This window comes from Actinomycetospora sp. C-140 (assembly GCF_054796175.1).
Genome location: NZ_JBTWNF010000017.1, coordinates 110952 through 164546, shown reverse-complemented (window position 1 = coordinate 164546; position 53595 = coordinate 110952). Strand labels below are relative to the sequence as shown.

46 protein-coding genes (1 of these 46 cut by a window edge) are annotated in these 53595 nt (G+C 75.1%); 23 read left to right on the top strand and 23 right to left on the bottom strand.

Annotated elements, in window-relative coordinates:
* Window positions 1–98: 98 nt before the first annotated feature.
* From ACR9E3_RS25260 to ACR9E3_RS25245, 4 genes are all read right to left on the bottom strand, one after another.
* The gene (locus tag ACR9E3_RS25260; protein WP_460383447.1) at window positions 99–455 is read right to left on the bottom strand and encodes a hypothetical protein; all 357 of its coding nucleotides are present in this window, start codon (window positions 453–455) and stop codon (window positions 99–101) included.
* Window positions 452–1294, bottom strand: coding sequence for an MbnB/TglH/ChrH family RiPP precursor modification enzyme (locus ACR9E3_RS25255; protein ID WP_460383446.1), 843 nt, complete (start codon window positions 1292–1294; stop codon window positions 452–454). The genes ACR9E3_RS25260 and ACR9E3_RS25255 overlap by 4 nt, the downstream gene beginning before the upstream one ends.
* A complete protein-coding gene (locus tag ACR9E3_RS25250; protein WP_460383445.1) occupies window positions 1291–2208 on the bottom strand; it encodes a TIGR04222 domain-containing membrane protein in 918 nt (305 codons plus the stop codon). The genes ACR9E3_RS25255 and ACR9E3_RS25250 overlap by 4 nt, the downstream gene beginning before the upstream one ends.
* 135 nt (window positions 2209–2343) lie before the next feature.
* Window positions 2344–4029: a DEAD/DEAH box helicase gene (locus ACR9E3_RS25245; RefSeq protein ID WP_460383444.1), complete on the bottom strand. Its 1686-nt coding sequence runs from the start codon at window positions 4027–4029 to the stop codon at window positions 2344–2346.
* A 145-nt stretch (window positions 4030–4174) separates the two neighbouring features.
* On the opposite strand from ACR9E3_RS25245, the gene ACR9E3_RS25240 reads away from it, so the two are divergent.
* Window positions 4175–5275, top strand: coding sequence for a M4 family metallopeptidase (locus ACR9E3_RS25240; RefSeq protein ID WP_460383443.1), 1101 nt, complete (start codon window positions 4175–4177; stop codon window positions 5273–5275).
* Complete coding sequence (locus tag ACR9E3_RS25235) at window positions 5272–5574, top strand: protealysin inhibitor emfourin (RefSeq protein WP_460383442.1); 303 nt, start codon at window positions 5272–5274, stop codon at window positions 5572–5574. Before ACR9E3_RS25240 ends, ACR9E3_RS25235 begins: the two co-directional genes overlap by 4 nt.
* 7 nt (window positions 5575–5581) lie before the next feature.
* Here ACR9E3_RS25235 and ACR9E3_RS25230 read toward each other — a convergent pair whose 3' ends face one another.
* Genes ACR9E3_RS25230 through ilvD form a run of 3 tightly spaced genes read right to left on the bottom strand, consistent with a single transcriptional unit; the run spans window position 5582 to window position 8475 of the window.
* A complete protein-coding gene (locus ACR9E3_RS25230) occupies window positions 5582–6328 on the bottom strand; it encodes a hypothetical protein (protein ID WP_460383441.1) in 747 nt (248 codons plus the stop codon).
* Between the two features lie 45 nt (window positions 6329–6373).
* Window positions 6374–6790: a GNAT family N-acetyltransferase gene (locus ACR9E3_RS25225; RefSeq protein ID WP_460383439.1), complete on the bottom strand. Its 417-nt coding sequence runs from the start codon at window positions 6788–6790 to the stop codon at window positions 6374–6376.
* Window positions 6787–8475 carry a dihydroxy-acid dehydratase gene (gene ilvD / locus ACR9E3_RS25220; protein ID WP_460383437.1) on the bottom strand — a complete coding sequence of 563 codons (1689 nt, stop codon included), beginning with the start codon at window positions 8473–8475 and terminating at the stop codon, window positions 6787–6789. The genes ACR9E3_RS25225 and ilvD overlap by 4 nt, the downstream gene beginning before the upstream one ends.
* A gap of 217 nt (window positions 8476–8692) precedes the next feature.
* Between ilvD and ACR9E3_RS25215 the strand changes: the two genes are divergently transcribed.
* Entirely contained in the window at window positions 8693–9121 is a 429-nt protein-coding gene (locus tag ACR9E3_RS25215; RefSeq protein WP_460383435.1) for a hypothetical protein, read from the top strand.
* 116 nt (window positions 9122–9237) lie between these two features.
* Window positions 9238–9792, top strand: coding sequence for a YceI family protein (locus ACR9E3_RS25210; RefSeq protein ID WP_460383434.1), 555 nt, complete (start codon window positions 9238–9240; stop codon window positions 9790–9792).
* Between the two features lie 33 nt (window positions 9793–9825).
* Here ACR9E3_RS25210 and ACR9E3_RS25205 read toward each other — a convergent pair whose 3' ends face one another.
* Entirely contained in the window at window positions 9826–10887 is a 1062-nt protein-coding gene (locus ACR9E3_RS25205; protein WP_460383433.1) for a YihY/virulence factor BrkB family protein, read from the bottom strand.
* Between the two features lie 180 nt (window positions 10888–11067).
* Between ACR9E3_RS25205 and ACR9E3_RS25200 the strand changes: the two genes are divergently transcribed.
* From ACR9E3_RS25200 to ACR9E3_RS25165, 8 genes are all read left to right on the top strand, one after another.
* Window positions 11068–11562, top strand: coding sequence for an inorganic diphosphatase (locus ACR9E3_RS25200; protein WP_285652145.1), 495 nt, complete (start codon window positions 11068–11070; stop codon window positions 11560–11562).
* Window positions 11563–11578: 16 nt separating this feature from the next.
* Window positions 11579–12097 carry a hypothetical protein gene (locus tag ACR9E3_RS25195; RefSeq protein ID WP_460383432.1) on the top strand — a complete coding sequence of 173 codons (519 nt, stop codon included), beginning with the start codon at window positions 11579–11581 and terminating at the stop codon, window positions 12095–12097.
* Window positions 12098–12174: 77 nt separating this feature from the next.
* On the top strand, window positions 12175–12501 hold the full coding sequence (locus ACR9E3_RS25190; RefSeq protein ID WP_460383430.1) for a putative quinol monooxygenase: 327 nt from the start codon (window positions 12175–12177) through the stop codon (window positions 12499–12501).
* 31 nt (window positions 12502–12532) lie between these two features.
* Window positions 12533–13681, top strand: coding sequence for a DUF3500 domain-containing protein (locus ACR9E3_RS25185; RefSeq protein WP_460383429.1), 1149 nt, complete (start codon window positions 12533–12535; stop codon window positions 13679–13681).
* A gap of 81 nt (window positions 13682–13762) precedes the next feature.
* Entirely contained in the window at window positions 13763–14044 is a 282-nt protein-coding gene (locus ACR9E3_RS25180; RefSeq protein WP_460383428.1) for an antitoxin, read from the top strand.
* 2 nt (window positions 14045–14046) lie between these two features.
* Entirely contained in the window at window positions 14047–14871 is an 825-nt protein-coding gene (locus tag ACR9E3_RS25175; RefSeq protein WP_460383426.1) for an SDR family NAD(P)-dependent oxidoreductase, read from the top strand.
* A gap of 36 nt (window positions 14872–14907) precedes the next feature.
* The gene (locus tag ACR9E3_RS25170; protein ID WP_460383425.1) at window positions 14908–15303 is read left to right on the top strand and encodes a DUF3224 domain-containing protein; all 396 of its coding nucleotides are present in this window, start codon (window positions 14908–14910) and stop codon (window positions 15301–15303) included.
* 2 nt (window positions 15304–15305) lie between these two features.
* Window positions 15306–15785 carry an OsmC family protein gene (locus tag ACR9E3_RS25165; RefSeq protein ID WP_460383424.1) on the top strand — a complete coding sequence of 160 codons (480 nt, stop codon included), beginning with the start codon at window positions 15306–15308 and terminating at the stop codon, window positions 15783–15785.
* A 45-nt stretch (window positions 15786–15830) separates the two neighbouring features.
* On the opposite strand, the gene ACR9E3_RS25160 is transcribed toward ACR9E3_RS25165, so the two are convergent.
* Window positions 15831–19361, bottom strand: a complete 3531-nt coding sequence (locus tag ACR9E3_RS25160; RefSeq protein ID WP_460383423.1) for an indolepyruvate ferredoxin oxidoreductase family protein — start codon at window positions 19359–19361, stop codon at window positions 15831–15833.
* Window positions 19362–19533: 172 nt separating this feature from the next.
* Between ACR9E3_RS25160 and ACR9E3_RS25155 the strand changes: the two genes are divergently transcribed.
* Together ACR9E3_RS25155 and ACR9E3_RS25150 are read left to right on the top strand one after the other, a co-directional pair.
* The gene (locus ACR9E3_RS25155; protein ID WP_460383422.1) at window positions 19534–20025 is read left to right on the top strand and encodes an Lrp/AsnC family transcriptional regulator; all 492 of its coding nucleotides are present in this window, start codon (window positions 19534–19536) and stop codon (window positions 20023–20025) included.
* Between the two features lie 17 nt (window positions 20026–20042).
* Window positions 20043–20846 (top strand): thioesterase family protein, encoded by an 804-nt coding sequence (locus tag ACR9E3_RS25150; protein WP_460383421.1) that lies wholly within the window; start codon window positions 20043–20045, stop codon window positions 20844–20846.
* Window positions 20847–20918: 72 nt separating this feature from the next.
* On the opposite strand, the gene ACR9E3_RS25145 is transcribed toward ACR9E3_RS25150, so the two are convergent.
* Window positions 20919–22016 carry an SPL family radical SAM protein gene (locus ACR9E3_RS25145; protein WP_460383420.1) on the bottom strand — a complete coding sequence of 366 codons (1098 nt, stop codon included), beginning with the start codon at window positions 22014–22016 and terminating at the stop codon, window positions 20919–20921.
* A 122-nt stretch (window positions 22017–22138) separates the two neighbouring features.
* Between ACR9E3_RS25145 and ACR9E3_RS25140 the strand changes: the two genes are divergently transcribed.
* The 3 genes from ACR9E3_RS25140 (at window position 22139) to ACR9E3_RS25130 (ending at window position 24909) form a co-directional block, all read left to right on the top strand.
* Window positions 22139–22354 carry a hypothetical protein gene (locus ACR9E3_RS25140; RefSeq protein WP_460383419.1) on the top strand — a complete coding sequence of 72 codons (216 nt, stop codon included), beginning with the start codon at window positions 22139–22141 and terminating at the stop codon, window positions 22352–22354.
* Between the two features lie 66 nt (window positions 22355–22420).
* Window positions 22421–23395: a phosphotriesterase family protein gene (locus ACR9E3_RS25135; RefSeq protein WP_460383417.1), complete on the top strand. Its 975-nt coding sequence runs from the start codon at window positions 22421–22423 to the stop codon at window positions 23393–23395.
* Window positions 23392–24909 (top strand): class I adenylate-forming enzyme family protein, encoded by a 1518-nt coding sequence (locus tag ACR9E3_RS25130; protein ID WP_460383416.1) that lies wholly within the window; start codon window positions 23392–23394, stop codon window positions 24907–24909. Before ACR9E3_RS25135 ends, ACR9E3_RS25130 begins: the two co-directional genes overlap by 4 nt.
* 52 nt (window positions 24910–24961) lie before the next feature.
* Here ACR9E3_RS25130 and ACR9E3_RS25125 read toward each other — a convergent pair whose 3' ends face one another.
* The 4 genes from ACR9E3_RS25125 to ACR9E3_RS25110 all read right to left on the bottom strand — a co-directional run bounded on the left by ACR9E3_RS25125 (window position 24962) and on the right by ACR9E3_RS25110 (window position 29574).
* Complete coding sequence (locus tag ACR9E3_RS25125; RefSeq protein ID WP_460383415.1) at window positions 24962–26491, bottom strand: DICT sensory domain-containing protein; 1530 nt, start codon at window positions 26489–26491, stop codon at window positions 24962–24964.
* Between the two features lie 212 nt (window positions 26492–26703).
* Entirely contained in the window at window positions 26704–27354 is a 651-nt protein-coding gene (locus tag ACR9E3_RS25120; RefSeq protein WP_460383414.1) for a LutC/YkgG family protein, read from the bottom strand.
* Window positions 27338–28786, bottom strand: coding sequence for a LutB/LldF family L-lactate oxidation iron-sulfur protein (locus tag ACR9E3_RS25115; RefSeq protein WP_460383451.1), 1449 nt, complete (start codon window positions 28784–28786; stop codon window positions 27338–27340). The genes ACR9E3_RS25120 and ACR9E3_RS25115 overlap by 17 nt, the downstream gene beginning before the upstream one ends.
* 41 nt (window positions 28787–28827) lie before the next feature.
* Window positions 28828–29574: a (Fe-S)-binding protein gene (locus tag ACR9E3_RS25110; RefSeq protein WP_460383412.1), complete on the bottom strand. Its 747-nt coding sequence runs from the start codon at window positions 29572–29574 to the stop codon at window positions 28828–28830.
* A 227-nt stretch (window positions 29575–29801) separates the two neighbouring features.
* Between ACR9E3_RS25110 and ACR9E3_RS25105 the strand changes: the two genes are divergently transcribed.
* A complete protein-coding gene (locus tag ACR9E3_RS25105; protein WP_460383411.1) occupies window positions 29802–32441 on the top strand; it encodes a helix-turn-helix transcriptional regulator in 2640 nt (879 codons plus the stop codon).
* A 43-nt stretch (window positions 32442–32484) separates the two neighbouring features.
* On the opposite strand, the gene ACR9E3_RS25100 is transcribed toward ACR9E3_RS25105, so the two are convergent.
* From ACR9E3_RS25100 to ACR9E3_RS25075, 6 genes are all read right to left on the bottom strand, one after another.
* Window positions 32485–34599: an Hsp70 family protein gene (locus tag ACR9E3_RS25100; RefSeq protein WP_460383410.1), complete on the bottom strand. Its 2115-nt coding sequence runs from the start codon at window positions 34597–34599 to the stop codon at window positions 32485–32487.
* A gap of 105 nt (window positions 34600–34704) precedes the next feature.
* Entirely contained in the window at window positions 34705–36156 is a 1452-nt protein-coding gene (locus tag ACR9E3_RS25095) for a dynamin family protein (protein WP_460383409.1), read from the bottom strand.
* Window positions 36157–36491: 335 nt separating this feature from the next.
* The gene (locus ACR9E3_RS25090) at window positions 36492–38921 is read right to left on the bottom strand and encodes a dynamin family protein (protein ID WP_460383408.1); all 2430 of its coding nucleotides are present in this window, start codon (window positions 38919–38921) and stop codon (window positions 36492–36494) included.
* Window positions 38918–39124: a hypothetical protein gene (locus ACR9E3_RS25085; RefSeq protein ID WP_460383407.1), complete on the bottom strand. Its 207-nt coding sequence runs from the start codon at window positions 39122–39124 to the stop codon at window positions 38918–38920. The genes ACR9E3_RS25090 and ACR9E3_RS25085 overlap by 4 nt, the downstream gene beginning before the upstream one ends.
* Before the next feature lie 90 nt (window positions 39125–39214).
* Window positions 39215–41350, bottom strand: coding sequence for a hypothetical protein (locus tag ACR9E3_RS25080; RefSeq protein WP_460383406.1), 2136 nt, complete (start codon window positions 41348–41350; stop codon window positions 39215–39217).
* Between the two features lie 593 nt (window positions 41351–41943).
* Window positions 41944–43152, bottom strand: coding sequence for a lysylphosphatidylglycerol synthase transmembrane domain-containing protein (locus ACR9E3_RS25075; protein WP_460383404.1), 1209 nt, complete (start codon window positions 43150–43152; stop codon window positions 41944–41946).
* A gap of 224 nt (window positions 43153–43376) precedes the next feature.
* Between ACR9E3_RS25075 and ACR9E3_RS25070 the strand changes: the two genes are divergently transcribed.
* The 3 genes from ACR9E3_RS25070 to ACR9E3_RS25060 are packed head-to-tail and all read left to right on the top strand — an operon-like array spanning window position 43377 to window position 46839.
* Entirely contained in the window at window positions 43377–44438 is a 1062-nt protein-coding gene (locus ACR9E3_RS25070) for a hypothetical protein (protein ID WP_460383403.1), read from the top strand.
* A gap of 17 nt (window positions 44439–44455) precedes the next feature.
* On the top strand, window positions 44456–45343 hold the full coding sequence (locus ACR9E3_RS25065) for a hydroxymethylglutaryl-CoA lyase (RefSeq protein WP_460383401.1): 888 nt from the start codon (window positions 44456–44458) through the stop codon (window positions 45341–45343).
* 23 nt (window positions 45344–45366) lie between these two features.
* Window positions 45367–46839 (top strand): aldehyde dehydrogenase, encoded by a 1473-nt coding sequence (locus ACR9E3_RS25060; RefSeq protein WP_460383400.1) that lies wholly within the window; start codon window positions 45367–45369, stop codon window positions 46837–46839.
* Between the two features lie 45 nt (window positions 46840–46884).
* Here ACR9E3_RS25060 and ACR9E3_RS25055 read toward each other — a convergent pair whose 3' ends face one another.
* The gene (locus ACR9E3_RS25055; protein ID WP_460383399.1) at window positions 46885–47355 is read right to left on the bottom strand and encodes an Lrp/AsnC family transcriptional regulator; all 471 of its coding nucleotides are present in this window, start codon (window positions 47353–47355) and stop codon (window positions 46885–46887) included.
* A gap of 127 nt (window positions 47356–47482) precedes the next feature.
* Between ACR9E3_RS25055 and ACR9E3_RS25050 the strand changes: the two genes are divergently transcribed.
* Both ACR9E3_RS25050 and ACR9E3_RS25045 read left to right on the top strand, forming a co-directional pair.
* The gene (locus tag ACR9E3_RS25050) at window positions 47483–49819 is read left to right on the top strand and encodes a transketolase-like TK C-terminal-containing protein (protein ID WP_460383397.1); all 2337 of its coding nucleotides are present in this window, start codon (window positions 47483–47485) and stop codon (window positions 49817–49819) included.
* 124 nt (window positions 49820–49943) lie between these two features.
* Entirely contained in the window at window positions 49944–51386 is a 1443-nt protein-coding gene (locus ACR9E3_RS25045) for a lipase maturation factor family protein (RefSeq protein ID WP_460383396.1), read from the top strand.
* Here ACR9E3_RS25045 and ACR9E3_RS25040 read toward each other — a convergent pair.
* Together ACR9E3_RS25040 and ACR9E3_RS25035 are read right to left on the bottom strand one after the other, a co-directional pair.
* Window positions 51341–52993 carry a phytoene desaturase family protein gene (locus ACR9E3_RS25040; protein ID WP_460383395.1) on the bottom strand — a complete coding sequence of 551 codons (1653 nt, stop codon included), beginning with the start codon at window positions 52991–52993 and terminating at the stop codon, window positions 51341–51343. The genes ACR9E3_RS25045 and ACR9E3_RS25040 overlap by 46 nt on opposite strands.
* A 17-nt stretch (window positions 52994–53010) precedes the next feature.
* Window positions 53011–53595: the 3' portion of a FadR/GntR family transcriptional regulator gene (locus tag ACR9E3_RS25035; protein ID WP_460383394.1), read on the bottom strand. It continues 93 nt past the right edge of the window; only the last 585 of its 678 coding nucleotides appear in the window; its start codon lies off the right edge, out of view — the gene reads right to left on this strand; it ends in the stop codon at window positions 53011–53013.

The window sequence follows — 53595 nt, the reverse complement described above, 5'->3', positions numbered from 1 at the left end:
TGGTGATCAGCGATCCCGACGCCCGCGGCACCACCCGGTGCCGCGGGCGTCGTCGTGTCCGGGCCGCATGATCGAGGTGGCTTTCCTGACGTTGAACGTCAGCGTGGACGCCAGGCTGACAAACCCCGCCAGCCCCGACGACGGCGCGAGGCCGGGGCGACGAGGTCGGCGGCGCGGAGGAGGTCGACGAACGCCGTCGCCTCGTCGTGCAGCGACGTCCCGGTGCGCCGGGCGTGGGTCCGGACCCAGCCGTCGACGCGCCCGACGAGATCGCCCCCTAGCTGCTCGTGGATCTCCCCGGGTAACAGACGCAGGAGCAGCCGGCGCCGTTTCGCGCGCAGGGCGTCGGCCTCGAGGGCCAGGCGCGCGGGGTCGAAGCCGGGCGGGGCGGGGCCGTCGGCGACGAGCGCGGCGAGCAGCGCGGCCTGGCGCGCCGCGAGGCCCTCGCGGCTCACGCCCGCACCCGCGCGTGCACCGACCGCAGCGCCGCCAGCTCCGCGGCGAGCTCGTCGTCGGGCGGGTAGCGGTCGTCGCGCTCGAGCAGCACCGCCGGCGGGCGGCGGCGCGCGCAGAGCTCGTCGAGCAGGTCGAGCACCGGCGCGGTCAGGGGGTGCGCGTGGGTGTCGTGGTAGACGCCGTCGCGCTCGACCCCGCCCGCGGCGTGCACGTAGACGACACGCTCCAGGGGCAGCTCGTCGAGCACCTGGCCCGGGTCCTGGCCCAGGTTCACCGCGCTCGCGTGCAGGTTGGCGACGTCGAGCAGCAGCCACGCCCCGGTCCGCTCGCAGAGCTCGCCCAGGAACGCGCCCTCGGTCATCGCGTCGTCCGGCCACGCCAGCAGCGGCGCGATGTTCTCCAGCGCGAGGGGCACGCCCAGCTCGGCCTGGGTCGCACGGACGTTGTCGACGACGACGGCGAGCGCCTCCCGGGTGCGCGGCACCGGCAACAGGTGGCCCGACTCGAGCCCGCCGGCCCGCACGAACGCGACGTGGTCGCTGGCCATCGGCGCGCCGAGGGCGTCGGCCACGGCGGCGAGGTGCCGGACGCGGTCGTGGCGCAGCGGCTCGGCGCCCCCGAGCGACAGCGACACCGCGTGCGGCAGCATCGGCAGGCCTCGGTCGCGCAGCACGCCCAGTGACGCCGGCAGCTCGTGGGGGTCCAGGTCCTCGGCCACGACCTCGACGAAGTCGACGCCCGGCAGGCGCTCGACGGTCAGGTCGATCTCGCGGCGCCAGCCGATGCCGACCCCGACGGGACCGCCCGGCAGCGTCGGCGCGTCCGACGTCGGGGTCATCCGCCGCAACCCCCGCCGCCTCCGCCGCCGCAACCACCGCCGCCGCCCCCGCAGGACGAGCCGCACGACGATCCGCCGTCGGAACCGCCGTCCCACCCGCCGCCCCCGCCACCGACGGGCGCGGCCAGCAGCCCGGCGAGCTGCGGGTCCGGATACGACGACAGCCCGAAGACCGCGACGAGCCCGGCCACCCCGAGCGAGCCGGCGAGGACCGCACCGGGAGCGCGCCCGTGCGCCGGCGCCCCGCCGGTGCGGCTCTGCATCTCCCGCGACCAGGCCTGCGACAGCGTCGCCGTGCCGCGGGGCGTGACGCGGCGGGTCGAGACGAAGAGCGTCGTGAACGAGACGACGGCGGCCACCACGACCAGGACCACGAGGACGCCGACGGCGGCGTCCCGCGCGATGCCCGCGGCCACCCGGGCGACGCCGAGCACGAACACCGCGACCGCCGCGATGGTGCCGATCGTCTTCGTCCGGCGCACGGCGGCGGGGTCGTGCAGCAGGCCGCGGCGCTGCGCGCCCGTCTCCAGGTCGCGGACCGCCGCGGACGGCGTGGTCCGGGCGACGATCCCGGCGGTGGTGGACGGGCGCGCCTCGACCGCGCCGACGACGGTCTCGTCGAGCTCACCGATCGGGGGGCGGCCCGTGAACCCGAGCCGGCGATCGGTGGAGACCCGCAGGACGCCGCCCTCGACCAGGCGCGCGATCGCCGCCTCGACCAGCCGGCGCCGCCCGCCCGCGAGCAGCGCGAGGTCCTCGACGCTCGCGTCCGGTGCGGCGGCCTCGCCGTGGTCCCGGGCGCTGCGTCGGTCGAGTGACCGTCGCAGCATCGGCCCGACGATCGCGGCGGCCACGAGCAGGACCACGTACACGAGCAGGAACAGCGGCCCGGAGATGCCCCAGGTGGGTCCCACGACGACCTCCGGGTCGCGACGCACGGTGCCACGCACGAACGTGCGCGTGAACGCAGCGTCGCCCGCGATGACCGCAGAGGGCAAGAATCGTCACGCGAACGGCCCAGAAATCAGCTACTCAGGGTGAGTAGCACCTCAGCGGCGGCGTCCCCGGCCCGCGCTCGAACGCGCGGAGTGCGCCGCGGCCGAGTGCTGCGGGGGCGACCCCGACGAGCCCGACGATGCGGACGACCCCGATGACCCGGACGACCCCGACGACGACCCCGAGGACGCCGGCGCACGGCGACCGCCGCGCGAGGACGCCGGCGACGTCCCCCGGCCCGCCTCCCCGGCGGCCCCGCCGCCACCGCCCCGTCGTCCGCCACCACGGCGACCCGACCGGCCGGTGCCGGACGCGCCACCCGAGGCTCCGCCGGGAGCCCCACCGGAGCCGCCGGTGCCACGGGGACCGCCGGAGCCGCCGGACCCGCCCCGCCGCGACGGGCCGCCCGAGCGCCCCGCACGACCGGAGCCCCCGGACCGGCTCCCGGCCGCGGGCTGCGGGTCGGGCTTGCGGGCCGCGGACGGCGGGCCCTCCTCGGGCGCCACGCGGGGTGCGGGCTCGCCGACCAGGGCCGTGATCTCGCGGGCGCCCGGCGCCACGTCCACCGGCTTGGCCTTGATGCCGGCCTTCCGCGTCATCGACGCGACCTCGGCGCGCTCGGCCGGCGGCACCAGGGTCACGACGTCGCCCGCGGACCCGGCGCGCGCCGTGCGCCCGGAGCGGTGGGTGTAGGCCTTGTGCTCGGCGGGCGGGTCGACGTGGACGACGAGACCGACGTCGTCGACGTGGATCCCGCGCGCGGCGATGTCGGTGGCGACGAGCACCCGCACGTCGCCCGCGGCGAAGCCGGCGAGGTTGCGGTCGCGGGCGGGCTGGGACAGGTTGCCGTGCAGCTCCGTGGCCGGGATGCCCGCCGCGGTGAGCTGGCGGGAGAGCTTGCGCGCAGCGTGCTTGGTGCGGGTGAACAGCATGCTGCGCCCGTGCCCGGACGCGAGCTCGTGCACCACCGCCGTCCGGTCGGCGGGGTCGACCGTGAAGACGTGGTGGGTCATGTCCGGGACGGGCTCCTCGGCGGCGTCGACGCTGTGCGTCACCGCGTCGTGGAGGAACTCGCGCACGAGCCGGTCGACCTCGCCGTCGAGGGTGGCCGAGAACAGCAGGCGCTGCCCGTCGCGGGGCGTGCGCCGCAGCAGGCGGCGCACGGCCGGCAGGAAGCCGAGGTCGCTCATGTGGTCGGCCTCGTCGAGCACGGTCACCTCGACGCGGTCGAGGTCGACGAGGCCCTGGTTGATGAGGTCCTCGAGCCGGCCGGGGCAGGCGATGAGCAGGTCGACGCCCCGGCGCAGGGCCTCGGCCTGCCGGCCCTGCCCGACGCCGCCGTAGACGACGGTCTGGCGCAGGCCGAGGATCTCGGCGAGCGGGGCGAGGGCGTCGCGGACCTGGCTCGCGAGCTCGCGGGTCGGCAGCAGGACCAGCCCGCGCGGGCGCTTCGGGACGGTGCGCCCGCCGTGCAGGCGCGTGAGCACCGGCAGGCCGAACGCGAGGGTCTTGCCGCTGCCGGTGCGGCCGCGACCGAGCACGTCGCGCCCGGTCAGCGCGTCGCCGATCGCGGCGCGCTGGATGGGGGTGGGCTCGGTGATGCCGCCGGCGGCGAGGGCGTCGACGACGGCGCGGGGGACACCGAGGTCGAGGAAGGTCGGGCTGGGACGAGCAGACGTCGTCGGGATGTCGGGAACCTCTCCACGGGGAACAGGGGCCGCGCGCGTCGGCCCGTCCATCGGGGGAGGGAGACCGCGTGGTGCGCGGTGCGCTGACGACCCACGGGCGCCGGTGCGGCGCCGCGTACGGGATCCAGTCTCCCAGAGATCGACGACGTCCGTGGCACGGCGGGGGGTGTCGGTCGTCTCGGGCAGACTGACCGGTGTGTCCGGCTGCCGCTGCGAGATCGCCCCGCCGTCGCTGCTGCTGGCCGTGGCCGAGCGCGGCGATCCGCGGGTCCGCGACGCGGCGCTGCGCACGCTGCTGACCTCGGCGGCGCTGCGCTCGCGGCGGTCCTCGCTGGGGCCGACGCTGCGCAGGCTCGGGATCTCCCCCGCGGACGTGGCGTTCCTGCCCGCGAAGGCGCCCGCGGCGGGTCCGGACAACACGGTCTACGACATGGCGGGCGGCGACGAGGGCTCGCTGCCGGGCCGCCGCGTCCGGGGCACGGGCGACGCGCCGATCGCGGACACGGCGGTCAACGAGGCGTTCGACGGAGCGGCGAGCACCGCGGCGTTCTACCGGGACGTGTTCGCCCGCGACTCGATCGACGGCCGCGGGCTCGACCTCGTCTCGTCGGTGCACTTCGGGCAGCGCTACGACAACGCGTTCTGGACCGGCGACCAGATGGTCTACGGCGACGGCGGGGGCGGCGTGTTCGCCGCGGGCGCGCTGACCCGGGCGCTCGACGTCGTCGCCCACGAGCTCACCCATGGCGTCACCCAGTTCGCGGCCGGGCTGCAGTACCGCGGCCAGAGCGGGGCCCTCAACGAGTCGTTCTCCGACGTGTTCGGCAGCATGGTCGCCCAGTGGGCGCGCGGGCAGGACGCGCGGTCCGCGACGTGGCTGATCGGCGAGGGCACCCTCGAGCCCGCGCTCGGCGGCGCCCTGCGCAGCATGATCGCGCCGGGGACGGCCTACAGCGGCGACGACCAGCCCGCCGACATGGACGGCTACGCCGACCTCCCCGTCGACGACGACCCGCGCAACGACAACGGCGGTGTCCACGTGAACTCCGGCATCCCCAACCGCGCCTTCGCCGAGGCCGCCCGCACTCTCGGCGGTCGCGCGTGGGAGACGGTCGGCCCGGTCTGGTACACGGTGCTCACCGACGGCCGCCTGCGCCCCACCGCCGACTTCGCGGCCTGCGCGGCGCTGACCGTCACGGTCGCGGGCGAACGCTACGGCGAGGGCTCGACCCAGCAGGACGCGGTCCGCGGCGGCTGGGAGGCGGTGAAGGTCCGGTTGTCCGCGGACCCGCGGTGAGGGTGACCGTGGTCCGCTCCGGCGGGGTGGCCGGGATGGTCCTCACCGTCGACGTGGACGCCGCCGAGCTGGACCCGGAGGCGGCCGCGGCGCTCACCGGGCTCGTCGACGGGTGCGACCTCGTCGACGGTCCCCCGAGCGCGGTCGCGGACGGGTTCGCCTACGAGGTGACGGTCGCCGGCGACGACGGGTCGGTGCGCCGCGCCCGGTTCGGTCAGGGCGGGGCGCCGGCGGGCGCCGACGCCCTGGTCGCGTGGGTGATCGACGGCTCCCACGGCACGCGCCGGCTCGGTCGCTGACGCCGCCTCACCAGTCGCCGAAGTCGAAGCCCCCGCCGTCGAACCCGCCGCCGTCGAAGCCCGGGTCCATCCCCGGGTCCATCCCGGGGTCCATGCCGCCGTCGAACCCGCCGCCCATGTCGGCGGCCATCACGTCGCCGCCGATCGCGGCGGCGCCGAAGCCGGAGAAGAGCGCGCTCGCGACCATCATCCCGCCGAAGGCGCCCACGCCGCCGAGGAGCATCGGCTTCCACCAGGGCTCGGAGTACCAGCCGGCAGGCACGGGGCGGCCGCCGACCACGCCGCCGGGGTAGTAGTGGTTGTTCTGCGCCGAGGGCTGTGGCGAGCCGGTGACGCTGCGGCCCTCGACGTCGACGGACTGCTCCTCCCCGAGGGTGCCCGCACGGGAGCGCTCGGCCGAGCCGGGGAGGTCGGGGCCGGGGTCCATGCCCATCGCGGTGCGCGCGGCGCGCACGTAGTAGAGGCCCTCGAGCGCCGTGTCGCCGGCCAGCCGGTACTGCTGGGCGGTCCTGGCCTGCTCGAGCTGCGAGCCGGCGGCGTTGTACCGCTCGCCGGCGTCGGCGAGCGCCTGCTTGGAGGGGTCGTCGCTGCCGGTCAGGTTGAGCACCTGCCCGCCGAGACGGTCGTACCAGCGCCGGGCCTCCGCCTCGGCGTCGCCGAGCTGGTGCTCCGCCGTGGTCCCCCGCCCGCGTCCCCGCGTGAGCACGAGGGCGAGCAGGCCGCCGACGACGAGCAGGATGAGCAGAATCTCCACGTTTCCCACTCTCCGCCCGGGTCCTGAGAAGCGCCTGTGAGGGAGCTAGGGGCGACGCATCGGCACGTGCGGGATCCCGTCCTCGTCGTATCCGGGGCCGTCGACCGCGAAGCCGAGGCGCTCGTAGAACCCCTGCGCCTGCACCTGGGCGCCGAGCACGATCGGCCCCTCCACCTCGGCCATCACCGCCCGCATCAGCGCCGCCCCCGCGCCGGTGCCGCGGCGCTCGGGCGCGGTGACGATGCGGCCCAGCCGCACCACGCCCCCGCCCTCGTCGCTCACGCGCAGGTACGCCGCGACCTCGCCGCCAGGGCCGCGGGTCCACACGTGCTCGGCGACCGCGTCGCGGCCGTCGAGCTCCTGGTAGGCGCACTCCTGCTCGACGACGAACACCCGCACCCGCAGGGCGAGCAGGTCGTAGAGCTCGGCGGGGGTCAGGTCGGCGAAGCGGCGCCGAATCACGCGAACCCGACGACGGCCCCCTCGGCCGCCGACCCGACGAGCCGTGCGTACTTGCCCAGCACCCCGGTGCGGTGCTTCGGCGGCGGCGTGGTCCAGCCCTCCGCGCGGGCCGCGAGCTCCTCGGGGGAGATCAGCAGGTCGAGGGTGCGGGCGGCGAGGTCGAGGCGGATGCTGTCACCGTCGCGGACGAACGCGATCGGGCCGCCGTGGTCGGCCTCCGGGGCCACGTGGCCGACGCAGAGACCCGTCGTCCCCCCGGAGAAGCGGCCGTCGGTGAGCAGCAGGACGTCCTTGCCGAGACCGGCGCCCTTGATCGCGCCGGTGACCGCCAGCATCTCGCGCATGCCGGGGCCGCCGCGGGGGCCCTCGTTGCGGATGACGACGACGTCGCCGGGCTGCAGTCCGTCCGGACCGGACGACTCGACGGCCTCCATCGCCCCCTGCTCGCCGTCGAAGACCCGCGCGGTGCCCTCGAACGACGCCGTGTCGAAGCCCGCCGACTTGACCACCGCGCCGTCGGGGGCGAGCGAGCCGCGCAGGATCGTCAGCCCGCCGGTGGGGTGGATGGGGTTCGACAGCGGCCGCAGGATGTCGCCGTCGAGGCCCTCCGGGCGCAGCTCCTCGAGGTTCTCCGCGACCGTCTTCCCCGTGACGGTGAGGCAGTCGCCGTGGATCAGTCCGGCGTCGAGCAGGGCCTTCATGACCACCGGCACGCCGCCGACGCGGTCGACGGTGTTCATCATCCAGCGCCCGAACGGCTTGACGTCGGCGAGGTGCGGCACCTTGTCGCCGATGCGGTTGAAGTCGTCGAGGACCAGCTCGACGCCGGCCTCCCGCGCGATCGCGAGCAGGTGCAGCACGGCGTTGGTCGACCCGCCGAACGCCATGACGATCGCGATCGCGTTCTCGAAGGCCTCGCGGGTCATGATGTCGCGGGCGGTGTGGCCCCGGGCGAGCATCCCGACGACGGCGTCCCCGGAGGCACGGGCGAAGCCGTCGCGACGGCGGTCGGCGCTCGGCGGCGACGACGAGCCCGGCAGCGACATCCCCATCGCCTCGGCGGCGCAGGCCATGGTGTTGGCGGTGTACATGCCGCCGCAGGCGCCCTCGCCGGGACAGATCGCGCGCTCGATCTCGTCGACCTTCTCCCGGCTGATCAGGCCGCGCGCGCAGGCCCCCACCGCCTCGAAGGCGTCGATGATCGACACCTCCTTGCCGTCCACGGTGCCCGGCATGATCGAGCCGGCGTAGAGGAACACCGAGGCGAGGTCGAGGCGCGCGGCGGCCATGAGCATCCCGGGCAGGGACTTGTCGCAACCGGCGAGCGTGATCGTCCCGTCGAGTCGCTCGGCGGACACGACCGTCTCCACCGAGTCGGCGATGACCTCCCGGCTGACCAGCGAGTAGTGCATGCCGACGTGGCCCATGGAGATCCCGTCGGACACCGAGATCGTGCCGAACTCCATCGGGTAGCCGCCGGCGTGGTGCACGCCCTCCTTGGCCGCGGAGGCCAGGCGGTCGAGCGAGAGGTTGCACGGGGTGATCTCGTTCCAGGACGACGCGACCCCGATCTGCGGCTTCGCGAAGTCGTCGTCGCGCATGCCGACCGCCCGCAACATGCCGCGGGCCGCGGCCCGCTCCATCCCGTCGGTGACGTCACGGCTGCGGGGCTTGAGGTCGGCCATGAGGCGAAGGTAACGCTTGTCGACCACCCGGGCCGGGGGCACACTCGCCCGCATGTCCGGGGAGACGCTCGAGCGGTTCTGGCCGAGCCGTCGCCCCGACGCGTACGACGAGCTCTGTCGCCGGGGCGCCTGACCGCCCCGAGGATCCCTCGCGCCGGTCGCCAGGCGCCGTCCGCCCGTGCCGGACCCCCGCGACCACCCCAGGAGCTCCCCCGTCATGACCACCGTCGCCCCGCCCCGCGTCGTCCACCTCGACCCCGTCGACCACGGCCTCGTGACGCCGGCGGGCGGATCCCGCGACCTCGACGCGATGCTCGACCGGGCCCGCGCGGCCGAGGCCGACGGCGCCACCGTGCTCGTCGTCCCCGCCGCCGCCGACGCCCCGGCCCGCCACCACTGGCCGGCCACCGCCCAGGCGCTCGCCGTCCTGCTCGCGACGACCTCGGCGCGGGTCGCCCTCGACGTCCCCGCCGCCGCCTGGGATCCGACGGCCCTGGCGCGCTTCGCCGCGAGCGCCTCCGGGCTCGCCGGCGGTCGCCTGGTGATCCGGGTCGTGGGCACGGGCGCCGCGTCGTTCGCCGCGGACCTCGCGGCGCGCTGGCCGGGCGCCGTCGTCGTCGGTGACGACGACACCGTTCTCGCCTGACCGCGCACCGGGCGCGCGGAGACGGCCGTCACAGTCCGGGCCAATAGTTGACGTCTCAACTGTGAGTGCTAGGCTCTGCGTTGAAAGTTGATGCTTCAAGTCCCACGGAGGACACGATGACCGAGACCGCCGCGCCGACCCTCGAGCTCGCGGGCGACTACCAGCTCGACCCCGCGCACACGCGCATCGGTTTCACCGCTCGCCACGCCATGGTCACGAAGGTCCGGGGCTCGTTCGGCGAGTTCCGCGGCACCGCGACGATCGGCGCGGACGCGTCGCTGTCGTCGACCGAGATCGTCATCGCCGCCAACAGCCTGGACACCGGCCAGGAGCAGCGCGACGGTCACGTCCAGGGTGACGACTTCCTGGCCGTGAACGTCTACCCGGAGATCACCTTCCGCTCGACCTCGGTCGAGAAGGACGGCGACACCTACAACATCACCGGCGACCTCACGATCCGCGACACCACGAAGTCGGTGACCGTCCCGTTCGAGTTCACCGGCCTGGCCAAGGACCCGTTCGGCAACGTCCGCGCCGGCTTCGAGGGCGCCACCACGATCAACCGCAAGGACTGGGGCATCACGTTCAACGCCGCGCTCGAGACCGGCGGCGTGCTCGTGTCCGAGAAGATCGGCCTCGAGTTCGACGTCTCGGCGATCAAGCAGGCCTGAGCCGGTCAGAGCCCGACACGGCCCGCGCCCTCCTCAGGGGGACGCGGGCCGTCGCGCGTCCGGAGCCGGGTCCGGGGCCGGTTCCGGCTCCACTGCGCCGCGCTGTTCGGGGATCTCCGGCGCGGGCTCGCCGTCGAACGTGACGTCGACGGTCTGGTGGTCCTTCTGCCGCTCGGACTCCGCGTAGAAGGCGTAGGCGCGCCGGTCGGCGGCGGTGGTGTCGCGGTCCTCGGGATACATGCTGAACAGGCTGCGCGGCAGCAGGCGTCGGGCCAGCACGCTGTCCAGCTCGGCGCAGAGCACGAAGACCGACCCGGCGAGGTAGAGCCAGGCCATGAGGCCGAGCACGATGCCGAACAGCCCGTAGGTGGCGCTCGCGCCCTGCAGCCGGGTGCCCACGAGCCAGGTGCCGATCGAGAGCAGCAGCTGCCACGTCACGCCGGCCACGACGGCGGCGATCCAGCGGTCGGGCAGGTTGCCCGGCCGGGCCGAGAGCAGGTGGTAGGCCAGCAGGAACAGGCCGATGTTGACGACGACGCCGGCGAGTGTGGCGACGGTGCCGACGAGCGTGCCGAGCCCTGTCGTCGCCCCCACCGTCGTCGCCAGCGCCGAGAGCCCGGCGGTGAGCAGCATCCCGATGCCCACGATCACGATCACGAGGGCGCCCTTGCCGTAGGCGGCGTGGATGCTCGCGCGCTCCGCGCGCGGGACCGACCAGATCCGGTCGAGCGCGTGCTGGGCGGCGTGCATGACCCCGAGCGCGCCGTAGACCGCGACGAGGACGCCGACCACGAGGGCGGCCGGGTTCCCGGTGAGGGTGTGCACGTTGTCGCGGAGCTGGTCGCCGATCACCGGCACGTTGCGCAGCGCCGAGGTGAGCACGGCCTGCTGGGCGGCGGGGTCGCCGTGCAGGACGTAGCCGAGCACGGTGACCGCGAGCAGGAGCAGCGGGAAGAGCGACAGGAAGCCGTAGTACGCGAGCAGCGCGGCGAGGTAGGTGCCTTCGTCGTCGACGAACTTGTAGACCACCGCCACGGGCAGGGCGGCCCACCGGTGCCGGCGCTGGAACGCGTCGATCCGCCTCGAGACGCCCACCGCGCCACCTCTCCGGAGACCCCCCGTCCCTGGTGAGTACCCCGTTCGTGCCACGGCCGCAACGGGCACCAGGAGCTCGACCGATCGGAGAGCCGCGACCTGGCCGAGGGGTGGGCTGGTTCGCCACGGGTGCGCCCGCCACACTGGCGGGCCCACACGCCGATCACCGGGAGGGCAAGCGTGGAGTTCGACGTGCTGGTCGAGGTGCCGCAGGGCAGCCGCAACAAGTACGAGATGGATCACGAGACGGGGCGGCTGCGGCTCGACCGCACCCTGTTCACGGCCACCCGCTACCCGGCCGACTACGGCTACATCGAGAACACCCTCGGACAGGACGACGACCCGCTCGACGCGCTCGTCCTCATCCAGCAGCCGACCTTCCCGGGCTGCCTGGTGCGCAGCCGCGCGATCGGCATGTTCCGCATGACCGACGAGGCCGGCGGTGACGACAAGGTGCTCTGCGTGCCGAGCGAGGACCCGCGCCTGGAGCACCTGCGCGACATCCACCACCTCGACGAGTACCACCGCATGGAGATCCAGCACTTCTTCGAGGTCTACAAGGCCCTCGAGCCCGACAAGACGGTCGAGGGTCACGAGTGGGTCGGGCGGGCCGCGGCCGAGAAGGAGGTCCAGGCCTCGCTGGACCGCGCCACGAAGGCGGGCTACCGGACGTGACCCCTGGATCGACACGGTGACCGAGCCGCCGGACCCGCCGCCGACCATCGCGACCATGCGCACGATCGGCATGGTCTGGCTGGTCGTCGGCGGCGTGGCGATCCTCGTGGGGGCCATCGCCACGGTGGCCGCCGTCGCCGTCTTCGGGGTGCTCGCGGTGCTGCTCGGCGGCGGCCTCGTCGCCATCCAGCAGGTCCGGGCCCGGTCGGCGATCCGGGCGTCGCGGACGCTGACCAACACCCCGCCCCCACCGGCGGCGCCGCCGCCGAACACCCCCGGGCCCCGCCGCTCGGCGTCGGCCGGGCCCACCCCGGGGCCGCCCGACGGCAGCTCCGGCGGGCCGTCGTCGACGGGCGACGACACGGGTGCCGAGGCGGCGGTCGGGTCGACGTCGGGTTCCGGGGACGACGGGTCCGGGAACGACACCGACGAGGCGGAGGTCGTCGAGGAGCGGGAGCCGTCGATCTCCGACGAGGAGGACGGCACCGGGTCGCGCAGCGAGGACGACGACACCCCGGGATCCCGCCGCGACTGAGCGCCCGTGACGCGTGACACCACCGGCCCTCGGGTAGGTGGTGGACGACGCCGCCGTCGACCCCAGGAGGCCCCGCTGTGCCGACGCCCACCGAAGACGACCGCACCCTGCTCACCGTGATCGCCCACATGAAAGCCCTGCCCGGCAAGGAGGCGCAGCTGCGCTCCGAGCTCGAGCAGCTCGTCGCCCCCACCCTGGCCGAGGACGGGAACGTCAACTACGACCTGCACGTGGCCGTCGACGACCCGGGGACGTTCTACTTCTACGAGAACTGGAAGAGCCCGGGCCACCTCGAGTCGCACATGGCCAACAGCCACCTCGTGGAGTTCGCCGGCAAGCTCGACGAGTACCTCGTCGGCGGCGCCGACGGCCTGACGATCACGCAGCTGCAGCGCATCAAGTGACGCGGGAGACGGAGCGCAGCGGAGCTCGACCATGAGTTCCGGCGGCCCCTCTCCGCGCACGGTCGCCTCGGCGATGGCCGAGGCGGCCGCGGCGTGGATCGACACGCTCGACGCGGAGCAGCGGGCGGTCGCCGCCTGGGAGTGGCCGGGCTCGAAGGCCGCCGACGCCGAGCGGGTGCGGTGGTTCTACACGCCGACCGACCACGGCGGCCTCACCGTCCACCAGCAGCGTCCCCACCAGCACCGCGCCGCGATGCGGCTGCTGGCGACGGGACTGTCGGAGGAGGGGTACGTCACCGCCTCGACGATCATGGGCCTGGAGAACGTCCTCGACCGCACCGAGGGCTTCACCACGGGGTTCGCCCGCGACCGCGGACGTGACCCGGGCATGTACTACCTGCGGGTCTTCGGCGACCCGACCGGCGACGGACCCTGGTCGTGGCGCTTCGGCGGGCACCACGTGTCGGTCCACCACCTCGTCCTCGACGGCGAGGCGGCCGCGGGCAGCCCGTGCTTCCTCGGGGCCGACCCAGCGGTCTCGCCGCTGCTCGGGGGCCGGGAGCTGCGACCGCTGGGCGGGATCGAGGACTCCGCCCGCGAGCTGCTCCACGCACTGGACGCCGACCAGCGCTCGCGCGCGGTGCTCACGGCGACCGCGCCCGCCGACATCATCAGCGCCAACCGCGTGCGACCGATCCCCGGCGACCGCCTGATCCCGCTGCCCGACATCTGGCGCGGGCACTTCGCGCAGGACCTCGAGGACCGGCTCTGGTCGATGCACGACGGCCTCGAGAGCCAGCTCGGGGTGACCGAGACCGACCGGTCGGCCACCGAGCTCACCGCGACGCCCCGCGGGCTGCCGGCGTCCGAGATGACCGCCGACCAGCGCGGGATGCTGCGCGCGGTGCTGGAGACCTACGTCGGCCGGATGCCGCCGGGCGTCGTCGAGCGCGAGCGGGCCCGGTTCGACGGGGACGCCCTCGACGGTGTCGCCTTCGCCTGGGCCGGCGGGGCCGAGCGCGGCCAGCCGCACTACTACCGTCTCCAGGGCCCCCGGTTGCTCGCGGAGTGGGACCACACGCAGCGCGGGGTGAACCACGCGCACTCCGTGTGGCGCGACCCCGGCCACGACTTCGGGCTCGATCTCCTCGGCGAGCACCGCGCCGAGCACCACGCGTGACACCAATCGTGACGTCGCTCCTGACACCACGAGACGTGGTAAGCAGGAAAGGACGCCCACCGCAACGAGAGAGGTGACCCCATGGCACTGATGCGCAGGGTCGCGGCCGTCGGCGCCGCCGTCGCCGCCGCGCGGCGGTACGCCCGCCAGAACCCCGAGAAGGTCAACAAGTACGCCGACCAGGCGGCGGCCTTCGTCGACAGCCGCACCGGCGGCCGGTACCGCAAGCACATCGACTCCGCGGTGCGCCAGGTCCGCAAGCAGACGAGCATCCCGGGCCGCACGCAGCCGTTCCCGGAGCCGCAGTACTACGGCCCACAGTCGGCGACGCGCTACCCGAGCCAGCGCACCGACCGACCCTGAGCATGGCGGACACCGCGCGCACCGTCCTCGTCACCGGCGCCACCGACGGCCTCGGCCGGGCCCTGGCCCACGACCTCGCGGGCCGGGGCCACGCGGTGCTGCTGCACGGCCGCGACGACGAGCGCGGCAAGGCCGCGCTGGACGAGATCCGGCGGGAGACCGGCAACGAGGCCCTGTCCTGGTACCGGGCGGACCTCGCCGAGCTCGCGCAGGTGCGCGAGCTCGCCGACCGGGTCGCCGCCGACCACCCGCGCCTCGACGTGCTGATCAACAACGCCGGGATCGGCGCGGACGTGCCCGGCGGCGGCGAGCGCCAGGAGAGCGCCGACGGTCACGAGCTGCGGTTCGCGGTGAACTTCCTCGCGGGCCACCTGCTGACCCGCCGGCTGCTCGGGCCCCTGCGGGCCGCGGGCGCCGACGGCGACGCGGCGCGGATCGTGATGGTCTCGTCGGCCGGGCAGGCGGCCCTGGACTTCGACGACCTGATGCTGCGCCGCGACTACTCGGGCTGGCGGGCGTACTGCCAGAGCAAGCTCGCGCAGATCCTCGACGCGTTCGACCTCGCCGAGGAGCTCGACCCCGACATCGTCACCGCGACCGCCCTGCACCCGGCCACCTACATGCCGACCAAGATCGTGCCGTCGCCGATCAGCACGATCGCCGAGGGTGTCGAGGCGACGGCACGGCTCGCGGTCGACCCGGAGCTCGCCGGGGTCACGGGCCGCTACTACAACGGCCTCCGCGAGGCCGAGCCCGACCCCCAGGCCCACGACGCGCTGGCGCGGCGCCGGCTGCGCGGGATCGCGGACGAGCTGACGGGTCCCTGACAACGGGTGTCAGCTCGCGCACGCGAGGATGCGCGGGTGACCACACACCTCGAGAGCGCCTTCACCATCGACGTCTGGGAGCCGGCCGAGGGTGACGCCCTGGCCGAGCCCGAGGGCCGGGGCCCCGCGACCGGTCGGGCACTGGTCCGCAAGACCTACACCGGGCCGCTGGTGGGCACCTCCGTGGCGGAGCTCCTCACCACCCAAGGGGAGGGCGGTGCCGCCTACCTCGCGCAGGAGCGCGTGGTCGGCGAGCTCGAGGGCCGGGCCGGCAGCTTCGTGCTCCAGCACGGCGCGGCGGGCGGCGACGGCCAGGAGCTGCGGCAGTGGGCCTACGTCGTCGCCGGGTCGGGCACCGGCGGGCTCGCCGGGCTGCAGGGCACCGGGATCCTCGCCCACGAGCTGCTGACCCTCGACTACGAGCTGCCCTGACCATGGCCTTCACCACCGACCCCGACGGCACCCACCGCTACCGCGCGACGTGCACCTGGTCGGGCTCGACCGGCCTCGGCTACGACGGCTTCGTGCGCGCGCACCGCGTCTCCGCGCCGCCCGCGGCGACCGCGCTGGAGCTCTCCAACGACCCGTCGCTGCACGGGGACGCGGCCCTGCTCGACCCCGAGCAGCTGGTGCTCGCGGCGGCGGCGTCCTGCCAGCTGCTGTCGTTCCTCGCGATCGCCGCCCGGGCCCGGATCGACGTCACCGACTACCGCGACGACGCCGAGGCGACCATGTCGCACGACGAGGGCCCGGCGCGGATCGCGGCGATCGTGCTGCGCCCGCACATCACGGTGGCGCCGGGCCCGAGCGTCCCGCGCGTGGAGCGCCTGGTCGAGCTGGCCCACAAGGAGTGCTACATCGCCAACAGCCTCGCCACCCCCGTGGCGGTCGAGCCGGTGGTCACCTTCATGTGAGCGAACTTCGGTGCGATAGCACCAAAGTTCGCTCACGTAGGTCGGTCAGCCCAGCAGCTCGGCCAGGCGGGCGCGGTAGCGGGCGACGTTGTCGAGCTTGATCTGCTCGTAGCCCCGGACCATGTCGGGCAGGGCGGCGATCTCCGCCGCCCGCTCGGCGTCGGCCATCGCCAGCAGTGTCGGCACCAACGCGCGGTACTCGGCCACCAGCTCCCGCTCGACGCGGCGGACCTCCGCGACGCCGAACGGGTCGAGCTTCGTGCCGCGCAGGCGGCGCATCGCGCGCAGCGTGCGGTAGCCCGGCCGGAACCAGCGGCCCAGCGTGATCTTGCGCTGCATGCCCGCGGCCCGGAGCACCGGCGGGTGCAGCTTCCAGGCGTAGCGCGCGCCGTCGCCGAACTGCGCACGCACCGACGCGTCGAGCGCGGGGTCGAGCGACAGGCGCGCGACCTCGTACTCGTCCTTGTACGCCATGAGCTTGTACAGGCCCGAGGCGATCGCCTCGGCGAGGCGCGGGTCGGTGTCGACGCAGCCGGCGACGACGTCCGCGTACTGCCGCGCGTAGGACGCGTCCTGGTAGGCGACGAGCTCGGGCACCCGGATGCCGACGAGGCGCTCGAGCTCGCTGCCCGCGGGCGCGCCGATCGCGGCGACGATCTCCGCGGCCTCGGCCTCCCCGCGCTCGGTGAGGCCGGGGACGCCGGTGTCGGGACCCGTGGCGGTGGCCAGCGCGACCACCTGCGCGAACGCCTCGGGGTCGGCGACGGACTGACGCCCGCGGCGGAAGGCCTGGAGGTTCGTCACCACGGCGGCGCCGTTGAGCGTGAACGCCTCCTCGATGGACTCCGCCGGCAGCGGCAGCGCGCCGGCCTGGAACGCGGCGCCGACGAGCAGCGTCAGCGCGAACTGGTCGTCGCCGAACAGCGCGTCGGCCAGCGCGCGGGCGTCGACGACGATCCCGACGTCGCGCCGGACGCGGTCGGTGATGCGGCGCAGGACGGCGTCCGGGTCCGGGAAGGTGACCGTCGGGTCGACGACCATCGCGCCCGTCGGCACCTTCGCCGACGACACCGCGGCGACGGTGCGCCAAGAGGCGCAGGTGGCGAGGTTCGCGGGCTCGGCCGCGACGAGGAGGTCCGCGCCGAGGTAGAGGTCGCACTCGCCCTCGGCGGCCCGCCCGGCGGCGTCCTGGGCCGACCGGCTGATCTTGATGTCGGAGATGACGGCGCCGCCCTTCTGGGCCAGCCCCGTCTGGTCCAGGCCGCGGACGTGGCGCCCGGCGGTGAGGCCGGCGGTCGCGAGCACCTGGGACACCGTGGTCACGCCCGTCCCGCCGATGCCGGCGAGGCGGATCGTGAAGGCCTCGGTGTCCACGACCGACCGGGGCCGCGGGAGGGCGTCGGCCGCCAACGAGGCGAGGGCAGGCGGTGCCGCCGCCGCCCCCGGCTCGACGGTGAGGAACGCCGGGCAGTCGCCGTCCAGGCAGGAGTAGTCCTTGTTGCAGGACGCCTGGTGGATGCGGGTCTTGCGGCCGAACTCGGTGTCGACCGGCGTCACCGACAGGCAGTTCGACGTCTGCCCGCAGTCGCCGCAGCCCTCGCAGACCCGCTCGTTGATCATGACGCGGGTGGACGGGTCGGCGAGCGTGCCGCGCTTGCGCTTGCGCCGCTTCTGGGCCGCGCACTCCTGGTCGTGGATCAGAACGGTCACGCCGGGGGTGTCGGCGAGGACGCGCTGGGCCTCCTCGTAGCGCGAGCGGTCCCAGACGGCGACACCCTTGGCCAGGCGCACGCGCCGGTACCGCGACCGGTCCTCGGTGGTGACGATGATCCTCGTGACGCCCTCGGCCATCAGCGACTGCGTCAGCGCCGGCATCGACAGGGCGCCGACGGCGTCCTGCCCGCCGGTCATCGCGGCGGCGCCGTTGTGCAGCAGGCGGAAGGTCAGGTGCGAGCCGGCGGCCACGGCGGCGCGGACGGCCAGCGAGCCGGAGTGGTGGAACGTCCCGTCGCCCATGTTCTGGACGAAGTGGTCGGCCTCGACGAACGGGGCCATGCCGAGCCAGTGCGCGCCCTCGCCGCCCATCTGGGTCAGGCCGGTGACCTCGCCGACCTGCTCCTCGGGCATCAGCAGCACCATCGTGTGGCACCCGATGCCGGCGCCGACGAGCGAGCCGTCGGGGATCGCCGTGGTCGACGTGTTGTGGGGGCAGCCGGAGCAGTAGAACGGCGTGCGCTGCGCGCCCGCGACCGGCGTCAGCGAGAGGTCGATGCGGCTGCGGCGGGCCTTCTCGTCGCGCCACGCGCGGACGCTCGGGACGTCGCCGTGCGCGAGGAGACGCTCGCCGACGCGGCGGGCGACGACGTCGGGGTCGAGGTCGCCGGCCTCGGGGAACATCGGCATGCCCTCGGGTCCCCGCTTGCCGTACACCCGCGGCGCGTCCGCGCGGCCGTAGAGGAGCTCCTTGATCTGGGTCTCGAGGAAGGCGCGCTTCTCCTCGACGACGACGATCTCGTCGAGCCCCTCGGCGAAGCGCTCGACGATCCCGGGCTCGAGCGGCCAGGGCATCCCGACGCGCAGGAGCCGGACGCCGCGACGCTCCAGCTCGGCGTCGTCGAGGCCCAGGGTGTCGAGGGCCTGGCGCAGGTCGAGCCAGCTCTTGCCGGCGGCGACGACGCCGATCCGCGCGGTGCCGTGCCCGAGGATCCGGTTCAGCCCGTTGGCGGCGGCGTAGCGGCGGGCGATCTCGAGGCGGGCCCGGTAGAGGTCGCGCTCGATCGGGCCGAGCTTCGGCTGGAGCAGGGTCGCCGAGGGGGTGTGGACGTACTCGCGGCCGTCGATCGTGAGGTCGGGGGTGACGATCGCGAGCCGGTCCGGGTCGACCTCGACGGTGCCGGAGCCGTCGGCGACCGCGGTGACCATCTTCAACGCGGTCCACAGCCCGCTCACCCGGGAGAGGGCGACGGCGTGGCGGCCGAGGTCGAGGACGTCCTGGGAGTCCGCGGGGAAGAGCACCGGGACGGCCATGTCGGCGAGGGCGGCCTCGGAGGCGCAGGGCACGCTCGAGGACTTCGCGGCCGGGTCGTCGCCGACGAACGCGACGGCGCCGCCGCGGGGGTGGGTGCCGGTGAGGTTCGCGTGGCGCAGGGCGTCGGTGGCGCGGTCGAGGCCGGGGGCCTTGCCGTACCAGTAGCCGACGACGCCGTCCCGGGTCAGGCCGCCGGTGGCCGCGGCGAGCTGGGTGCCCTCGACCGCGGTGAGCGCGAGCTCCTCGTTGAGCCCGGCGGCGAAGACGACGTCGTTCTCGGTGAGCAGGGCGCGCTGGCGGGCGAGCTCGAGGTCGTAGCCGGCCAGCGGCGAGCCCTCGTAGCCGGAGACGTAGCCGCCGGTGCGCAGGCCGGCCCGGAGGTCGGCACGGTGCTGGTCGAGCGGCAGGCGCACGAGGGCCTGGACGCCGGTGAGGTGCACACGGCCGGCCTCGAGCGTGTAGCGGTCGCGCAGGGTCATCGGCCGGCGGGGCTCCCCGTCGTCGCCGTGGGGCACGTCGAGTGCGGGCGGGCGGACGTCGACGGTCATGGCGGACCTCCTCGGCGGAGCGGCTCGGAGTGGGTGGTCTCCGGCGGCCGGATCCACGCGTGTTCGCGGTGGACGCAAAGCTAGGGAGTTACTCGCCAGTGGTCTACTGTTGTCCTCAGCAACTAGGCCATTGGCCCACTCTGTACCGGGCCTGACTGATCCGCTTCGGCCATTGGACGACCTCGTGGACCTCGACGACCTCGATCGGGCGCTGCTGCTCGCCCTGCTCGAACGCCCGCGGGTGGGGCTGCGCGAGCACGCGCGGGCCCTGGGCATCGCGCGTGGCACCGCGCAGGCGCGCTTCCTCCGGCTCCAGGAGCGCGGGGTGATCGTCGGCTTCGCCCCGCACGTGGACCCGGGTGCGCTCGGCTACGACGTGCAGGCCTTCGTCACGCTGCACATCACCCAGGGCCGGCTCGACGACGTCGCCCAGCGCCTGGAGGAGGTGGCCGAGGTCGTCGAGGTCCACAGCATCACCGGCGACGGCGACCTCTGGGCCAAGGTCGTCGCGCGGACCAACGCCCACCTCGAACAGGTGGTCCAGGGGATGATCGGCACGCCGGGCGTGGAGCGCACCCGCACCGAGATCGCGCTCACCGAGCGGGTGCCCCACCGGGTGCTGCCGCTGGTGCGCGCGCTGCCCCGGGGCCGGCGCGGTGGGTGAGTGGTCTACTCACGCGCGTGATCGGTGAGCTGGCGCTCGACAGCGCCGCCGAGCGGGTCGGCGACGGGGTCCACGCGATCGACCTGTCCGACCGGTGGTGCCTGCAGGACGGGCGCCTCAACGGCGGGTACCAGCTCTCCGTCGCGGTGCGCGCGCTCGCGGCGGAGGTGCCGCAGCCCGATCCCGTGGTGGCCTCGGCGTCCTACCTGCGCCCGGCGATGCCGGGTCCGGCCCGGGTGCTCACCGAGGTGATCCGCGCCGGGCGTCGGCTGGCCACCGGGACGGCGCGGCTCGTGCAGCCCGGACCCGACGGGGCCGAGCGGGACGTCCTGCGGCTCGAGGCCACGTTCGCCGACCTCGCGGCGACCCCGGCCGACACCGTCGACCTCACCGCGCCGCCGGACCTGCCGGCCTTCGGGGAGTGCCGGACGTTCGGGGGTGAGGACGCGCCCCCGGACATCGCCTCGGTGGGCCGGCGGATGCGCTACGGGGTCACCGAGATGCCGGGCTGGACCCGGGGCGAGCCGTCGGGCGAGCCGCGGGCGGAGTTCTGGTTCGCCTTCGCCGACGGGTCGGACGCCACGCTGCTCGACCTCGCGTTCGTCGTCGACGGCGCGGCGCCGGTGGTGATGGAGCTGGGCCGCGGATCGAGCACGGTCCAGCTGACCGTGCACCTGCGCGAGCACCCCGCGCCCGGCCCGCTCGCCTGCCGGACGGTGACGCAGCACCTGTCCCACGGCTTCCACGAGGAGGACGTCGAGGTGTGGGACTCCCGCGGCGTGCTCGTGGCCCAGTCGCGCCAGCTCGCCCTGCTGCTGTGAGGTGCGCTTCGCGCACGTGAGCACTTTCGCGTGTTCCAGCACGCGAAAGTGCTCACATGGCCGGAGGCCACCTCACGTCCAGTACAGGACCCGCGCCGCCGGCAACCGCTCGGCGAGCTCAGAGGTCACGTGCGCCCGCAGGTCGGCCATGACGTCGTCGGGGTAGACGTGCTTCACCGCGCCGAACTTCCCGCGCTTGGCCTTCCGCTGCTCCGGGTCCATCTCCAGGCGGGTGCGCGGGTACCAGGACTCGAGGGTCTCCTTGCTGCCCGGCGTGAAGCGGTGGGTGATGCACTCGGCGGTGAGGTCGAGGTCCTCGACGCCGTCGAGGCCGGCACCGACCCGGGCGAACAGATCGCTGTAGGCCGCCCGCCAGTCGCCCACGGGCATGATCGGCGCGATCGTCAGCCCGACCGGCCAGCCGGCGCGGGCCATCCTCGCCACGGCGTCGATCCGCGCCGCGACGGGATCCGTCCCGCCCTCGAACCGGCCGACCACCGATTCCGGACCGACCGAGAACCGCAGCCGGGTGCGACCGCCGTGGGGCAGCTCGAGCAGGCCGTCGACGTCGGCGAACTTCGTGGTCGCCCGCAGCTGCACCGGGCCGCCGAAGTCGTGGGTGCCGACGTGGCGGACGGCGGCGGACAGACTGCCGGTGACGTGCTCGATGCCGAGCGGGTCGGTGTAGCACGACGCCTCGAACGTCGTCCCCTCGCCGGCGCGCGCGGCCGAGGCGGACGTGATCGTGCCGTGCCCGACGTACGCGTCGAGCCCGGCGAGGATCTCCTCCAGGTCGCCGAAGACCCGGGTCACCGGCGGCCCGGTCAGCGACCCCGCGAGGTAGCAGTACTGGCAGTGCGCCGGGCACCCGCGGGCCAGGTCGACACGCCAGTCCGCGCTCGGCGGGATGGGGTCGAGCTTCCGCGCCGACGCCGGGCTCGTCACCACCGCGAGCGTCGACTTGGCGCGGGCGTAGGTCTCGCGGTCGGTCTGCCCGCGCAGACCGGTGATCCGGTCGCCCCGGAGCAGCGCGACGTCGTCGACACCGGCGGCCTCGCAGCGACGGAGGATCTCGGCGGTGTGCGGGTGCTCCTGCGCGGACCGGGTGACGAGCACCCGGGCCGGGGTCCAGGGACGGTGCCGGGACGGGGACGGGGTCGGCGCGCTCACGTCACCGGGTCCCCCGTCCGGCGGCTTCCGCCCACACGAGGTGATTCGGCCGATCGTGGGCGGGATACTCGCCGACATCCGGCGTGGCGCCGGTCACACCGAACCTCGAGGGAGGCACCCCGATGTCCGCTCCGTCCACCGGCCCCGACCTGCGCCCCGCGGCGCTCGACGACACGGCGCTCGACGAGCTCCACCGCCTCGAGGAGCGCCTCGGCACGCCGGTCGTCGCCTACGAGGCCGCCAGCCCCTACGCCGAGCTCTCCGCCGACCAGCTCGCCGAGATCCAGCGCACCGAGTCCGCGCTCGGCGTGCGCCTGCTGGCGTACCGCCAGGCCTGACCTCCCACACGCACCGCCGTAGGGTGGTCCGCGTCACAGCCCGACGACGCGGCGGAGGTGCGGGCGATGCCCTCGGTGGAGACGGTGCGCGGTCCGGTGGACGTGGGCGACCTCGGGACAACGCTCATGCACGAGCACGTCTTCGTCCTCACGCCGGACATGATGCAGAACTACGGCGACGAGTACTGGGACGAGGAGGTCCGGGTCGCCGACGCGATCGACAAGCTGCGCCGGCTGCGTGACCTCGGTGTCACCACGATCGTCGACCCCACCGTCGTCGGGCTGGGCCGCTACATCCCGCGCGTGGCCCGGATCAACGCCGAGGTCGACCTGAACATCGTCGTGGCCACCGGGCTCTACACGTTCGACGAGATCCCGCACTACCTGCACTACCGCGGCCCCGGCACGCTGCTGGGCGGCGACGAGCCCATGGTCGAGATGTTCATCAAGGACATCCGCGAGGGCATCGGGGGCACCGGCATCAAGGCGGCCTTCCTCAAGGGCGTCGTCGAGGAGCGCGGCCTGACGCCGGACCAGCGACGGGTGCAGCTCGCGATCGCCGAGACCCACACGGAGACCGGTGTCCCGATCACCGTGCACACCAACAGCGCCCACCAGACCGGGCGGCTCGCCCTCGACCTCTACGACGAGGTCGGCGTCGACCTCATGAAGGTCGTCGTCGGGCACGCCGGTGACACGAACGACCTCGACTACCTGCGCGAGATCATGGACCGGGGCGCCACCATCGGCTGCGACCGCTTCGGGCTCGACCTGTTCAATCCCACCGAGCAGCGCGTCGCCACGATCGCGGCGCTGTGCGCCCAGGGCTACGCCGACCGGATCGTGCTGGCCCACGACGCCGCCTGCTACATGGACTTCTTCTCCGGCGAGGCCTCGCAGGCGGCGCTGGCCCAGGCCGCGCCGAACTGGCACTACGAGCACATCCACCACGACGTGCTCCCCGCGCTGCGCGAGCAGGGTGTCACCGAGGACCAGCTCACGACGATGCTCGTCGACAACCCGCGGCGGTACTTCTCGTGAGCCCCGAGCCGCTCGACCGCGGGGCCGCACCCTTCGACACCACCGGCATCACGCGCGGCGCGGACGGCGTCGCCCGCTACGACCACCTGCACCCGTCGGTCGTCGCCATGGTCCGGGCGTCGGTGGAGCGCCACCCCGACGTCGAGGCGCTCGTCGAGGTCGGCGGCGAGCGGGTGACCTACGCCGAGCTGTGGGACCGCGCGGCCCGGGTCGCCGGCGGCCTCGTCGCCGACGGCGTGAACCGCGGCGACCGCGTGGCCTCCCTGCTGCCGGCGGGTCTCGACTGGGTGGTCGGCTTCCTCGGCACGCTGCTCGCCGGCGCGGTGGCGGTGCCCGTCAACACGCGCTTCGCGCCGCCCGAGGTGGAGTACGTCCTCGCCGACAGCGAGGCGGCGGCCGTGCTGCGTCCGGGCGCGCCCCTGCCGAGCGGGCATCCCGAGGCCCTCGACGACCTCGTCCCCGGCGACCTGGCCGCGATCTTCTACACCAGCGGCACCACCGGCCGGCCGAAGGGCGTCCGGACGACCCACGGCAACTTCCTGTCCAACGTCGAGACCGCGATCCGCGTGATCGGCATCGACCGTGCCGACGGCCCCACGCTGCGCAACCTCGTCTCGGTGCCGCTGTTCCACGTCACCGGCTGCAACTCCCAGCTCCTGGTGCAGCTCGGGCTCGGCGGCACCACGGTGGTGCTCCCGGCGTTCGACGGCGCGGCGTTCGTCCGCACGATCGTCGCCGAGCGCACCGACACCCTCGTCAGCGTCCCCGCGATCTACGGGCTGACGCTGGCGCGCGACGACGTCGACGCCGACCTGTCGCACGTCCGGCGCCTGACCTACGGCGGCGCCCCGATGGCGCCCGCGCTGGTGCGCCGGCTGACCGAGCGGCTCCCCCGGGCCCGGCTCGGCAACGGCTTCGGCCTCACCGAGACGTCGTCGATCGCCACGTTCCTGCCCCACGAGTGGGCCGTCGACAACGCGGACGCGGTCGGGTTCGCCGCCCCGGTCGACCTCGCCCTCACCGACGTCGACGACGCCGGCGTCGGCGAGCTGCTGATCCGCGGACCCAACGTCGTCGACGGCTACTGGAAGGCCGCCGAGGCGACGGCCGCGACCTTCGTCGACGGCTGGCTGCACAGCGGCGACCTCGCGCGCGTCGACGACGGCATGGTCCGGATCGTCGACCGCGCCAAGGACGTGATCAACCGCGGCGGCGAGAACGTCTACTCGGTGGAGGTCGAGAACGCGCTCGCCGGCGCGCCGGGGGTCGCGGACGCGGCCGTCGTCGGCGTCCCGGACGACGTCATGGGCGAGAAGGTGGGCGCGGTGCTCGTCGGCGGCGACATCGACGTCGGCGCCGTGCTGGCGTACCTGGACACCCAGCTGGCCGACTTCAAGGTGCCGCAGTACGTGGTGGTCAGCGCCGATCCGCTGCCCCGCAACCCGGGCGGCAAGCTGCTCAAGCGGACCCTGCGCGACGGCACCGCCTGGGGCTCGCCGGTCCGCGGCCGCTGAGGTATGTGAGCGAACTTCGGTGCCATAGCCCCGAAGTTCGCTCACGTAGGGACTAGCGGGGCTGCGGCACCTCGGTGGCGACGACGCCGTGCGAGCCGGGCAGCAGGCGGTCGGGGTCGTCGGGGTCGTCGGGCTCGGCCCCGAACCACGGGTGCTCGGCCGGGGTGTCCGCATCGCGCTCGGGACGGCCCGCCCCGTCACCGCCCGGCCCGGGCACGACCCGCCCGGCGCGGGTGCTGACCGCGGCGACCCGCTCGCCGGTGACCGTGCGCCCGGCGTCCACGACCCCGGAGCCGTCGGCCCGCAGCCGCGTGAGGGCGACCCGCAGGTCGTCCAGCGGGAGCGGCCGGGAGTGCGTGACGATCGTGGCGACGCCGGCGCTCAGGGACACGTGCGGATAGCCGTCGGAGGAGAGCTCGAGCTGCTCGGCGATCTCGTCCCCCAGACCCGCCAGGTGCCGGGGCGAGGCGCCGGGGACGACGACGAGGAACTCGCGCCGGTTCAGCCGCACCGCCGCGTCCACCGGCCCGAGCGGCTGCTCGAGCGCGGCCGCCACCTTCCGGGCGGCGTGGTACTCGGCGCGCGGCTCCTCGAAGGAGGCCCCCAGGCCCGGCACGTCGACCAGCGCGAGGCCCACCGGGAGCTCGGCCGCGCCGCCGGGCGCCGACCAGCGCTCGAGGAAGTCGGGCGTCGGCAGCCCGCTCGAGGGATCGGTCTCCGCGGAGCGCTGGGCGTCGGCGGCGCGATGGGCGTCGGCGAGCTGCTCGCGCAGCGCGCGGCTGCCCGCCTGCGCGGTCTGCATGCGCGTGATCATGTGCGCCAGCGACGCCGTCGCCCACGCCTCGGCGGGCGTGCCCCCGCTGCCCGCCACCTCGCCGCCCGCGGCCATGACCTCGCCGAGGAGCGTGTCGATGCGCCGCACCAGGGCCTCGGGCAGGCGCGTCCCCAGCGCCAGGCGCAGCCGGGCGAGCTCGGCGCCGGCCTGGGCGTGCGCGTAGCCCCAGCGGCCCGCGAACTGGCGGCTCGCCTCCCGGTCGCGCTCGCGGGCGTCGTAGGCGTGCTGGTCGGTGGCCACGAGGAACGCCCCCGCGCGGGGTCCGACGGCGACCACGGTCCACTCGTCGGCGAGCTTCTCGTCGGGGTCGACCAGCACCGTGTGCACCCCCCGCGGCGGGGCGTGCTCCTCGCCGCGCACGAAGCCCACGACGACGTCGGCGCCCGCCTCGGCGAGGCGCTCGTAGACCACCCGTTCCCGCTCGAAGAACTCGAGGCGCTGGAAGAGCGCGACGACCACCGTCGGCGACCCGGTGACCGGCGAGGAGACCACGGCCTTCTCGATCGCGTGGCTCACCGCGACCAGCAGGCGCTTGGGCACGAGCGACGGCCGCCCGCCCGCGATGTGCTCCCATGCGTGACGGGGATCGGCGTCCAGGCGCGTCCGCGTCGCACGGGCGGTCGCCTCGGCGGCGGCCTGCGACAGCGGGCCGGCCACCCCGGGCGTGCCCCCGGCCGGCACGCGACGAACGGGCGGGACGGTCGGCACGGGGGCGAGCGGCGAGCGGCCGTTCGGGTGGCTGGTCACCGGAGGGCTCCTGGCGGGTGGATCGGTGCGGGTGGCTCGGGCCGTTCCCCGACGACACGACTCTCACCCGCGGCCAGCTGTCCGAGCGACGAACGGCCCGTGACACGCGACGAAGTGACCGCCGCCACCCGAACGGCCCGCACCCGCCCGAGGATCTCCCTGGTCACCCTCCGTACGTGAGCGAACTTCCGGGCTATAGGCCCAAAGTTCGCTCACGTACCAGCCGGGCCGACCAGCACCACGTCCAGGCGGCGGGGGCCGTGGACGCCCTCGACGCGGTCGAGCTCGATGTCGCTGGTCGCCGAGGGCCCGGACACGAAGGTCAGCGGGCCGTCCGGGTCGAGGCGGGCGAGGGCCTCGGGGACCGACGACACGACGGCGTCGGCGCGCAGCACGCACACGTGGTGGTCGGGCACGAGGCTGATCGCCCGCCGTCCCTGGTCCGGGGCGAGCGCGTCGAGCACGAACGTGCCGGTGTCCGCGATCGCCACCGCGGCGCCGGTGACCACGGCGTCGACCCCGTCGAGCTCGGCGACCGACAGCGGCGGCTCGTCGGGCCGGACCCGCGCCGTCACCGCCGCGATCCACCGCGCGGGCAGCCCGGGGGGCGCGACGAACGTCGCCGCCCCCGCGTCCTCGAGCACCCGCGCGACGACCGCCGACACGTCGTCCTCGCCGGCGACACGGTGCACCGTGGCGCGGTAGTCGGTCAGCGTCTCGTCGAGACGAGCGAGGACCTCGGCGCTGCCCGGGGCGAGGGCACCGGTGCGTCGGTAGGCCCGAGGCACGTCCGGCGGCGTCGCCCCGCCCGCGTCGCGGGCGGCTCGCAGCCGGGCCAGGACCTCGTCACGAGCGGCGGTCACGGCGCTCCCACCACTCCCGGAACGTCTCCCTCGGCGGCGCCGGCATGTCGCGGGCGCCGAACCACGCCGACGCGCCCGGCACAGATCGGATCCGTCCAGACCCGCCGAGCACCCGGCCCAGACGCATCGCGCGCTCGGCGAGCGAGAAGCGCCGCGGCGACGCCATCGCCGTGGCCGCGGCGCGCATCGCGACGTCCTGGGCGGTCGGCCGCCCGTGCGCCTCGACCGCCGCCGCGCGCTGCTGGACCAGCAGGTGCGGGATGTCGATGCGCACCGGGCACGCGTCGAAGCACGCCCCGCACAACGAGGAGGCGTAGGGCAGCGAGGCGTTGACGTCGTCGGGGCCGTCGATCCCCGTGAGCTGCGGCGACAGCACCGCCCCGATCGGACCGGGGTAGATCGACCCGTAGGCGTGCCCGCCGGTGCGCTCGTAGACCGGGCAGACGTTGAGGCACGCCGAGCAGCGGATGCAGTGCAGCGCCTGCCGGCCGTCGGGCGAGGCGAGGACGTTCGACCGGCCGTTGTCCATCAGCACGAGGTGGAACGCCTGCGGGCCGTCGCCGGGGGTGACGCCGCTCCACGTCGACGTGTACGGATTCATCCGCTCGCCGGTCGAGCTGCGCGGCAGCAGCTGGAGGAACACTTCGAGGTCCGACCACGTCGGGACGATCTTCTCGACGCCCATCACCGTGATCAGCGTGTCCGGCAGCGTCAGGCACATCCGGCCGTTGCCCTCGGACTCGACCACCGAGATCGTCCCGGTGTCGGCCACGGCGAAGTTCGCCCCGGAGATGCCGACCCTCGCCGAGAGGAACTTCCGCCGCAGGTGCGTGCGCGCGGCCATCGCGAGCCGCCGGGGCTCGTCGGTCAGCGCGGGGTCCACGTCGGGCATCTCGCGCAGGAAGATGTCGCGGATCTCCGAGCGGTTCCGGTGGATGGCCGGCACGAGGAAGTGCGACGGCGTGTCGTCGGAGAGCTGGACGATGAGCTCGGCGAGGTCGGTCTCGAGCGCGGCGATCCCGGCCTCGCCGAGGGCCTCGTTGAGCCCCGTCTCCTGCGTGGCCATCGACTTGACCTTGACGACCTCGTCCGCCCCCGTCTCCCGGACCAGGTCGACGACGATCCTGTTGGCCTCCTCGGCGTCGCGCGCCCAGTGCACGACCCCGCCCCGGGCGGTCACCGACGCCTCGAGCTGCTCGAGCAGCTCCGGCAGGCGCGCCATGACGTCCGCCTTGACGCCCTCGCCGGCGCGGCGCAGCTCCTCCCAGTCGTCGACCTCGCCGACGACCCCGGCGCGCTTGGCCCGGATGGTGCGGGTGGCGTGGCCGAGGTTCTGGCGCAGCTGCGTGTCGGCCAGGGCCCGGTGCGCGGCGACCGGGAAGGGCTCGGTGCCGCGCAGGTGGTGGTGCGGGTCCGACGCGACGGTCGGCATGCCCAGGTCGGTGGTCGCGCGGCCGTCCCCGACGTCGGTGGTCACGCCGGCACCCCCTCGGTCGTCGACGCCAGGATCTCGGCGAGGTGCACCGTGCGCACCCCCGAGCGCAGCCGGGACAGTCCGCCACCGATGTGCATGAGGCACGACGAGTCGCCTGCGGTGCAGACCTCCGCGTGGGTGGAGACCACGTTCGCCATCTTGTCCGCGAGCATCGCCGTCGAGGTCTCCGCGTTCTTCACGGCGAAGGTCCCCCCGAACCCGCAGCACACCTCGGCGTCGGGCAGCTCGGTCAGCGTCAGCCCGCGGACCGCGCGCAGCAGCCGCAGCGGCTTGTCCCCGACCCGCAGCATCCGCAGCGAGTGGCACGTCGGGTGGTAGGTGACGCGGTGCGGGTAGTACGCGCCGACGTCGGTGACGCCGAGGACGTCGACGAGCAGCTCGGACAGCTCGTAGGTGCGGGACGCGAGATCCTCGGCGGCCCGGGCCAGCTCCTCGTCGCCGCCGCGGCGGGCGACCATCGCGTGCTGGTGGCGGACGCAGCCCACGCACGACCCGGACGGGGCGACGGTGACGTCGGCGGCGCCGGAGAAGACGTCGACGTGGTGGCGCACGAGCGGCAGCGCCATGTCGAGGTAGCCGGTGTTGACGTGCATCTGGCCGCAGCACGTCTGGTCGGCAGGGAAGACGACCTCGTGGCCGAGGCGCTCGAGCAGCTCGACCGTGGCCCGTGGGGCCTGCGGAAACATCGCGTCGCCCAGGCACGTGGCGACGAGGGCGATCCTCACGGGCGGAGGGCCTCCTCGGAGGGTGACGGTGACCCGATCAGTGTCGCGCAACGGGAACGGGCTCCGCAGGGCCAGGGCCCCGCCGAAGTACCTGTGACCCCGGGTTACCTGAATGCCTACGCACTTCTACGCAATGCGGTGCGGGATGCTTCCACCAGGACCGTCCGGGTGACGACACTGCTCGCGCACGCGATCAAGGAGGGGTCGGGGCGGGAAGGAGGCGACGCATGGCCGAGAGCCGGCCGCTGGTCGGGCGATCGGAGGCGCTCGCGGCCGCCGTCGCCGCGGGCGGGGACGAGCGCGTCGCCGCCGTCGTCGTGGGCGGGCCGTCCGGGGTGGGACGCACCCGCTTCGCCCGCACCGCGTTCGCGGCCCTGGGCGCCGCCGGCGAGTGGCGCACCGACACGATCATGACCAGCTCGGTGACGGCCGACATCCCGCTCGGGGCGCTCGGGCACCTCGTCGGCGACCTCGACCCCGGGCTCACCGACACCGCGGGCCTGCTCCGCGAGGCACGGCGGCACCTGGCCGGCGGGTCCCCGCGCCGCCTGCTGCTCATCGACGACGCCCATCTCCTCGACCCCACGTCGGCGGTGGTGCTCGCCCAGCTGGCCCGCACCGGGCACGCGTTCCTCCTGCTCACCGCACCGACCGGCGCCGTGTCCCCGGAGCCGCTGCACACCCTCTACCGGGACGGCTACGCCACCCGCCTCGAGCTCTCCGAGCTCGACCGGGCCCAGTCCGACCACCTCGTCGAGACCGCACTCGGGGGGCACGTCGACGGCGTGACCCTCGACCGGCTCTGGGGGCTGTCGCTGGGCAACCCGCGCTTCCTCTGCGAGCTCCTGGACGGTGCGCGCGACGACGGCGCGCTGCACCGGTCGGGGTCGGTGTGGCGGTGGGACCCGCCCCGGCACCCGCCGCGGCGGCTGATCGAGCTGCTCACCGCGCGCGTCGGCGGCCTCGCCCCGATCGAGCAGGACCTCATGCGCACGCTGGCGTTCGGGCAGCCGCTGGGCAGCGAGGTCGTCGCCGCCCTGTTCCCGGTGGTGACCCTCGAACGCCTCGAGTCCGAAGGGCTGGTCACCTCGGTCCGGGACGGCCGGCGCCTCGAGATCTCCCTGGCGCACCCGCTCTACACCGAGCTCCTGCGCAGCCGCGCCACCCCGCTCCAGGAGCGTGAGGCCTACCGGCGGCTGCGGGCCGCCATGGAGACGTCGGGCTCACGCCGCGCCGGCGACCGGCACCGGCTGCTCGCGTGGCGCGCCGCCGAGGGGCTGACCACGGACCCGACCGAGCTGCTCGACGCGGCGAGCAGCGTGAGCGGTCGCGAACCCCGCACCGCCGAGCGCCTGCTGCGCGCCGCGGCCGACCACGGCGCCGGGTTCGAGGTGCTGTGGCGGCTGGGCCTGCTGCGGGTGGAGCTGGGCATGTTCGACCCCGCCGAGACCGCGCTCGCGAGCGCCGCCAAGCTCGCCGAGGCCAGCGACGCGGTCGGCCTCGACGGGTCCGCGACCGCCCCGGATCCCCTGCTCGTGGCCACCGCGCGGTGCCGCAACCTGTTCTGGGGGCTGCGCGACGAGCCGGGCGCCCGGGCCGCCGCGACCACGGCCCTCGCGGCGGCGGCCGACCGCGGCACCGACGGCGGCGAGCTCGCCGCGGCCCTGCGGGGCTTCACGGCCTACATCGGCCACCGGCCCACCGAGGCGCTCGCCGCCGTGGCGCCCCTCGTCGAGTCACCGGGGACCGACGACCACGCCACCACCGCCGCGCTCGCCGTCGCCGCCCTGGCCCACGTCGAGCTCGGCGAGGGCGAGCGCGCCGTCGCCCTGGCCACCCGCGGCCTCGCGGCACCGTTCGACGGCGGGCGAGGCTGGCTCACGCTCGAACTGCGCATCGCCCGGTGGCTCGCCGTGCTCGGGGCGGGCCGCCTCGACGAGGCCGAGGAGCTCGCCCGCGACTGGCACACCGAGGCCGGCCCGACCGGGGTCGGCGAGCACATCTCGCTGTACCTGAGCTGGCTCGGCATCGTGGCCGGTCGGCGCGGGCGGCTGCAGACCGCGGTGCGGCTCCTGCACGAGGCCGCCTCGGGGGTCTCCGCGCGCCGCTTCCCGTTCACCGCCCCGCTGGTCGCCGAGCTCGCCGTCGCGCTGGCCGGCGTCGGGCGCACCACCGAGGCCCAGGACGTGCTCGCCGAGGTGCACGGCACGTCGACCAGCCCGCTGGCCGGGTGGTTGCAGGGAGCGCAGGTCTGGCTCGCCGGGGTCGACGGCCGGGTCAGCCGGGCCACCGAGCTCGCCCTCGACGACCGCCCGGCCGCGTCGTACGCCGACCGCCTCCAGGCGCTCCACACCGCGGTCCGGCTGGGCGCCGGGCGCGCGGTGATCACCCCGCTGGACGACCTCGCCGACCGCGGCGACGGCGACCTCCCCGGTCTCTGCGCGGGCCACGCCCGCGCGCTCGCCGCCGGTCACGGCACCGCCCTGGACGCGGTGGCCGGCGGGTTCGCCGAGCTGGGTCACGTCCTGGTCGCCGCCGAGGTCTACGCGCAGGCCTGCGCCGCGCACCGCGCGGCCGGGCACACCGGAGCCGCCGGGTGGTCGGCCTCCCGCAGCCGCGCGGCCACCGAGGCGTGCGAGGGCGCGGAGACACCCGCGGCGGGACTGCTCGAGCGCACCGGCGAGCTCACGCCGCGCGAGGCGGAGATCGCCGCGCTCGCCGCCGGCGGCCTGACCAGCCGCGCGATCGCCGACCAGCTGGTCATCTCCGTGCGCACGGTCAACAACGTGCTCCGCTCGGTCTACGCCAAGCTCGGTGTCTCCGGGCGCCGCGAGCTCACCGAGGCGCTCGGGCTGCGCTCGGTCTGACCGCCCGGGGCGGGGCCGGTCAGGGGCTCGGTCAGGGGGTCGGTCAGGGGGTCGCCGCCCCGCCGTCGCTGCTCGACCCGGGCGTCGCCTCGCAGCAGCCGCCCGTCGTGCCGGTGCCGGTGCTGCCGCCGGTGCTGCCGTCGGTGGTGCCGGAGCTGTGGTGGGACGTCGTCGTGGTGGTCGTCCACCGGCCGCCGCCACCTCCGGAGCCCCCGGAACCCCCGGCGCCGCCGTTCGCGGTACGTCCGGTCCCGCCCGGGGTCCCGCCGGAGTTGTCCTGGGTCGGCGGCGCGGCGGTCGTCGTCGGCAGCGGCTCGGGGGCCACGACCTGCGTGGGCGTCGGGCCCGGCGCGGGCGGGGTGGAGGACGCGAGGGCGCGGTAGGCGAACGTCCCGCCGCCGGCGAGCAGCGCGACGAGCAGGACCGCCGTCAGGACCAGGGGCATCCGGCGGCGCGGACGCCCGACGGGGGCCTCCTCGCCGGCGCCGTGGCGGTCCCCGCCGTCCAGCGGGGGCGGGGGTGCCCCGTGCGCCGAGGAGGCCGCCGCCCCGCTGTACAGCGCCGCGGTGCCCGTCGGTCCCCGCCCGGCCTGCCGACCCGGGTCCGCGTGGGCCGGGGCGACCTGGGTCGGGCCGGTGTGGGTCGGCGCCACCTGGGTCGGGCCCGTGTGGGTCGGGGCGACCTGCGTCGGGGCGGCGTGGGGCTGGGCCACGGTCTGACCGGTGTGCGGTCCCTGGCCGCCCGCGGTGGTGCGGGTCGTCGGCGTGTACGTCGTCGACGCCGGGGTGCGGGCGGTGGGCGAGAACGCCGACGACGCGGCCGCCCCGGTGCGGGTCTTCGGGGTGTAGGTCGTCGACGTCCGGCCCGTCGAGGTGCCGCCGGTCGACGGTCCCCGGGTCGACGCCACCGTCGGGATCATCCCGGAGCTCGGCCCCGACGACTGGCGCGGTGACGCCGGCGCCGCGCCGGTCCCGATCCGGACGCCGCCCGACGGGGTGCGGGGACTGACCGGCGGGATCGGCGTGCGGTAGGGCGCGCCCGAGCTCGGGAACACCGAGGTGTGTGCCGGGCTCGGGGCCCCGGGGCCCGCGGCGCGGGCCGGCGGCTCGACCAGCATGGCCGCGCCGAGCACGATCGCGTGCTTGGGGTGCGCGTCGACGGCCGTGGGGCGGCCCATCTCGGCCGACACCATCCGGGCCACCAGCGGGATGCGCGAGGAGCCCCCGACCAGCAGCACCTTGTCGAGCTGCTCGGGCTCGACGTCGGCCGAGACCAGCGCCCGCTGCAGCGCGGCGATCGTGGAGGCCACCGAGGGCCGGATCATGTCCTCGAACTCGCCGCGGGTCAGCCGCACCTCGGTCTGCTGCGAGGGCAGCAGCACGGGGATGGTGGCGTCGGTGTCGGCCGAGAGCGCCTCCTTGGCGAGGACGCAGTCCTGGCGCAGCCGGACGATCGCGCTGGTCGCCGCGGCGTCGGCCGGGTCGAGCGCGGAGACCGCGCCGTCGAGCGTGCGGTCCACGTAGGCGTACACGGCCTCGTCGAAGTCGACCCCACCCAGGCCCTCGACGCCCTCGGGCTCGCCGAGGATCTCGAACCCGCCGCCGGTGGTGCGCAGGATCGTGGCGTCGAACGTGCCGCCGCCGAGGTCGTAGACCGCGACCGTGCTGCCCTCGGCGATGCGCTCGTTGGTCGCGTAGTGCGCCGCGGCCGCCTCCGGCTCGGTGATCATCGCGACGTCGTGCAGGCCGGCCAGGCGCGGCACCTGCTCGAACAGCTCCCGCTTGTACGGGCCCCAGTTCGCGGGGTGCGTCAGGCGCACCGCCGACGGCGGCCCGCCCTCGCGCTCGGAGATCTGGGCGACGACCTCGCGCAGCTGGGCGGCCAGCAGGTCGCCCGCCGAGTACGGCGTGCCGCCGAGCAGCATCGGCGTGGGGTCGCCCAGGCGCCGCTTGACCTCGCGCGCCACGCGGTCGGGCTCGCTGGCCGCGCGGCGGTTGGCGGCGTCACCGGTGAGCACCCCGCCCTCGGCGCGCATGAGGATCACCGACGGCATCGCGGTCGAGCGGTCGCCCAACGGGGCCATCTCGACGTGCCCCTCGCGCACGACGGCCGCCGCCGTGTACGTGGTGCCGAGATCGACACCCAGCCCGTACGCCACCGGTCCTCCTCGCATCGGTCCGACTGCCCACTCTCGACCCCGCGTTCGGGGGTGTCATGAGCAGCCGGGTACTCACCTCATCGCCGCCGGGCCCTCCGGCGTTGCTCACCCCGCCGGTCGGCCGACCCTCCGGGCCGTGACGAGCAGTCCCTCACAGGTCCGGACGACGGCCCGGGCGGCGTCCCGGACCTCCCGCGGCGACCCCGGGTGCTCGGCGCGTCGCTGCCAGCGGCCCAGCGTCGACTGGGCCGCCCGCGCCACCTCCTCGCCCCGCGCGTCGTCGGGCAGGCCGAGCCGTGCCGGCGGTCCGAGTCCCTCGCCGCCGAGCAGGCGCTCGGCCTCGAACCGCTCCTCGTCGGGCAGTGGGATCGCGCCGGTGTGGAGCCGGTCGAGCAGCCGGACCTCGACGAACTCGTGCGCGCCCGCGGTGATCTGCTCGATCTCGGTGCGCAGCGACGCCGCGGAGGACACCGGCCAGCGCTTGATCACGCCCTCGAGCACGGTGAGCGCCGACTGCGCGCGCAGGACGTCCGCCCGGCCCGCGAACCGGGTGGTCAGGACCTCGCGCAGCGGACCCAGGCCGCTCTCGCGCACCAGCTCGCGGGAGAGCTCGCCGGCCGTCGTCACCGTGCCCTCCCGCAGCAGGCGCACCGACCGGCGCACCCCGAACAGCCCGTAGCGGTCGAGCAGCACCGCGCGGCGGCGGGCGTCGACCTCGACGTCGGTCTCGGCGGTCGCGAAGCGCGAGGCGCTGAGCAGCAGGCGGTCGGTGTCCGCCTCGGGCGCGGTGGCGAGCCGCCCGAGCGCCCGGAACTCGTCCTCGCGCAGCGTCGCCGCGCTGGCGGCGAGCAGGCCCGCGACCGGCATCACCGTCTGGCACAGGCCGCGCAGGCGCTGGTCCTCGCGGTAGCGCGCCGCGATCGCCGCGGCGCTCTCCAGCGCGTCGGGGCGGGCGTGGCCCACCTCGTCGGCCCGCGCGAGCACGCCGACCGCGTTGATCGCGCGACGCTCGCCCGGGTCGTCACGGAACGCCTCGAGGAACCGCATGTCCGAGGCGTGCACGTGCCGCATCAGGTAGACGACGGCGTCGGCCTCGGAGATCCCGCCCGCGCCGGGGGCCAGGGCGGCCTCCGTGCGCCGGGAGAGCTCGGCCGACAGCGAGTCGAGGCCCGGGGTGTCGACGAGGGTCATCGACCGCAGCGCCTGCGACGGCCAGTCGACGAGCAGGCGGTCGACGTCGTCGGCCCCCAGCCGGCCGAGGTCGATGTCGAGCAGCCCGCCGGTCGGCCCCGGGGGGAGCTGGCGCGCCGAACCGTCGCGCAGCAGCGCCTGCACCCGGTAGGTGTGGCCGTCGCGGAACCAGGTGACGATCCGCGTGCACTCCCCCGCGTCGGTCGCCGCGAGCTCCTGACCGACGAGGGCGTTGAGCAGCGTCGACTTGCCGGCCTTGAGGCGGCCGGCGATCGCGACCCGCAACGGCTCGTCGAGGCGCCGGGTGGCCCGCTCGAGCACGGGCGCCGCCGGCGCGCCGCGGTAGAGCGGCGCGACCTTCGCCATGAGGGCGCGGACGTGGTGCAGCAGCGGCGAGTCCGGCGGCGGAGCGCCGGGCGACCACGGCCGACCGGCGGGTCCGGGCGGCGCGTTGCGGGGCGGGGCCCCCGGCGGTCCGGTGCGCGGGTGGCCGCCGCCCGGCGGCGGGATCGGGGGGCCCGGCCGCGGGCCCGCCGGCCCCGGCGGACCGTGGGGGCGCGGGCCTCCCGGAGGTCCCGGGGGGACCGGCGGCGGGAAGCCGCGCGCGGGTGTGCCCTGCGGTGGCCGGCCGGGGGGCGGGGGCTGGTGCCGGGGCGGCGGGGGGAAACCCCCGGGCGGGCGGGGCGGACCCGAGCGGCCGCTCACGAGGCCCTCGGGGCGGCGGGTGCCGGCGCGGTGCGGCGCAGGTGCTCGCTGAGGTCGTCGACCCGGGCCCGGACCAGCCGGAGGGACTCCAGGTCCTGCTCGATGCGCTCGCGCGCCCCGGTGTCGGTCTTGCCGGCCTGGACCGCGGTCTGCGCCGCGGTCATCGCCGCCGTCGCGGCGCGCTGGAGCTCGCCCACCCGCTCCGTCCACGCGGCCCGCAGCTCCCGCTGCACGTGCCGGATCGCGTCCCGGGAGTCCTTGCCGACCTGGTTGATGAAGTCGTCGGTGTACTTGCGGACGCCGGACTTGGCGTCGTTGCGCCGCTTCTCCAGGGCCTTCTTGCGCTCCTCCTTGATCCCGAACCCGCCGAGGACGGCACCCAGGACGAGCCCGGCCGCCATCGGCAGGCCGAGCCCGGCCATGTTGGAGATCATCGTCAGCATCACGACCCCGCCGAAGACCTTCTGCAGGATCGGCAGCTTGATGGTCTGGCGCAGCCCGGACGGCGCGAACTCCACGTCGAGCCGCAGCTGGGCCATGACGTCGGCGGGCGCGTCCACGCTCCGCGCGGTGATGCGGGCCTCGGCCACGTCGAGCTGCTGCTCGACGTTCATCGCCACGTCCTTGGCCCGGCGGACGAACAGCGCGTAGTTCTCCATCGCCTCGGCCGCGAGCCGCCGGGTCAGCCAGTCGGTGAACTCCTCCCAGTTCTTCGCCGGGTCGCCGGCCTCGATGGCCTCCTCGGCCTCCTTCTGGACGGCCCGGGCCCGGGTCCGCAGGTCGAAGTCGGTGTCGGCGGAGATGTCGGCGAAGCCGTCGGTCAGCACCGACTGCCACTTCGTGCCCTTGTCCCGCAGGCCGTCCGCGCGCTGCTTGGCCGCGGCGAGCTCGGCGACCAGCGCCTCGTGGCGGGCCGGGTCGACGAGCGCGTCGCGACGCGCCCGCGCCGTCGACTCGAGCTGGGCCAGCGCCGACGTCACCTGGATCATCACCGACCGCCCGGCGATGTGCGCCGCCTCCTCGCGCACGCGCTGCAGCCGGGCCAGGAGCTCGGGCGCGCCGGACTCCGCCTCGAGCTCGGCGTCCCCGGCCTCGGTCGCGATCCGGCGCAGCTCCGACGAGAACGGATAGGTCTCGATCCGGACGCCCGCGTGGTGCAGGTGCGACTGGTTGCGCTCGAGGATGCGCCGCCAGTGCGGAGTGAGGTCCGTCTTGGTCAGCACCATGATCACGGTCGGGCAGAGGTCCACGACCGCGTGGAGGAAGCGGACCTCGTTGTCGGTCAGCTCGCGCGAGGCGTCGCTGACGAACAGGCACGCGTGCGAGCGGGGCAGGTCCGCGACCGCGCTCTGGTTCGCGCCGCCCAGGCCACCGACGCCCGGGGTGTCGACGAGCACCAGGCCCTCCGCGAGCAGCGGACGGTTGATCCCGACCGACACCGACACGAGCCGGCGCGCGTTGCCGGGGTTGCCGGCCTCGGAGGCGTAGGACGGCACCTCGTCCGGCGTGATCGTCTCGGTCCAGCCGGCGCCCTTCGACCCCGGCAGCGCCTCGAAGTGCGCGCTCGCCGTCGGCGACGCGGCGTGCCGCACCTCCGTGGGCACCGCCGTCGCGATGTCGTCGTCGACCGGGCAGACCGCGGCCTGGACGAGGGCGTTGACGAGCGAGCTCTTGCCCTGCTTGAACTCGCCGACCACGGGGATGCGGATCGCGGTGTCGGTGAGCAGCTTCTTGGCGACCCGGAGCCGCGCCACGAGGTCCTCGCGCTCGTAGGCGGTCGCCGCCTTGATCGTCATGTCGACCGTGTCGCCGGCGTGCTTGCTCGCCGCGCTGGGGGCCTTGGCGGCGGGCGCCTTCGCCGGCGCGGCCTTGGGGGGTGCGGCGACCTTGGGGGGTGCGGCCGCCTGGGGGGCAGGCGTGGCGGCCTGCCGCGCGGCCGCCTGCTGCTGGGCCGCTCTCTGCTCGGCCGCCTTCTGCTCGGCCGCCTTCTGCTCGGCCGCTCTCTGCTCGGCCGCCTTCTGCTCGGCGGCCTTCTGCTCGGCGGCCTTCTGCTCGGCGGCCTTCTGCTCGGCGGCCTTCTGCTCGGCTGCCTTCTGCTCGGCGGCCTTCTGCTCGGCTGCCTTCTGCTCGGCCGCCTTGCGCTCGGCGGCTGTGGCCTCCGCGGCCTTGTGCTCGGCGGCCTTCAGCTCGGCCGCCTTCTGCTCGGCGGCCTGCTGGGCCGCCTTGCGCCGCGCCGCGTCGGCGTCACGAGCCTTCTTCGCCGCCTCGGCACGTTCCAGCGCCGCGGCGCGGGCCTTCTCGGCCTTCTCCTCGACGGCGCGGGCCTGCGCGACCCTGTCCGACGGCGCGGCCGGCTCGGCCGCCGCACGCTCGGGCGAGCTCTCGGCCGGTTCGCCCGAGGGCGCCGGCCAGGGCTGGGTGCTCATGGTGTCGCTCCGTCGTGGCTCTCGGGGCCCGGCCGGAAGATCGAGCGGCCGGACGGGACGTGCCCCGTCGTGGGGTCCGGACCCGCCACGGGATCGACGAGCGCCCGGGCGTCGGGCTGCTCGATGTCGACCGCGTCGTCACGGAAGATCGACTTCCGCGGGCGCGGGCCGGGGGGACTGCCGTCGGTGCCGGCGTGGGTCACCGGTTCCTCCTCGCAACGGGGCACGACAGGAGACGGGGGTGGCCCCGGCCGGGGAGCTCCCGGCCGGGGCCACCGTCGAGCGGTCACGGATCAGTGCATGCCGACCATGCCGTGGTCACCGGAGGAGTCGCTGCCGCTGTCCTCGTGCCCACCACCGCTGTCGCCGCCGCTGTCGTGGCTCGACGAGCCCGAGTCGTGGTGCTCGGCCGCCACGGTCTCGTGCACCGGCTCCGGCTCCGGCTCGGGCTGGTGCTGCGGGGTGTCGTCCGACAGCTCCTCGTCGGGCTGCTCCTGGCTGCCCGCGCCCGAGCCGTCCTGGCCGTCGGCGCCGGTGCCGGTCGTCTGCACGTCCGGCGTCGTGCTGGGGCCGTGGAACACGGGCCCGCTGTCGCCGCCCTCGTCGGGCGAGCCGTCCGACCCGTCGGGCTGGCCGGTCGACGAGCCGCCGGCGTCCGTGCCGTCGTCGGTCGGCTCGGTCGGGCCGGTGCCTCCCGTCGGGTCGGTCCCGCCGGTCGGGTCGGTCCCACCGGTCGGGTCCGGCGTGCCCGGGTCCGTGCCACCGGTCGGGTCCGGCGTGCCCGGGTCCGTGCCGCCCGTCGGGTCCGGGCCCGGGTCGGTCGTGCCGCCCGTGGGGTCCGGCGTACCGGGGTCCGTGCCGCCGGTCGGGTCCGGCGTGCCCGGGTCCGTGCCACCGGTCGGGTCCGGCGTGCCCGGGTCCGTGCCACCGGTCGGGTCCGGCGTGCCCGGGTCCGTGCCACCGGTCGGGTCCGGCGTACCGGGGTCCGTGCCGCCCGTCGGGTCGGTCGTGCCACCGGTCGGGTCCGTCGGGTCCGGGCCCGGGTCGGTCGTGCCGTCCGTCGGGTCCGTCGGGTCGGTCGTGCCACTGGTCGGGTCCGTCGGGTCCGTCCCGCCCTGCGTCGGGTCGGTCGGGTCCGGGTCGGTCGGCGGCGTCTCGGGCGTCGTGGTGTCCACCGGCGGCTGACCGTCGTGGTCACCCGTGGGCGGCTCCTGGGTCGGCTCCGGGACCTCGGGCTGCGAGTCGTCCGGGGTGTACGGCCCGTTCGGGTCGTAGTCCTCGCCACCGGTGTTCTCGGTGGGGTGCCAGCCGCTCGGGTTGTGCTCGGGGTTGTAGCCGTGGGGGTAGTACACGGGGTGCCAGCAGTAGGGCTGGTACACGGGGTTCCAGCAGTACGGCTGTGCGGTCGGGTGGAAGCAGTACGGCTGGTAGTCGGGGTGGTAGCCGTACGGGTTGTAGTCCGGGTTCCAGCAGTGCGGGTTGTGCTCCGGGTGGAAGCCCCAGGGGTTCTCGTCCGGCTCGTAGCAGTGCGGGTTCTCGGTCGGGTGCCAGCCGCAGGGGTTGTAGTCCGGGTGATAGCAGTGCGGGTGGTGCTCGGGGTGGTAGCCGGACGGGTTGTACTCGGGGTGCCAGCAGTTCGGCTCGTGCTCGGGGTGGTAGCCGCACGGGTTGTGCTGCGGGTGGTAGCAGTGCGGGTTGTGCTCGGGGTGGTACTCCCACGGGTCACGGGGGTACCAGTCGTCGGACAGGTTGTGCGTCTCGCGCCAGTGCTCGAGGTAGTCGCAGCTGCCGGGGCAGCCCCAGCCGTGCGACGGGCACCGGTAGTCGTCGTCCGAGCTCTCCGAGTCGTGGCGGGGGTACCAGTCGTCGGGCAGCTGGTGCGACTCGCGCCAGTGCTCGAGGTAGTCACAGTCCCCGGGGCAGCCCCAGCCGTGGGACGGGCACTGGTAGCCGGAGCTGTCGGAGTCCTCCGAGCTGTCCGAGCCGTCGGAGTCGTCGGAGCCGGAGTGGTCCGGGGTCCAGTCGTCGGGCAGCTGGTGCGACTGGCGCCAGTGCTCGAGGTAGTCGCAGTCGCCGGGGCAGCCCCAGCCGTGCGCCGGGCACTGGTAGCCGGAGTTCGGGTCCTCGGGCGTCTCGGGCGTCTCGGGGTGCTCGGGGTCCTCGGGACCCGAGTCGGTCGGGTCCTCCGGCGCGTTCGGGTCACCTGGCGCGTTCGGGTCGTCCGGAGCGTTCGGGTCGCCCGGGCCGTGGTCGGTGCCACCCGTCGGGTCGGGGGTGCCGGGGTCGGGGGTGCCGGGGTCGGGGGTGCCGGGGTCGGGGGTGCCACCGGTCGGGCCGGCCGGCGGGACGTCGGGCTGGCCGTCGCCGTCGACGTCCGGGGGTGCCGCCGGACCGCCGCTCTGCGGAGCGAGGTTGATCGGAGTACTCATGTCGGTTCCCTTCGGCTCGGGTACGGACCGGGGGTCCGACCGAGGTGCTCGTCGGTGATGGGAACCAGACTGCGGCGGGCGACGGCGGTGGTCATGAGCACGCGAGTACTCGACTGCGCTGCCCGTCACAGCGGGGAGTACTCACGGGATCGGCCCCGACCCGGGCGATTCCGGTGGGGTTGTCCCCCGCGGACGGGTGGGTGCACCCCACGCGGGGGTGCGGGATGGGGTTCTCCCCACCCCGACTACTCACCCCCGGTCGGCGGGAGATCGCGGACGCCGTCGGGGGCGAGCAGGTCGCAAAGGTGCCGGGAACGCTTCGCCGTCCGAAGCGTCTCCGGCCACCTCGCGCCCCGCCGCGGCGGCGTCACCCTCGTGCCGCGCCCCCGGCCGGCGCACCTGGCGTCCCTGCTGCTCACATGATCCGCCCCGGTGCTCCTCTCACCCGATGACATCGGGTCAGAGGAGCACCCAGGCGGATCATGTGAGCAGGAGGACCGTCTCCCGCCACCCCGGCCCCACGGACCGGTGTCGGCCGGTCCTCCGGCTTCCCCCCTCGCCGGGCCGGCGGACGCGTCGGGCCCGCACGGTGCTCAGAGGCGGCGGCGGTGTCCGAGCGCGTCGCGGGTCCCGTCGGCGTCGACGGCGTCCCCGGTCTCGGGGTCGACGGCGGGGATCCGGTCGGTCGGGATCCGGTCCGCGGGGACCCGGTCGTCGCCATGGCGCTCGTCGTCGAGGTCCTCGTCGAGCTCCTCGTCGAGCGACGACGACGGCGTCTCCTTGGCGTGGATGACGAACCACGCGACCCACCCCGCGGCGGCGACGCCGACGAAGCTGACGAGGCGGTAGAGCAGCACCGCGGCGAGCGCCGGGTGGGACGGCACGCCCCCGGCGACGAGGGCCGCGAGCAGCGCGCCGTCGACCAGGCCGAGCCCGCCGGGCAGGAACGCCGCGCTGGACGCGGCCGTGGCCGCGGCGTACGCGACGAGTACGAGCGCGAGCGTCATGCCCTCCGCGCCCACGGCCGCGCAGCACGCGGCGAGGCAGCCGATGTCGAGCACCCAGTTGGCGAGCGCGGCGGACCCCACGACGGCGCGTCCCCGCCCGCGCAGCTCGATGAGCTGCAGCGCGGCGATCTGCTCGGCGAGCTCGGCGACCCCGGTGTCGCGCGGCCGGGACCGCACGCGGTTGACCAGGCGCAGCCCCCACGTGCCGCCGGTGACGAGCAGTCCGGGGCGGCGGGCCACGATCACGACGCCGGCCCCGAGGGCCGCGACGCCCGCGATCTGCAGGATCAGCCACGGCAGCGAGGTGGGGCGCCCCCCGACGACCAGGGCCGAGCCCAGCGCGATGGCGGCCAGCGCGAGGCTCGCCGCGACGCCGCCGGCGACCATCGTCCAGGTCGTCGCGGGGGCGGTGGCGCCCCAGGCGCGGCGGCGCTTGTAGGTGTAGGCCGTCGACAGCGCCGCGCCGCCGGGCACGGTGAGGTGCAGGGCGTTGGCGGCGAGCGTGGCGAGCGTGACCGCGCGGAGCGACACGCGGACCGAGGCGGCCACGAGCAGCCGGTGGTGCAGCGCCGAGAACGCGATCAGGGAGCCGGCCTCGCAGGCGATCGCGACGATCACCCACCACGGATCGGCGCCGACCAGCGCGGTGCCGGCGGCCTTGACCGTCGGGAACACGATCACGACGCCGGTGGTGATCACGGCGGCGACGACGACGCCGGTGACGATGCGCAGCACGCGCCGGGTGCGGGGCGTCGGGCGCGTCGTGCCGCTCGCGGTGGTCACGATCGCGCTCATCCCTCCAGTGTCCTCCTGCCCGCCCGGTCACCTCCGGGTGACCGGTCGGGCGTCACAGCACGCGCGGTGCGATCTGCGGAACACCCGTCTCCCCGACGGGTGATCAGGCCACCGGGATGACAGCCCGGGACGGCGGGACCATGCTGCCCGACGGGCGCCGGCGCGCGGACGCACCCCCGCCCCGAGCACGGAACCGCCGATCACGACCGAAGGAGAGACCGGCCATGACGCGCCGCGTGGACAGCGACCTGCTCCTCGTCGGGAGCCTGCCCGTGGACTCGACCGACGAGGGGTTCCGGGCCGGTGCGGCGCTGTTCGCCGACCACGTCGCCGCCCTGCCCGACGGGGAATCCGGACCGCGCGGCGCCTGGGTCGGCTACGACCGCACCACGCTGCTCGAGCCGCACCCGGACATCCGGGTCATCGCCCCGTCGCCGTCCCCCACCGGCCGCGCCCGGCACGCCTACGACACCGCGCGGCTCACCGTCGCCGACGGTGTCGAGCGGCTGCGCTTCGACACGTGGCCGCGGCTCACGGAGACGCTCGCGTCGTACGAGCGGTTCACCGCCCTGCGCGACGAGGGCGTGATCCCCGCCCACCTGCGTTTCCAGGTCGGTCTGCCCTTCCCCTCGAGCGTCTTCACCGGCGCCTTCAAGGACCACTACGCCCGTGACTGGGCGATCGTCGGCCCGGCGCTCGAGGACCTCTGGATGCGGTCGCTCGACGAGCTGCTCACGGTGGTCCCGGCGGCGGACCTCGCGGTCCAGTGGGACCTGGCCTACGAGACCCAGGACCTCGAGCGGGTGATCCACTGGACCGAGGGCGACCCCTGGGAGCGCTTCGCCGGGCCGTGGTCGCGCCTCGCCCCGCACGTTCCCGAGGACGTCCTCATGGGTCTGCACCTCTGCTACGGGACCTTCCCCGAGTGGCCCATGTACGAGGCGCGCGACATGGGGCTGATCGTGCGGATGGCCAACCACGCCGTGGCCCACGCCGGCCGTCCGGTGGACTGGATCCACCTCGCGGGTCCCCGCTACCTGCGCAGCGAGGAGGACGCGTTCTTCGCGCCGCTCGCGGACCTCGACGCCCCCGACTCGCGGGTCTTCCTGGGCATCGTCCTGCCGCTCGACGGCATCGACGGCCTGCGACGTCGCCACACGACGGCCTCGCGTCACCTCGCCGACTTCGGTGTCGCCATGTACTGCGGCATGGGCCGCCAGCGCGGCGAGGACCCCGCGGCGACCATGCGTGATCACGCCGAGACGGTGGCCGCCGTCCGGGGCTGAGGGGCAGGATCGACCCCGTGGTCGGGATCGTGGAGGTCAGCCCGCGCGACGGGCTGCAGAACGAACGGGCGCTGCTGGAGACGGGCGCGAAGATCGAGCTCATCGAGCGGGCCACCGCCGCCGGCGCGCGGCGCATCGAGGCCGTGTCGTTCGTGCACCCGAAGCTCGTGCCGGCGATGGCGGACGCCGAGGCGGTGATGGAGGGCCTCCACCGGGCGAAGGGGGTGTCCTACATCGGGCTCGTGCTCAACCGCCGCGGCTACGACCGCGCGGTCCAGGTGGGCGTCGACGAGATCAACGTCGTCGTGCCGGCCTCGGACGGGTTCGCGAAGGCCAACCAGAACTCCACCACCGAGGCGCTCACCGCCGTCGCCGAGGAGGTGCTCGCCGAGGCCGCCGGCCGCGACCTGTTCGCGTCGCTGACGATCGCGACGTCGTTCGGCTGCCCGTTCGACGGCGAGGTGGACCCGGACCGGGTGGTCGAGGTCGCCCGCCGGGGCGCCGCGGCCGGCGCGAAGGAGATCGCGATCGCGGACACGATCGGGGTGGGCGTGCCCACCCAGGTCCGCACGCTGCTCGACGGCGTCCGCGCGGTCGCCCCGGACGCGCTGATGCGCGCGCACTTCCACAACACCCGCAACACCGGATTCGCCAACGCCGTCACCGCGCTCGAGTGGGGCGTCGACTGGCTCGACTCCTCCAACGGGGGCATCGGCGGCTGCCCGTTCGCTCCGGCCGCCACGGGCAACATCGCCACCGAGGACCTCGTCTACCTGCTCGACCGGATGGGCCACCCCACCGGCCTCGACCTGGACGCCCTGCTGCCCATCGCGGGCTTCCTGTCCGACCAGCTCGGCTACACGGTGCCGGCGCTACTGCCGCGCGCCGGCACCTTCCCTTCCTGACGACCCGAACGGGAGCAGATTTCGTGAGCGAGCTCGAGCAGCTGTCCATGCTGATCGGCGGCAAGCCGACCGGCGCGATCTCGGGGAGGACCTTCGAGTCCGAGAACCCCTACACCGGGCAGTCGTGGGCGTCGATCCCCGACGGCGGTGACGAGGACGTCGACGCCGCCGTGAACGCCGCGCGGGCGGCGCTCGACGGCGAGTGGGGCCAGATGACGGGCTTCGCCCGCGCCGGGTGCCTGCGCCGGCTCGCCGACCTGATCAGCGCGAACGCCGAGCGGCTGGCGCGCCTGGAGGTCAACGACTCCGGCAAGCTCTACCGCGAGATGCTCGGGCAGCTCAACGGACTGGGCGGCTGGTACCACTACTTCGCCGGGCTCGCGGACAAGATCGAGGGCCAGCAGATCCCCTCGCCGAACCCGAACTACCTCGTCTACACGCGCCGCGAGCCGGTCGGGGTGGTCGCGGCGATCACGCCCTGGAACTCGCCGCTGCTGCTGATGAGCTGGAAGGTCGCTCCGGCGCTGGCCGCCGGCTGCACCGTGGTGATCAAGCCGTCGGAGCACGCGCCGGGCTCGACGCTCGGGTTCGCCGAGCTGATCGCCCAGGCCGGCATCCCCGACGGCGTGGTCAACGTCGTCACCGCGAACTCCGGCGCCGTCGGCGCCCACCTGGCGGCGCACCCCGGCGTCGACAAGGTCGCGTTCACCGGCTCGACGGCGACCGGGCGCAAGGTCGCCGCGTCCGCCGCGGAGAACCTCAACCCCGCCACCCTCGAGCTCGGCGGCAAGTCCCCGCAGGTCGTGTTCGCCGACGCCGACCTGCAGGCGGCCGCGAACGGGCTGGTCGCCGGGGTGTTCGCCGCGACCGGGCAGACGTGCATGGCCGGCTCGCGGCTGATCGTGCACGCCGACGTCCACGACGAGCTCGTGCGTCTCGTGGCCGAGCGGGCCTCCCAGATCCAGCTCGGCGATCCGTTCGGCGAGGCCACCGAGATGGGGCCGGTGGCCAACAAGATGCAGTACGACAAGGTCGTCGGCTACCTGGAGACGGCACGCGCCGAGGGCGCCACGGTCGAGTACGGCGGGTCGTCGGAGGACTCGCTGGGCGGCTACTTCGTCAAGCCGACCGTGCTGTCGGTGAAGCCCACCGACACGGTGTTCCGCGAGGAGGTGTTCGGCCCCGTCCTCGCCGCGGTGACGTTCACCGACGAGGACGAGGCGATCAAGCTCGCCAACGACACCCCCTACGGCCTGGCCGGCGCCGTGTGGACCAAGGACGTGCACCGCGCCCATCGCGTCGCGGCGAAGATCAAGGCCGGCTCGATCTGGATCAACGCCTACCGCGTCGTGGCGCCCAGCGTGCCCTTCGGCGGCTTCAAGGCCTCCGGCATCGGCCGCGAGAACGGCATCCACGCGATCGACGCGTACCTGGAGAACAAGTCGGTGTGGGTCGAGCTCACCGGCGGCACCCGCGACCCCTTCACGCTGGGCTGACCGGCCTACGTGAGCGAACTTTGGTGCTATGGCACCAAAGTTCGCTCACGTACGGGCCCGGCGCTCCAGGAGCGGGTCGAGGCGGAACGGGACGAGCTGGCGCATGACGAGCGCGGTGGAGGTCCGTTCGACGCCCGGGACGGCGAGCAGGCTCCCGGCGATCGTGTAGAGCGCGTCGGCGTCACGGGCCACGACCTGGACGAGCAGGTCGTCGTCGCCGGCGAGCCCGACCACCTCGACGACCTCGGGGATGCGGGCGAGCGCCTCGGTCACCTCGGCGAGCCGGCGCTGGTCGACGCGCGTGGTGACGTAGGCGCGCAACGGGTGGCCGAGCGCCGCGGGGTCGATGCGCCGGGCGAAGTCGCCGAGCACGCCGCGCTCCTCGAGCCGGGTCAGGCGGGCCTGGACGGTGTTGCGAGCCAGACCGAGGCGCTCGGCCAGGGCGACGACCGTGGCGCGGGGCTCCTCGCCGAGGGCCGCGAGCAGCCGGGCGTCGACCGCGTCGACGGGTTCCATCCTGCTCACTCCCCACGACGCCGGGCCCGTGGACGTGACCATAGTGCTCAGCGCCCGACGCTTCGCTTGCGCACTCCAGCGCCATGACGAACGCTTCGGGCGTCAATGTGAGACCCGGAGGCCCGAGATGACATCGACGCGTCCCGCCCCCGCCCCGATCGCGGACCAGCATCCCGAGCGCGAGGCGTTGCAGGCCGTGGAGGACCGGGTGCTCTGGCTCGCCTCCGCGATCATCGACCACGCCAACCGGGTGCGGCCGAACCCGAGCGGGCTCAAGGTCGGCGGCCACCAGGCGTCGTCGGCGTCGATCGTCACGATCATGACGGCGCTGTGGTTCCACACGCTGCGCCCCGAGGACCGGGTGTCGGTCAAGCCGCACGCCTCGCCGGTGCTGCACGCGATCAACTACCTGCTCGGCGAGCTCGACGCGCCGTACCTGACGACCCTGCGCGAGGCCGGCGGGCTGCAGGCCTACCCCTCGCGGTCGAAGGACCCCGACCCGGTCGACTACTCGACCGGCTCGGTCGGCATCGGGGCGACCGCCCCGATCTGGGGCACGATCGCGCGCCGCTACGCCGACGGGCTCGGGGGGCACGCAGGCTCCGGACGGCAGTTCTCGCTGGTCGGCGACGCCGAGCTCGACGAGGGCGCGGTGTGGGAGGCCGTGCTCGACCCGGTGGTCCGCGAGCTCGGCGAGGTCTGCTGGATCGTCGACTTCAACCGCCAGTCGCTCGACCGCGTCGTCCCCGAGATCTCCGCGACCCGCCTGCTCGGGCTGTTCTCTGCCGCGGGGTGGCAGGTCATCACCGTGAAGTACGGCCGGCTGCTCGCCGAGCTCTACGCGAAGCCCGGCGGCGACGCGCTGCGCCGGCGCATCGACGAGATGACCAACCCCGAGTACCAGCGCCTGCTGCGCTGCACGCCGCTGCAGCTGCGCGAACGTCTCCCCGGCGACGGCCCGGACGCGGAGGCGATCGCCGCGCTGCTCGCGGGTGTCGACGACGGCGCGGTGCACGCCGCGATCCGGAACCTCGGCGGCCACGACCTCGGCGCCCTGGCCGACGCCTACGACGCCATCGACGACACCCGCCCGACGGTGATCTTCGCCTACACCGTGAAGGGCTACGGCCTCGCGACGCAGGGCCACCCGCAGAACCACTCCAGCCTGCTCACCGAGACCCAGATGCGCGCGCTGGCGACGGGCCTGGGCACCGACCTCGACGACCCCTGGGCGCCGCTGCCCGACGGCCCCGCGGCCGACCTGTGCCGGACCACCGCGGAGCGCCTGCGCCGGCGGCCGGTGTCGCTCGCGGCGCCGCCGGCGATCCCCGACGACCTCGACCGCACCCCCTCCGGCACCGGCCACACCCAGCAGGCGCTGGGGCGCGCGCTGCTCGACCTGACCCGCACCGCGCCCGAGGCCGCGCGCCGGGTGGTGACGGTCAGCCCCGACGTCACGTCGTCGACCAACCTCGGCGGCTGGCTCAACAAGGTCGGGTCGTGGTCGGCGCACGAGCGCCGTGACTGGTTCGCCGACGACGCCGAGACGATCCTGCACTGGCACGAGCTGCCCAGCGGCCAGCACATCGAGCTGGGCATCGCCGAGACCAACCTCGTCGGGCTGCTCGGCGAGCTCGGTGCCACGTGGTCGCGGTGGGGCGAGCCGCTGCTGCCGATCGGGGTGCTCTACGACCCCTTCGTCTCGCGTGCTCTCGAGCCCTGGGCGTTCGGGATGTACGCGGGCGGGCAGTCGATCCTGGTCGGCACGCCGTCCGGGGTCTCGCTGGCGCCCGAGGGCGGCGCGCACCAGTCGATCACCACGCCGTCGATCGGCCTCGAGCAGCCGGGCTGCGTGGCGTTCGAGCCCGCCTTCGGCGTCGAGGTCGGCTGGTGCCTGCTCGACGGCCTGGGGCGTCTGGGGCGCGCCGGCGGCTCGTCGACCTACCTGCGCCTGTCCACCGTCCCCGTCGACCAGAGCCTCGCCGCCGTGCCGTCCGACCCGGCCGCCCGCGCCGAGCGCCGGCGCCAGGTCACCGCGGGCGCCTACCTCCTGCGTCGCGCCGCCCGCACCCCGGACGTGACGATCGCGGTCGTCGGCGCGCTGGTCGGCCAGGCCCTCGCGGCCGCCGAGCGCCTCGACGCCCAGGGCGTCGCCGCCGACGTCGTCGTGCTCACGAGCCCCGACCGCGTGTTCCGCGCCCTGCGCGCCCGCACCGCCGCGACCGGGTCCACGGAGAGCGCCCCGACCTGGGTCCTCGACGCCGCCTTCCCCGCCGACCGCGCGGCGAAGCTCGTGACGGTGCTCGACGGCCACCCGCACACGCTCGCGTTCCTGGCCCAGGTCCACGGCGTCCGCGCCGCCCACCTCGGCGTCACCGACTTCGGCCGCTCCTCGGACCTCCTCGACTCCTGGGCCCACCACCACATCGACGCCGACGCGATCGTCGCCGCCGCGCTCGCGTAGGTGTCAGCGAAGTGCCGTCGCAGACACTGAGCGTCCGTATCGGTACTTCGATCACTCGCGGCGCATCGTCCGGTCGGCGTAGCGGGTACCTGTCGGGTTCGCCGTCCCGACGCAGGAGGCACCCGTGCTCGACTGGCTCGCGGCGCCCGACTACACGGCCGCCCGGTGGGTGGTCCAGCACCTCGTCGCACTGACGTACGCCATCGCCTTCACCGTCGCGCTGGCCCAGTTCGCGCCGCTGATCGGCGAGCGCGGCCTCACCCCGATCCCGCGGTTCCTCGCCGCGACGACGGCGCGCCGGCACCCGAGCCTCTTCCGCCTGCGCTACTCCGACGTGATCTTCCGCGTCGTCGCCGGGACCGGCCTCGTCCTCGCCCTCGCCGCCCTCGCCGGCGCCACCGACGTGCTCCCCCTCGGCGCCGGGATCGCCCTGTGGGCCGTGCTCTGGGTGCTCTACCTGTCGATCGTCAACGTCGGGCAGGTCTGGTACGGCTTCGGCTGGGAGTCGCTGCTGCTCGAGGCCGGGTTCCTCGTGACGTTCCTGGGCCCGGCGAGCACGGCACCGCCCGCCCCGGTCCTCTGGCTCCTGGTGTGGCTGCTCTTCCGCGTCGAGTTCGGGGCAGGCCTGATCAAGATGCGCGGCGACCCCTGCTGGCGGGACCTCACCTGCCTCGACTACCACCACGAGACCCAGCCGCTGCCCGGGCCGACGAGCTGGTTCTTCCACCACCTGCCGCGTCCGCTGCACCGCGTCGAGGTGCTCGCCAACCACGTCACCCAGCTCGCCGTCCCGTTCCTGCTGTTCCTGCCCCAGCCGGTCGCCTCGATCGCGGCCGTGGTCGTCGTCGTCACCCAGGGCTGGCTGGTCAGCAGCGGGAACTTCGCCTGGCTGAACTTCCTGACGATCTCGCTGGCCTTCGCCGCGGTCGACGACCGCGCCTTCGGTCTGGTGATCCCGCCGAGCACGGCCCCGGCGGGCCCCCTCCCGCTCTGGTTCGCCGTCCTCGTCCTCGCCCTGACCGCCCTGATGATCACCCTCTCGGTCTGGCCGGTGCTCAACATGGCGAGCGGTCGCCAGCTGATGAACGCGGGCATCACGCCGGTGCACCTCGGCAACAGCTACGGCGCCTTCGGCTCGGTGACGCGCGAGCGGGAGGAGGTCGTGCTGGAGGGCACCGACGATCCCGAGGGCTCCGACGACGCCCCCTGGCGCGAGTACGCGTTCCGCGCCAAGCCGGGCGACCCGTCGCGCCGCCCGCCCCAGGTGGCGCCGTACCACCGGCGCCTGGACTGGCTGATGTGGTTCGCGCCGATCGCACCCCGGATGGCGCGGGGCTGGCTGCCCGCCCTGCTCGACCGGCTCCTCGAGGCCGACCGCCCGACACTGCGCCTGCTCGGCCACGACCCGTTCGGCGGGGAGCGTCCGGCGTGGGTGCGCGCCCGGCTCTACCGCTACCGCTTCACGACGCGCCAGGAGCGCCGCGCGACCGGCGACTGGTGGCACCGCGAGCTGATCGGCGACTACCTGCCGGCGCGGACGCTCCCGCGCGAGTCGGCCGCCCCGTAGACCAGCCGGCGCCCCGCCCGCATCCCCGCCGCGTACACGGGCCCGAGCCGACCGGCGGCCGCGAGGGCGGCCCGCGCCGCGTTCGCCCCCGGCGCACCGTGCACCGCCCCGGCGGGGTGCGCGGTCGCCCCGGAGAGGAAGAGGCGCTCGACGGGGGTGTCCGGCCTGCCGAGTCCCGGCGTGGGCCGGAAGACGAGCATCTGGTGCAGCTGCGCGCTGCCGGCCATGAGCGCGCCGCGCACCAGCGAGGGGTTCCGCGCCTGCAGGTCGGTGGGCCGCGAGACGGCCCGGGCCACGACGCGGGAGTCGAAACCCGGCGCGTGCCGCTCGATCACCGCGGTCATCCGCCGCACCTGCTCGGCCAGCTCGTCCTCGGTGTGCGCCCGTCCGTGCGGCAGGTGCGTGTAGGCCCAGACCGACTCCGTGCCCGCCGGCGACCGCGACGGGTCCGACAGCGTCATCTGCCCCAGGAGCATGAAGGGGTCGCGCGGGAGACGGCCCGCCGCGAGGTCGGCACCGAAGTCGATCAACCCTGCGGTGTCGCCCCCGAGGTGGATCGTCCCGGCCTCCCGCGGCTCGGGGGCGGTCCACGGGATCGGCGACGACAGCGCCCAGTCGACCTTGAGGATCGCGTCGTCCCAGTCGAAGCGGGCGAGGTCGTCGACGAGGCGCGCCGGCACGTGCTCGTGCCCCACGAGGTCGCCGTAGAGCAGCGGCGCGGGCACGTCGGCGAGCACCGCCCGCCGGGCCCGGACGAGGCCGCCCGCCGCGTCCACCACCCCGACCGCCCGGCCGTTCTCGACCAGGACGCGGGTGACGGGCCGGCGGCAGTCGACGACGCCGCCGCGCGCGGCGAGGCGGGCCACCAGCGCGTCGGTCAGCGACCGGGCCCCGCCCGAAGGCACCGGGAACCCGACGTCCTGGGCGAGCATCGAGAGCAGCCAGCCGAACGCGGTGCTGGCGGTCTGGGTGACGGCGAGATCGGTGTGCAGGGCGTTGCCGGCGATCAGCACCCGCGCGCCCTCGCCGGCGAACTCCTCCTCGCCGAAGCGGGTCGCGGGAAGCAGCATCCGCCGCGCCAGCCGCAGCGCGTCCGGGGCGCCGAGGGTCCGCAGCACCCGCGCCGCGTCGCGCACCGGCGGGAACGGCCCGAGGAAGGCGGCCATCAGCGGGTCCCGCAGCCGCTGCCACTCGGCCGCCAACCGGCGCCACGCCTCCCCGTCGCCCGGGGCGAAACGGTCGACCGAGGCGGCGGTGACGTCGACGTCGCGAGAGAGCAGCACGCCGCGGTCGTCGGGCAGGACGTGCGCCAGCGGTGCCGGGGCGTGCCGCCACGTCAGCCCGTACGCGCCGAGGTCGAGCCCTCCCAGGACCGGCGAGACGTAGCCCATCGGGTGGAACGCGCTGCCGAGGTCGCTGCGGAAGCCCGGCGCGGTGATCTCCTCGGTGCGCACGGCGCCGCCCGGGGCGTCGGAGGCCTCCAGGACCCGCACCGACCAGCCGCGATCGGCCAGCAGGTTCGCCGCGACCAGCCCGTTGTGACCGGCGCCGACGACGACGGCGTCGGCGCTCTCGGCGTCGGCGGTGAGCGACGCGGCAGAGGTCATGCGCGCAGGATGCCCGGTCAGGGCGCGCCCAGCAGGTTCGTGCGGACGTCGACGAGGTGGCGGCGCATGTGGTCGCGCGCGGCATCGGGGTCGCGCTCGACGAGCGCGGCGACGATCTCGCCGTGGCAGCGCTCGTAGCCCCGCCGGCGCTCCGGCGACGCTGAACGGCGCTTGATGCTGCCCCACACCGGCAGGTCGCGGGCCGCGTTCATCGTGTCGAACAGCCGCAGCAGCAGGCCGTTGTGCGCGGCCGTGGCGATGGCCCGGTGCAGCGCGGAGTCCCAGGCCTCGAACTCCTCGTACGTCGCCGTCGCGTCCCCGCGGCGCAGGCAGTGCTGCACGTGCTCGATGTCGGCCTGGGTCGCGTGGCGGGCCGCGAGCGCCGCGATCTCGGGCTCGAGCACGAGACGCGTCGCCATGATCTCGGCCGGGCTGGTCTGCAACGGGGTGCGCGCGCGGGCGGGCGCGTCGGGGTCGCCCTCCAGCTCGGCGAGGAACGTGCCCCGCCCCACGTGCCGGGTGATCCGGCCCTCGCGCTCGAGCTCGGCGAGCGCCGCACGCACCGCGGTCCGCGACGCCTGGAGGGTGTCGCTGAGCGCCCG

Coding starts and splice junctions, on each gene's coding strand:
- ACR9E3_RS25090 (WP_460383408.1), bottom strand. CDS start 38,921: ATGAGCACCCAGCCCTGGCCGGCGCCCTCGGGCGAACCGGCCGAGAGC.
- ACR9E3_RS25160 (WP_460383423.1), bottom strand. CDS start 19,361: ATGACCGTCGACGTCCGCCCGCCCGCACTCGACGTGCCCCACGGCGAC.
- ACR9E3_RS25075 (WP_460383404.1), bottom strand. CDS start 43,152: ATGAGCGCGATCGTGACCACCGCGAGCGGCACGACGCGCCCGACGCCC.
- ACR9E3_RS25215 (WP_460383435.1), top strand. CDS start 8,693: ATGACCACCGTCGCCCCGCCCCGCGTCGTCCACCTCGACCCCGTCGAC.
- ACR9E3_RS25135 (WP_460383417.1), top strand. CDS start 22,421: ATGCCCTCGGTGGAGACGGTGCGCGGTCCGGTGGACGTGGGCGACCTC.
- ACR9E3_RS25175 (WP_460383426.1), top strand. CDS start 14,047: ATGGCGGACACCGCGCGCACCGTCCTCGTCACCGGCGCCACCGACGGC.
- ACR9E3_RS25055 (WP_460383399.1), bottom strand. CDS start 47,355: ATGGAACCCGTCGACGCGGTCGACGCCCGGCTGCTCGCGGCCCTCGGC.
- ACR9E3_RS25185 (WP_460383429.1), top strand. CDS start 12,533: ATGAGTTCCGGCGGCCCCTCTCCGCGCACGGTCGCCTCGGCGATGGCC.
- ACR9E3_RS25050 (WP_460383397.1), top strand. CDS start 47,483: ATGACATCGACGCGTCCCGCCCCCGCCCCGATCGCGGACCAGCATCCC.
- ACR9E3_RS25080 (WP_460383406.1), bottom strand. CDS start 41,350: ATGAGTACTCCGATCAACCTCGCTCCGCAGAGCGGCGGTCCGGCGGCA.
- ACR9E3_RS25245 (WP_460383444.1), bottom strand. CDS start 4,029: ATGGACGGGCCGACGCGCGCGGCCCCTGTTCCCCGTGGAGAGGTTCCC.
- ACR9E3_RS25105 (WP_460383411.1), top strand. CDS start 29,802: ATGGCCGAGAGCCGGCCGCTGGTCGGGCGATCGGAGGCGCTCGCGGCC.
- ACR9E3_RS25180 (WP_460383428.1), top strand. CDS start 13,763: ATGGCACTGATGCGCAGGGTCGCGGCCGTCGGCGCCGCCGTCGCCGCC.
- ACR9E3_RS25165 (WP_460383424.1), top strand. CDS start 15,306: ATGGCCTTCACCACCGACCCCGACGGCACCCACCGCTACCGCGCGACG.
- ACR9E3_RS25140 (WP_460383419.1), top strand. CDS start 22,139: ATGTCCGCTCCGTCCACCGGCCCCGACCTGCGCCCCGCGGCGCTCGAC.
- ACR9E3_RS25210 (WP_460383434.1), top strand. CDS start 9,238: ATGACCGAGACCGCCGCGCCGACCCTCGAGCTCGCGGGCGACTACCAG.
- ilvD (WP_460383437.1), bottom strand. CDS start 8,475: ATGGCCGACCTCAAGCCCCGCAGCCGTGACGTCACCGACGGGATGGAG.
- ACR9E3_RS25070 (WP_460383403.1), top strand. CDS start 43,377: ATGACGCGCCGCGTGGACAGCGACCTGCTCCTCGTCGGGAGCCTGCCC.
- ACR9E3_RS25255 (WP_460383446.1), bottom strand. CDS start 1,294: ATGACCCCGACGTCGGACGCGCCGACGCTGCCGGGCGGTCCCGTCGGG.
- ACR9E3_RS25115 (WP_460383451.1), bottom strand. CDS start 28,786: ATGCCGACCGTCGCGTCGGACCCGCACCACCACCTGCGCGGCACCGAG.
- ACR9E3_RS25095 (WP_460383409.1), bottom strand. CDS start 36,156: ATGGCGAAGGTCGCGCCGCTCTACCGCGGCGCGCCGGCGGCGCCCGTG.
- ACR9E3_RS25040 (WP_460383395.1), bottom strand. CDS start 52,993: ATGACCTCTGCCGCGTCGCTCACCGCCGACGCCGAGAGCGCCGACGCC.